General features: G+C 66.0%; 56 protein-coding genes (1 of these 56 cut by a window edge). 28 read left to right on the plus strand and 28 right to left on the minus strand.

Annotated features, from left to right (window positions below):
• The coding region (locus AC1DDG_RS18495; protein WP_476877213.1) for a penicillin-binding transpeptidase domain-containing protein at positions 1 to 1,143 on the plus strand (1,143 nt) is incomplete at its 5' end.
• A 189-nt stretch (positions 1,144 to 1,332) separates the two neighbouring features.
• Here the strand turns inward: AC1DDG_RS18495 and AC1DDG_RS18500 are convergent.
• The gene (locus AC1DDG_RS18500) at positions 1,333 to 1,794 is read right to left on the minus strand and encodes an Hsp20/alpha crystallin family protein (RefSeq protein WP_476877214.1); all 462 of its coding nucleotides are present in this window, start codon (positions 1,792 to 1,794) and stop codon (positions 1,333 to 1,335) included.
• Positions 1,795 to 2,282: 488 nt separating this feature from the next.
• Between AC1DDG_RS18500 and AC1DDG_RS18505 the strand changes: the two genes are divergently transcribed.
• The 5 genes from AC1DDG_RS18505 (at position 2,283) to AC1DDG_RS18525 (ending at position 6,709) form a co-directional block, all read left to right on the plus strand.
• Positions 2,283 to 2,534, plus strand: coding sequence for a hypothetical protein (locus AC1DDG_RS18505; RefSeq protein ID WP_476877215.1), 252 nt, complete (start codon positions 2,283 to 2,285; stop codon positions 2,532 to 2,534).
• A 500-nt stretch (positions 2,535 to 3,034) separates the two neighbouring features.
• Complete coding sequence (locus AC1DDG_RS18510; RefSeq protein ID WP_476877216.1) at positions 3,035 to 3,364, plus strand: hypothetical protein; 330 nt, start codon at positions 3,035 to 3,037, stop codon at positions 3,362 to 3,364.
• Positions 3,361 to 5,178 (plus strand): multicopper oxidase domain-containing protein, encoded by a 1,818-nt coding sequence (locus AC1DDG_RS18515; protein WP_476877217.1) that lies wholly within the window; start codon positions 3,361 to 3,363, stop codon positions 5,176 to 5,178. The genes AC1DDG_RS18510 and AC1DDG_RS18515 overlap by 4 nt, the downstream gene beginning before the upstream one ends.
• Entirely contained in the window at positions 5,151 to 5,708 is a 558-nt protein-coding gene (locus tag AC1DDG_RS18520; RefSeq protein WP_476877218.1) for a copper oxidase, read from the plus strand. The genes AC1DDG_RS18515 and AC1DDG_RS18520 overlap by 28 nt, the downstream gene beginning before the upstream one ends.
• A 161-nt stretch (positions 5,709 to 5,869) precedes the next feature.
• Positions 5,870 to 6,709, plus strand: coding sequence for a phosphatase PAP2 family protein (locus tag AC1DDG_RS18525; protein WP_476877219.1), 840 nt, complete (start codon positions 5,870 to 5,872; stop codon positions 6,707 to 6,709).
• A gap of 150 nt (positions 6,710 to 6,859) precedes the next feature.
• On the opposite strand, the gene AC1DDG_RS18530 is transcribed toward AC1DDG_RS18525, so the two are convergent.
• Both AC1DDG_RS18530 and AC1DDG_RS18535 read right to left on the minus strand, forming a co-directional pair.
• Positions 6,860 to 7,057 carry a hypothetical protein gene (locus AC1DDG_RS18530; protein ID WP_230119512.1) on the minus strand — a complete coding sequence of 66 codons (198 nt, stop codon included), beginning with the start codon at positions 7,055 to 7,057 and terminating at the stop codon, positions 6,860 to 6,862.
• Between the two features lie 100 nt (positions 7,058 to 7,157).
• On the minus strand, positions 7,158 to 7,622 hold the full coding sequence (locus AC1DDG_RS18535) for a GatB/YqeY domain-containing protein (protein ID WP_476877220.1): 465 nt from the start codon (positions 7,620 to 7,622) through the stop codon (positions 7,158 to 7,160).
• 336 nt (positions 7,623 to 7,958) lie between these two features.
• On the opposite strand from AC1DDG_RS18535, the gene AC1DDG_RS18540 reads away from it, so the two are divergent.
• The 4 genes from AC1DDG_RS18540 (at position 7,959) to AC1DDG_RS18555 (ending at position 11,778) form a co-directional block, all read left to right on the plus strand.
• On the plus strand, positions 7,959 to 8,684 hold the full coding sequence (locus AC1DDG_RS18540) for a polysaccharide deacetylase family protein (RefSeq protein WP_476877221.1): 726 nt from the start codon (positions 7,959 to 7,961) through the stop codon (positions 8,682 to 8,684).
• Between the two features lie 49 nt (positions 8,685 to 8,733).
• Positions 8,734 to 9,498: a M50 family metallopeptidase gene (locus AC1DDG_RS18545; RefSeq protein WP_476877222.1), complete on the plus strand. Its 765-nt coding sequence runs from the start codon at positions 8,734 to 8,736 to the stop codon at positions 9,496 to 9,498.
• 9 nt (positions 9,499 to 9,507) lie between these two features.
• A complete protein-coding gene (locus AC1DDG_RS18550) occupies positions 9,508 to 10,569 on the plus strand; it encodes a glutathione S-transferase family protein (protein ID WP_476877223.1) in 1,062 nt (353 codons plus the stop codon).
• Between the two features lie 90 nt (positions 10,570 to 10,659).
• On the plus strand, positions 10,660 to 11,778 hold the full coding sequence (locus AC1DDG_RS18555; RefSeq protein ID WP_476877224.1) for an FUSC family protein: 1,119 nt from the start codon (positions 10,660 to 10,662) through the stop codon (positions 11,776 to 11,778).
• A gap of 10 nt (positions 11,779 to 11,788) precedes the next feature.
• On the opposite strand, the gene AC1DDG_RS18560 is transcribed toward AC1DDG_RS18555, so the two are convergent.
• The 3 genes from AC1DDG_RS18560 to AC1DDG_RS18570 are packed head-to-tail and all read right to left on the minus strand — an operon-like array spanning position 11,789 to position 15,399.
• Positions 11,789 to 12,700 carry a MaoC family dehydratase gene (locus tag AC1DDG_RS18560; protein WP_476877225.1) on the minus strand — a complete coding sequence of 304 codons (912 nt, stop codon included), beginning with the start codon at positions 12,698 to 12,700 and terminating at the stop codon, positions 11,789 to 11,791.
• Positions 12,697 to 14,034 (minus strand): 3-oxoacyl-ACP reductase, encoded by a 1,338-nt coding sequence (locus AC1DDG_RS18565; RefSeq protein ID WP_476877226.1) that lies wholly within the window; start codon positions 14,032 to 14,034, stop codon positions 12,697 to 12,699. The genes AC1DDG_RS18560 and AC1DDG_RS18565 overlap by 4 nt, the downstream gene beginning before the upstream one ends.
• 9 nt (positions 14,035 to 14,043) lie before the next feature.
• Complete coding sequence (locus AC1DDG_RS18570) at positions 14,044 to 15,399, minus strand: acetyl-CoA C-acetyltransferase (protein ID WP_476877227.1); 1,356 nt, start codon at positions 15,397 to 15,399, stop codon at positions 14,044 to 14,046.
• 68 nt (positions 15,400 to 15,467) lie between these two features.
• Between AC1DDG_RS18570 and AC1DDG_RS18575 the strand changes: the two genes are divergently transcribed.
• The gene (locus AC1DDG_RS18575; protein WP_476877248.1) at positions 15,468 to 16,148 is read left to right on the plus strand and encodes a TetR family transcriptional regulator; all 681 of its coding nucleotides are present in this window, start codon (positions 15,468 to 15,470) and stop codon (positions 16,146 to 16,148) included.
• 48 nt (positions 16,149 to 16,196) lie between these two features.
• A complete protein-coding gene (locus AC1DDG_RS18580) occupies positions 16,197 to 18,311 on the plus strand; it encodes an acyl-CoA dehydrogenase family protein (protein ID WP_476877228.1) in 2,115 nt (704 codons plus the stop codon).
• Between the two features lie 106 nt (positions 18,312 to 18,417).
• On the opposite strand, the gene glgA is transcribed toward AC1DDG_RS18580, so the two are convergent.
• Positions 18,418 to 19,614, minus strand: a complete 1,197-nt coding sequence (gene glgA, locus AC1DDG_RS18585) for a glycogen synthase (protein ID WP_476877229.1) — start codon at positions 19,612 to 19,614, stop codon at positions 18,418 to 18,420.
• 100 nt (positions 19,615 to 19,714) lie between these two features.
• Between glgA and glgC the strand changes: the two genes are divergently transcribed.
• The 4 genes from glgC to AC1DDG_RS18605 all read left to right on the plus strand — a co-directional run bounded on the left by glgC (position 19,715) and on the right by AC1DDG_RS18605 (position 23,767).
• Positions 19,715 to 21,115 carry a glucose-1-phosphate adenylyltransferase gene (gene glgC, locus AC1DDG_RS18590; RefSeq protein ID WP_476877230.1) on the plus strand — a complete coding sequence of 467 codons (1,401 nt, stop codon included), beginning with the start codon at positions 19,715 to 19,717 and terminating at the stop codon, positions 21,113 to 21,115.
• 81 nt (positions 21,116 to 21,196) lie between these two features.
• Positions 21,197 to 22,648 (plus strand): SDR family NAD(P)-dependent oxidoreductase, encoded by a 1,452-nt coding sequence (locus tag AC1DDG_RS18595; RefSeq protein WP_476877231.1) that lies wholly within the window; start codon positions 21,197 to 21,199, stop codon positions 22,646 to 22,648.
• A gap of 59 nt (positions 22,649 to 22,707) precedes the next feature.
• Complete coding sequence (locus tag AC1DDG_RS18600) at positions 22,708 to 23,169, plus strand: pyridoxamine 5'-phosphate oxidase family protein (RefSeq protein ID WP_476877232.1); 462 nt, start codon at positions 22,708 to 22,710, stop codon at positions 23,167 to 23,169.
• A gap of 115 nt (positions 23,170 to 23,284) precedes the next feature.
• Entirely contained in the window at positions 23,285 to 23,767 is a 483-nt protein-coding gene (locus AC1DDG_RS18605) for a pyridoxamine 5'-phosphate oxidase family protein (protein WP_476877233.1), read from the plus strand.
• A 25-nt stretch (positions 23,768 to 23,792) separates the two neighbouring features.
• Here the strand turns inward: AC1DDG_RS18605 and AC1DDG_RS18610 are convergent, their stop codons facing one another.
• The 3 genes from AC1DDG_RS18610 to AC1DDG_RS18620 all read right to left on the minus strand — a co-directional run bounded on the left by AC1DDG_RS18610 (position 23,793) and on the right by AC1DDG_RS18620 (position 27,211).
• Positions 23,793 to 24,644, minus strand: a complete 852-nt coding sequence (locus tag AC1DDG_RS18610) for a transglutaminase family protein (protein ID WP_476877234.1) — start codon at positions 24,642 to 24,644, stop codon at positions 23,793 to 23,795.
• Positions 24,641 to 25,567: an alpha-E domain-containing protein gene (locus AC1DDG_RS18615; protein ID WP_230119528.1), complete on the minus strand. Its 927-nt coding sequence runs from the start codon at positions 25,565 to 25,567 to the stop codon at positions 24,641 to 24,643. The genes AC1DDG_RS18610 and AC1DDG_RS18615 overlap by 4 nt, the downstream gene beginning before the upstream one ends.
• Before the next feature lie 87 nt (positions 25,568 to 25,654).
• Positions 25,655 to 27,211: a circularly permuted type 2 ATP-grasp protein gene (locus AC1DDG_RS18620; RefSeq protein ID WP_476877249.1), complete on the minus strand. Its 1,557-nt coding sequence runs from the start codon at positions 27,209 to 27,211 to the stop codon at positions 25,655 to 25,657.
• 160 nt (positions 27,212 to 27,371) lie between these two features.
• Between AC1DDG_RS18620 and AC1DDG_RS18625 the strand changes: the two genes are divergently transcribed.
• A complete protein-coding gene (locus AC1DDG_RS18625; protein ID WP_476877250.1) occupies positions 27,372 to 28,430 on the plus strand; it encodes a YeiH family protein in 1,059 nt (352 codons plus the stop codon).
• A 4-nt stretch (positions 28,431 to 28,434) separates the two neighbouring features.
• Positions 28,435 to 31,077, plus strand: coding sequence for an aminopeptidase N (pepN, locus tag AC1DDG_RS18630; RefSeq protein ID WP_230119530.1), 2,643 nt, complete (start codon positions 28,435 to 28,437; stop codon positions 31,075 to 31,077).
• A 50-nt stretch (positions 31,078 to 31,127) separates the two neighbouring features.
• On the opposite strand, the gene AC1DDG_RS18635 is transcribed toward pepN, so the two are convergent.
• Together AC1DDG_RS18635 and AC1DDG_RS18640 are read right to left on the minus strand one after the other, a co-directional pair.
• Positions 31,128 to 32,222: a lipoate--protein ligase family protein gene (locus tag AC1DDG_RS18635; RefSeq protein ID WP_230119531.1), complete on the minus strand. Its 1,095-nt coding sequence runs from the start codon at positions 32,220 to 32,222 to the stop codon at positions 31,128 to 31,130.
• An 83-nt stretch (positions 32,223 to 32,305) separates the two neighbouring features.
• Positions 32,306 to 32,563 (minus strand): type B 50S ribosomal protein L31, encoded by a 258-nt coding sequence (locus AC1DDG_RS18640; protein ID WP_028267311.1) that lies wholly within the window; start codon positions 32,561 to 32,563, stop codon positions 32,306 to 32,308.
• Positions 32,564 to 32,856: 293 nt separating this feature from the next.
• Between AC1DDG_RS18640 and AC1DDG_RS18645 the strand changes: the two genes are divergently transcribed.
• Complete coding sequence (locus tag AC1DDG_RS18645) at positions 32,857 to 33,618, plus strand: VOC family protein (RefSeq protein ID WP_476877235.1); 762 nt, start codon at positions 32,857 to 32,859, stop codon at positions 33,616 to 33,618.
• 140 nt (positions 33,619 to 33,758) lie between these two features.
• On the opposite strand, the gene AC1DDG_RS18650 is transcribed toward AC1DDG_RS18645, so the two are convergent.
• The 3 genes from AC1DDG_RS18650 to AC1DDG_RS18660 are packed head-to-tail and all read right to left on the minus strand — an operon-like array spanning position 33,759 to position 36,165.
• On the minus strand, positions 33,759 to 34,568 hold the full coding sequence (locus AC1DDG_RS18650; RefSeq protein ID WP_476877236.1) for a TrmH family RNA methyltransferase: 810 nt from the start codon (positions 34,566 to 34,568) through the stop codon (positions 33,759 to 33,761).
• A 7-nt stretch (positions 34,569 to 34,575) separates the two neighbouring features.
• On the minus strand, positions 34,576 to 35,361 hold the full coding sequence (locus AC1DDG_RS18655; RefSeq protein WP_230119534.1) for a sulfite exporter TauE/SafE family protein: 786 nt from the start codon (positions 35,359 to 35,361) through the stop codon (positions 34,576 to 34,578).
• Positions 35,362 to 35,379: 18 nt separating this feature from the next.
• Positions 35,380 to 36,165: an ABC transporter ATP-binding protein gene (locus AC1DDG_RS18660; protein WP_230119535.1), complete on the minus strand. Its 786-nt coding sequence runs from the start codon at positions 36,163 to 36,165 to the stop codon at positions 35,380 to 35,382.
• Positions 36,166 to 36,286: 121 nt separating this feature from the next.
• On the opposite strand from AC1DDG_RS18660, the gene serB reads away from it, so the two are divergent.
• Positions 36,287 to 37,192, plus strand: a complete 906-nt coding sequence (serB, locus tag AC1DDG_RS18665; RefSeq protein WP_230119536.1) for a phosphoserine phosphatase SerB — start codon at positions 36,287 to 36,289, stop codon at positions 37,190 to 37,192.
• 30 nt (positions 37,193 to 37,222) lie between these two features.
• Here the strand turns inward: serB and AC1DDG_RS18670 are convergent, their stop codons facing one another.
• From AC1DDG_RS18670 to AC1DDG_RS18680, 3 genes are all read right to left on the minus strand, one after another.
• Complete coding sequence (locus AC1DDG_RS18670) at positions 37,223 to 38,068, minus strand: VOC family protein (RefSeq protein ID WP_476877237.1); 846 nt, start codon at positions 38,066 to 38,068, stop codon at positions 37,223 to 37,225.
• Between the two features lie 159 nt (positions 38,069 to 38,227).
• Positions 38,228 to 38,980 carry an SDR family oxidoreductase gene (locus tag AC1DDG_RS18675; protein ID WP_230119538.1) on the minus strand — a complete coding sequence of 251 codons (753 nt, stop codon included), beginning with the start codon at positions 38,978 to 38,980 and terminating at the stop codon, positions 38,228 to 38,230.
• 190 nt (positions 38,981 to 39,170) lie between these two features.
• Positions 39,171 to 39,896, minus strand: coding sequence for a beta-ketoacyl-ACP reductase (locus AC1DDG_RS18680; RefSeq protein ID WP_230119539.1), 726 nt, complete (start codon positions 39,894 to 39,896; stop codon positions 39,171 to 39,173).
• 139 nt (positions 39,897 to 40,035) lie between these two features.
• Between AC1DDG_RS18680 and AC1DDG_RS18685 the strand changes: the two genes are divergently transcribed.
• The 4 genes from AC1DDG_RS18685 to AC1DDG_RS18700 are packed head-to-tail and all read left to right on the plus strand — an operon-like array spanning position 40,036 to position 42,096.
• Positions 40,036 to 40,473, plus strand: coding sequence for a DUF3099 domain-containing protein (locus tag AC1DDG_RS18685; RefSeq protein ID WP_476877238.1), 438 nt, complete (start codon positions 40,036 to 40,038; stop codon positions 40,471 to 40,473).
• Positions 40,470 to 40,733, plus strand: a complete 264-nt coding sequence (locus AC1DDG_RS18690; protein ID WP_230119540.1) for a hypothetical protein — start codon at positions 40,470 to 40,472, stop codon at positions 40,731 to 40,733. Before AC1DDG_RS18685 ends, AC1DDG_RS18690 begins: the two co-directional genes overlap by 4 nt.
• Positions 40,734 to 41,612 carry an SURF1 family cytochrome oxidase biogenesis protein gene (locus AC1DDG_RS18695; RefSeq protein ID WP_476877239.1) on the plus strand — a complete coding sequence of 293 codons (879 nt, stop codon included), beginning with the start codon at positions 40,734 to 40,736 and terminating at the stop codon, positions 41,610 to 41,612.
• On the plus strand, positions 41,596 to 42,096 hold the full coding sequence (locus tag AC1DDG_RS18700) for a YbaK/EbsC family protein (protein WP_230119542.1): 501 nt from the start codon (positions 41,596 to 41,598) through the stop codon (positions 42,094 to 42,096). Before AC1DDG_RS18695 ends, AC1DDG_RS18700 begins: the two co-directional genes overlap by 17 nt.
• A gap of 160 nt (positions 42,097 to 42,256) precedes the next feature.
• Here the strand turns inward: AC1DDG_RS18700 and AC1DDG_RS18705 are convergent, their stop codons facing one another.
• Both AC1DDG_RS18705 and AC1DDG_RS18710 read right to left on the minus strand, forming a co-directional pair.
• Positions 42,257 to 42,538 carry a VOC family protein gene (locus AC1DDG_RS18705; RefSeq protein WP_354962160.1) on the minus strand — a complete coding sequence of 94 codons (282 nt, stop codon included), beginning with the start codon at positions 42,536 to 42,538 and terminating at the stop codon, positions 42,257 to 42,259.
• Positions 42,539 to 42,606: 68 nt separating this feature from the next.
• Positions 42,607 to 44,205, minus strand: a complete 1,599-nt coding sequence (locus tag AC1DDG_RS18710) for an ABC-F family ATP-binding cassette domain-containing protein (RefSeq protein WP_230119543.1) — start codon at positions 44,203 to 44,205, stop codon at positions 42,607 to 42,609.
• 289 nt (positions 44,206 to 44,494) lie between these two features.
• Here AC1DDG_RS18710 and AC1DDG_RS18715 point away from each other — a divergent pair, with 289 nt between their 5' ends.
• Genes AC1DDG_RS18715 through AC1DDG_RS18725 form a run of 3 tightly spaced genes read left to right on the plus strand, consistent with a single transcriptional unit; the run spans position 44,495 to position 46,583 of the window.
• On the plus strand, positions 44,495 to 45,214 hold the full coding sequence (locus AC1DDG_RS18715; RefSeq protein WP_230119544.1) for a biotin transporter BioY: 720 nt from the start codon (positions 44,495 to 44,497) through the stop codon (positions 45,212 to 45,214).
• Positions 45,211 to 45,960, plus strand: a complete 750-nt coding sequence (locus AC1DDG_RS18720) for an energy-coupling factor ABC transporter ATP-binding protein (protein WP_230119545.1) — start codon at positions 45,211 to 45,213, stop codon at positions 45,958 to 45,960. The genes AC1DDG_RS18715 and AC1DDG_RS18720 overlap by 4 nt, the downstream gene beginning before the upstream one ends.
• Positions 45,957 to 46,583, plus strand: a complete 627-nt coding sequence (locus tag AC1DDG_RS18725; RefSeq protein WP_230119546.1) for an energy-coupling factor transporter transmembrane component T family protein — start codon at positions 45,957 to 45,959, stop codon at positions 46,581 to 46,583. Before AC1DDG_RS18720 ends, AC1DDG_RS18725 begins: the two co-directional genes overlap by 4 nt.
• Before the next feature lie 22 nt (positions 46,584 to 46,605).
• Here the strand turns inward: AC1DDG_RS18725 and AC1DDG_RS18730 are convergent, their stop codons facing one another.
• Entirely contained in the window at positions 46,606 to 47,811 is a 1,206-nt protein-coding gene (locus AC1DDG_RS18730) for a thiolase family protein (protein WP_476877240.1), read from the minus strand.
• A gap of 10 nt (positions 47,812 to 47,821) precedes the next feature.
• On the minus strand, positions 47,822 to 49,270 hold the full coding sequence (locus tag AC1DDG_RS18735) for a class I adenylate-forming enzyme family protein (RefSeq protein WP_476877241.1): 1,449 nt from the start codon (positions 49,268 to 49,270) through the stop codon (positions 47,822 to 47,824).
• A gap of 60 nt (positions 49,271 to 49,330) precedes the next feature.
• Here AC1DDG_RS18735 and ypfJ point away from each other — a divergent pair, with 60 nt between their 5' ends.
• Positions 49,331 to 50,227: a KPN_02809 family neutral zinc metallopeptidase gene (ypfJ, locus tag AC1DDG_RS18740; RefSeq protein ID WP_230119549.1), complete on the plus strand. Its 897-nt coding sequence runs from the start codon at positions 49,331 to 49,333 to the stop codon at positions 50,225 to 50,227.
• A 48-nt stretch (positions 50,228 to 50,275) separates the two neighbouring features.
• Here the strand turns inward: ypfJ and AC1DDG_RS18745 are convergent, their stop codons facing one another.
• From AC1DDG_RS18745 to AC1DDG_RS18770, 6 genes are all read right to left on the minus strand, one after another.
• Complete coding sequence (locus tag AC1DDG_RS18745) at positions 50,276 to 50,611, minus strand: metal-sulfur cluster assembly factor (RefSeq protein WP_476877242.1); 336 nt, start codon at positions 50,609 to 50,611, stop codon at positions 50,276 to 50,278.
• A 12-nt stretch (positions 50,612 to 50,623) separates the two neighbouring features.
• Entirely contained in the window at positions 50,624 to 51,421 is a 798-nt protein-coding gene (sufC, locus tag AC1DDG_RS18750) for a Fe-S cluster assembly ATPase SufC (RefSeq protein ID WP_230121305.1), read from the minus strand.
• A gap of 104 nt (positions 51,422 to 51,525) precedes the next feature.
• Positions 51,526 to 51,885: a non-heme iron oxygenase ferredoxin subunit gene (locus AC1DDG_RS18755; protein ID WP_230121306.1), complete on the minus strand. Its 360-nt coding sequence runs from the start codon at positions 51,883 to 51,885 to the stop codon at positions 51,526 to 51,528.
• Positions 51,886 to 51,910: 25 nt separating this feature from the next.
• On the minus strand, positions 51,911 to 53,161 hold the full coding sequence (gene sufD / locus AC1DDG_RS18760; RefSeq protein WP_476877243.1) for a Fe-S cluster assembly protein SufD: 1,251 nt from the start codon (positions 53,159 to 53,161) through the stop codon (positions 51,911 to 51,913).
• Positions 53,161 to 54,624: a Fe-S cluster assembly protein SufB gene (gene sufB, locus AC1DDG_RS18765; protein WP_230121308.1), complete on the minus strand. Its 1,464-nt coding sequence runs from the start codon at positions 54,622 to 54,624 to the stop codon at positions 53,161 to 53,163. The genes sufD and sufB overlap by 1 nt, the downstream gene beginning before the upstream one ends.
• Positions 54,621 to 55,213 carry the 3' portion of a helix-turn-helix transcriptional regulator gene (locus AC1DDG_RS18770; protein ID WP_230121309.1) on the minus strand. The gene runs 265 nt beyond the window's last position, so the window shows 593 of its 858 coding nt (coding positions 266-858); the start codon falls outside the window, past its right edge; it ends in the stop codon at positions 54,621 to 54,623. The genes sufB and AC1DDG_RS18770 overlap by 4 nt, the downstream gene beginning before the upstream one ends.

Genomic DNA, 55,213 nt, shown 5'->3' on the forward strand with positions numbered 1-55,213 from the left:
AGCAGGCTGCAGGCGGCCGCGCAGGCACAGGTGGACTCGACGGCCGGGGCCAATCCGGCCAAATGGGGCTCGTCCCTGGTCTCCGTCCAGCCGGGAACCGGCAAGATCCTCGCCATGGCGCAGAATACGGTGTTCCTTCCCCAGCGCGGAAAGTTCGATACCCAGCTGAACTTCAACGTGGATTCCAAGGACGCCAACGGCAACGACCTCAACGGCGCAGGCGGCTTCCAGCCGGGATCCACCATGAAGCCGTTCACCTTCGCCGAATGGCTGCACGAAGGCAGGACCATGACGGAGACGGTGGACGCCTCGAAGCGGGAGTACCCGCTGGGATTCCGCTGGCGGTCTTCCTGCGGCAAGGTCGTAGGCGGCTACAGCACCAAGCAGCGAAGGGCCGGCGTGGAAGCCGCCGACGACCTTCAAAACGCCTCAGAGGGGTACTATCGCAAAATGCCGGCCAACTACGGCCTCTACAACTCCATCAACACCGCGACATTTGCTGAAGTGGCGCAGCTGGATATTTGCGGAATCCAGAACATGGTCAAAGCCGTGGGCATCCACAGCGGCCTGGACGGCACCACGGTGAACATGCACCAGCTCGGAAATGTGCTGGGCGGCACCGGCGTGGCACCGCTGCACATGGCCAATGCCTTTGCCACCTTCGCCGCCGACGGCCGCTACTGCGAGCCCATCGCCATTCTCCGGGTGGCGGACCTCGCCGGAAAAGCACTTCCGGCCCAAGCTCCCAGCTGCCGTGACGCTGTAGAGCCGAACGTGGCCCGCGGCGTGAATGCGGCACTCCAGGACGTACTCAGGAAGGGTTCCGGCATCTACATCAATCCCAAAGTCCAAAGCCGGGTCCCCGTCGCGGCCAAGACAGGAACGAACAACAGCAACGGCGCCACCTGGGTAGTCGGTTACACCACCGGGCTGGCCACAGCGTCCTTCTTCGGCGACACCCTCGAAGGCCAGCAGCGGCCCGGCAGGAACCTCACCATCAACGGAAAGTTCTTCAGCCGCATCGACGGCTACATGATCGCCGGACCCCAATGGGCCAATTACATGCTCAAAGTGGCCAAAATGTACCCGGCGGCGGCCTTCCCCAAGCCGCCTGCGTCCATCATCGGCAAACCCGCACCCTAGGAAACCCCCGACCGGGTGCCGCAGGGGAATGACGTCCGGGGCGACGAACCGAGGCGACACTCAGCGGCGATGCGACGTCAGGGCGGTCAATGGAAATCTCCTAAATAGGCGGATCCGGGACACTGGCCCGCGGTTCCAGGCAACCGGCGGCGCCAGTGCTCGGGCACCCTATGCACGAAGCGTTCCGGGTCAGGTGACGTAGTTCTCCGGTGCCTCCGGAGACTGGTGGGGGCCTTGGCTTCCGGGGCGGGAGACGTGCACCTTCGGGCCCGGGGTTGGGAACTGTTCAGGAAGCTGGATACGGATTTCGATGACCCCGTCGGTGTACGTGGCGAGGATGCCGTCCTGGCTCACACCGCGGGGCAGGGAGATGCTGCGGGAGTGGTCGCCGTAGCGGACTTCGCTGCGATAGCCCGTCTTGTCCTTATAGCCTTTGTTTTCCTCCCGCCGCACGTCAATGTGCAGGGTGTCATCGGAGACAGTGATGTCGACGTCTTTTTCTGGATCGACTCCGGGTGCATCGGTTCTGACGACCAGCGTGGATCCCTCCTGGAATTCCTCTACCCGAAGCCAGAGATCAGCGTCGCCTTGCAGTAACCGGCGCAGGGGCTCGGGAACTTCGAGTCCGCCCCGCCGGAGAAAGTTCTCCATCTTGTCCTCCTCATTTTCCGGCCGGAGGGGTAGGCGACCGGCCCGGGACCGGTGTTGTCGGTGAGAAAAAGGTACGCCTTGCCGGTGGCAAAGGACAGCCTTCCGGGCATCTCGGAGGCCTCCGCCGCCCTGCACCGCCTTGCAGTCCCCTCGCCTGAAACGTCTGCCCGGGCAGACTCTTGCGTACTCATTCTGGCGGTGCTATAAAAAAATCCACATCGGCAGGTGCAGCAGCGTCACCCCGCCGAAGATCGGAAAAAGGGGGCAGTCGGGATCACCATCAGTTTTCCACGGCTAACCACCTGGGACCATATGTCCGCAAACAGCCGGCGCCAAGTTGAAAGACCCTCGCAACAACAGGCAACCATGCGGAGCACCAGTCCCGTGCATCGCGTCCCCGTCAACGACGACCGGGCCCGCATCACCCACAGCTGCAAGGGGACTCCGCAGCAGGCGCCGGAGCCGATCCGGCCGTTCAGAGGATCCCAGTGGACCAGACCACCATCGTCGGCTATGCCCTCGCATATCTCGGCACAATGACGGCAGTTTCCTTCATGCTCCTGCCCGCCGTCCTCACCGTCACCCTGCTCCTGCTCGTAGGCGGGGCCATCCAGCTCGTAACCGTCCTCCTAAAGATCACGACGCTCTGGCTGTTCAAAGGCGCATCCACAGTGTTTAGGAGGTCGGTCCAGAAGCTGCACGGACATGGGAAGGGCGTTGGGGAACTCGCACGCCGGTAACCCCTTCGCGCCGACCCTCGGGTGCTCTGCCCCCGGTCCGGCCTGTGCAACGAACCGTATGCCGCGCCCATCATGGGATGTCCCACCGGAAGTCCAAGGTTTTCGTAGGTTTCGACCCCCACGATGAGTGGATACTACGAACGCATTGGGGCGGTCATGGATACTGGTTCGAGGACATATTTTGACCGGGCATTGAGCCGGCGCCAGTTTGGCTGGATAGTCGGCGGCGGCGCGATGGTGCTGGTGGCCGGAGGAACATACGGCCTGGTGGGGCGCGGTGAGCGGAGCGCCGAAACCATCGCGGCCACAGCCTTCGGGACGGTGTCGGTCCTGCGGGCCGGACGCTTTTCCCGCTTGGACGCTGAAGGCCGGACCGCACCGAGCCTTGCGGCGACGGCCTCCCTGCTCAGCGGCCTGGCACCGCGAACGGGCGACCAGCCGCTTCAGCCCGCCGGGGCTGCGGCTGAGGTCGATGGCCATGGGCACGGCAGCCGGCAGCCGTGGACCCAGGGATTGCCCCAGCCGATAACCTCACCTGGGGCGATGTGGTCGTCCTCGACGTCGAACTGCATAACACTGGGCCGGAACCATTGCTCTTCAGCCCCGGGCAACTGCGCCTCAGACTGATGCCCGCCCATACAACAATCACTCCGCAGGATTCGGACCGTTCCCCGGGCGTTCTCAGGGCAAACAGCAAGGAGCGCGTCCTGATCAGCTACCTGGCGCCCCACGACCTCACGGACCTTGAACTCGAGTTTTCAGATGAGCAAAAGGACCAAGTCGTACAGCTTGCATTGCCAGCGCTGACCGTGAACGGGGCCAGGTCATGAGCACCCTGGACATCCACATCAACGAGGGCTTCATCCCCATGGTGGACGGCGCGCTGGTCTACCACCGCGGCTTCGGCGAGCGGCGCACCGCGGTCACGGACCCGAAGCCCGCACTGATCATGACGCCTCGGGTGTTCACCGCCGGCGGCCAGATTGTGGCCAGCAGGACCTATCCGCTGAGCGCCCCAATACCGCCGCACGGCCGGCCGCAGCCGCTGCGGCCCGATACGGCAAACAGCGGAGAGTACCTGGCGCGGAGGGGGTACTGGGCCAGCTATTTCCCGGACCGGACCCTGATCGCAGAGACGGGCAGCACCATCCGGATCCTCCTGCACAACAACCTCGCCCAGCCCCACGAACTCCGGTTCCACCGCGCCGGCAAGGCAGGTGCGGACGTCAGCTCAGGACCGGTTGCCCCCGGGGCAGCGAAGCTGCTCCAGTTTGCGGCACCTGCACCTGGAACCTATCTGTTCACGGACCCGGGCAACGAACCCGTCGAGAGGCCCCTGGGCCTCTACGGCGGACTGGTGGTGATCGATCCGCGGAACGCCTGGCGGCTCGCCCCCGGCGGGGCCGAGTTCGAGCGCCAGTGGCTGTGGTATTGCCACGACGTCGACTCGAACTGGGCGCGGATTGCCTCACAAGGAAAAACCGTCAACCCGGTGACCACTCCGGCCGTCCCGCGGTACTTCACCATCAACGACTATTCGGGGTTCCAGGCGCTGGCGGTCAGCACGGACAGGGAACTGAACGAACGGCGCGATCAGGACACCCTCGCGTCGGGGTTTCCCCGCGAAACCGACGTGCGGAATTTCAGCGCCTCCCCCGCTGCCGGCGCCATCCGCACCGGGCAACTGATGAGAATGGTCAACGCAGGAATCGCAGACCACCAGCTGCATTACCACGGCAACCACGTCTGGACTCTGCGCGCCAACGGTACCGACTTCCCCCGCTCCAACGGCCATGTCGCCGCGGTAGGTGACGTCGTCCTCCAGCAGTGGGAGGACACCATCCAGCTCCAGCCGCTGGAGCGGAAGGAAGCAATGCTTCCCGTCCGCCGCCCGCCGGAAGTGGTGGACGCCGTCTGGAACGCACGCGACCAAGACTGGAAATATCCGATGCACTGCCACGCGGAACCGTCCCAGACTGCCGCCGGCGGGCTCTACCCTGGCGGGCTGGTTGCCGACTGGGTGCTGGCCGCGACACCCACACCGGCGCAAGGGACGCCGCCCACGGCCGCAGACCCCCACCAGCTGTTCCGCAGCCAGGTCGACTTCGCCTCGAACCAGCCCCACGAGGGGAGCCCGGAAACGGAACATCCCCTGCCGCCGGACGTCGCCATGGAGTTCGACTTCTTCAACCGGAAAATGACCTTCCCCGACGGCTCCGAGCACGAAGTGTGGAGCTTTGAGGCCGACAAATTGGGGCGGCAGTTGCCGGGCTCGACGCTTCGGCTGACCGAGGGGCAGATCTTCCACGGCACGGTCAAACCCAGCAAAAGGGTCCACACCATCCACTGGCACGGCATCGAACCCGACCCCCGCAACGACGGCGTGGGCCACACCTCCTTCGAAGTCAGCGGTCACTACACCTATCAGTGGCGGCCGGACGTGGGCGTGCCCGGCAACCGCAACCGCGGGGCCTCAGGAACCTACTTCTACCACTGCCACGTCAACACGCCCCTGCACGTCCAGATGGGCATGTTCGGTGCGGTCATCGTCGATCCCCGGCACAGCGCCCCGTCCCCCTGGCCCGCCGGACCCGCCGCCATTCGGTCAACGGGCCCTTGTATGACATCGCCACCGAGACCGTGATCGGGCCCTACTCCCTCGATCCGCGGTGGCACACGCTCAACCACGCGGCCGGTCTCTCCGGCGAAGATGTGGGCTTGAACCGCTTCGAGCCCAGGCACTTCTTCCTCCTTGGCGGGGCAGTGGCCCACAGGCCGGTGGGTGATGATGTCGTCGGGGCTGTCTCCGCCATGCGCGCCAACGTGGTCCGGGGCAACAAGCATCCCACCCTGGTACGGATGATCAACGTGGATTACTTCCCCACCCGCACCACGTTTACCGACTCCGCGGGCCGCCCCGTGAAGATCGCGGAACTGATCGCCCATGACGGCCGGCCCTTCTGGAACAGCCCCAACCCCACCGGGCCGGCCGTCCACCCCTCAGCGGCAGGCCAACCCCTACTGACCAACATCATCAAATCCGGGGCAGCCGAGAAATTCGACTTTCTGCTCCGCCCTCCCACTGCCGGAAAGTACACCATCTCCGTCCAGTTCCTGCACTGGATCACCGGCAAGACGCTCGCAACCAGAACCGTCGCGGTGACAGCGGCGTGATCTGCTTGCCGTTGTGAATTGCGGACCGTATCCGCAATGCTTCCATGGGAGCATTTTGCACGCCCGATTCCGTTGTCCTGCCGAAGCTCTACGTCGGCGAGAGCTAAGCGATAAGGTTGCTTACTAACTGACGATGGTGGCTGCGACCTAAGGAAACGATCATGACGGTGAAAGGCAACGAAATCCTCAACAGCGGCGTGGAGGGGGAGGTCCGCCAAGACCGTTTCGTTGGCGACCAGGACCTCACCCGGTGGAGCACCCGCTTCGGCCGGATCCTGGCCGGCGCGGTTCAACGGATCAGCCGCCTACTAGGTCCCCACGCCGCGCTTATAGTCACACTCATTGTCGGGGCGACGATCGCCGTTTCCCTATCTGCGGTCTTCGCCCAGGTGTACGAATCGGTGGTCGCGGCCGACGGCGTAGCGGGGTTGGACCATCCGGTTCTGGACACCGCCAAGACGGTCCGTTCCCCCGCTGTGGACGTCCTTGCCACGGCATACACCGACATCGGCGGCACGGTCGGCATGCCGGCTCTCGCCCTGACTGTCATGGTTGTACTGGCACTGCGGCGCCGATCCTGGACCCCTGTCATTCTCATCGTTACGGGCGGCGCCGGTTCTCTGCTGATGACCATCGCGGGCAAGCAGCTCATCGGCCGAACCCGCCCACCGCTGGTCGACGCCGTCCCGCCCTACGAGTACTCCGCATCCTTCCCAAGCGGCCATTCGCTGAACTCGGTCGTCATCGCCGGCATCGTCGCCTACCTGATAGTCCTCCGGCTGAGGTCCCAGCGCGCGCGGACACTGACCGTCATCCTCGCGGCACTCTTCGCCGCAACCATGGGGCTAAGCCGCGTCTACCTCGGACACCACTGGCTGACCGACGTGTTGGCCGCGTGGTCTCTCGGGGCGGCGTGGCTCGCGATGGTAATTACCGCCCACCGCCTGTACCTGACTGCCCGGACACACCGGTTGGGTGTCGCGTCCGCCGCCGTCCCGTAGGCTTCGTGGCGGAATCGCGGCGTGTCGGACATGACCACGTTTCCCCGGCGGCGTGATCGCGGCGCAGGACTACTACTTGGGCGTTAAACGCCGCTTGCTCTCCCAAAAAGTGGAAGGCCCCGCACCGCGGGGCCCTCCGAACTGCAGTGCCTAGACTCCTTCGCTGACGCGGTCAGGCTGCTCAACTGCGCTTTGCTCCAGCTTGGCGAGATAGGCCCACATCTTGGATTCCTCTGCCTGGACCTGAGGCTCAGGTGCCTCGTCTGGGCTCGTCTCCCGGCGCCCTTCAGCTTCCCGGGCGTGATCCTTCTTGTAGTACTGCCATCCCTCGCACGATGAATAGCACATCACCGGCCTCCTTACAGTGGGTGTACTTCCATCGTCCTCCCAATCTGATGGCGAGTCGACCCTGTGTCGATGCCTCAGTGCTTAGGCCTGATGCTTGCACTTATGCCAGGCGCGCGCGGACGATCTCACTTACCGCCTTGCCGTCGAATCGTCCGGCGACCTTGGCGGTCACAGGCTTCATCACGGCGCCCATCTGTCGCATTGACAGCTCAACACCGTCGGCCTTCAACGCTTCGATGGCCTCGTCGACTATTGCCTCCACCTCGTCTGCGCCCAGTGGCTGCGGCAGATATGTCTCGATGACCTCGGCTTCTGCGATTTCCGCAGCGGCGCGGTCATTTTCACCCGCCTCGGTGTAGATGAGGGCAGTATCCCGGCGCTTGGCGGCTTCCTTTTGCAGCAGGGCCATGACCTGATCGTCCTGCAGCTCGATCGGAGTCTTGCCGGACTTTTCCCGCGTGTCGATCTCGCCCAAGACGTTTCTCACGGTGGTGAGCGCGACCTTGTTGCGGTCCTTCATGTGGACGATAACGTCAGCGTGCAGGCGTTCCTTCAGTGTGGTCATGATTTCCTCATCGTGCTGTAGCGATTCGTGGTGGGCGGCTAGTAATTCAATCGTGCACCTTTAAGGACGCGCGTGCCGTCACCGGCAAAGACGCAAAGTCCCGTTAGGGTGGTGAAGGTTTGGGGCATGGGGACCCGCACCGGAAGGAAAGCACGGATGGAACGGCAAGGCGAAAAGCGTCCGGATCATGTAATGAGCAGGCGGCTTTTTACCTTCGCCACGGTTGCCGCGGCACTTAGCGGGTGCACGGATGCCGACCCGGGCGGCGGGAGCGGAACTAACACAGCGCCACCTCCGCGGATTCCCGCCTCAACCACTCCTGTCGCAGTCCCCCAGATGACGCGCACGCACGCACCCACCCCGCCCGGCAAGGACAGCATCGTCGCCGCCTTCAAAGGCCGCATTCCGCGGCAGTGGGGCCTGGAAGCGCCCGGAACCGTCAACAAACTCTCCGCAGGCAGCCGCGGGATCGCGCTGACTTTCGACTGCTGCGGCGGCCCCGGAGGAAACGGCGTGGACCAGGAACTCATCGACACCCTGCGCCGGACGGGGACACGTGCCACCTTCTTTCTTAATTTCCGCTGGATCCAGGCCCACCCGAAGCTCGCCAGGTCCTTGGCGGGCAATCCCCTGTTCGAGATCGGGAATCACGGCACCAGACATGTCCCCCTGTCAGTGACTGGCCGGAGCGCCTACGGAATCAGGGGCACCGCAAGCCCTGCTGAGGTTTACGACGAGGTCATGGTGAACCAGCAGGCGCTCCGCCGGCTTACTGGCGCGCCCACCCGCTACTTCCGACCCGGCACCGCTTACCTCGACGACGTCTCGGTTGCCATCGTCAGGAGATTGGGACTGATCCCCGTCTCGTTCAGCATCAACGGCGACGGCGGTGCAACGTACCCGGCGCCGGTCGTCTACGGCGAAGTCGCCGCAGCCAAACCCGGAGACATCATTATTGCCCACGCCAACCAGGCGCAGGGCGGTACCGCGGCGGGAGTCGCACGCGCCCTGCCCGTCCTGAAGGCCGCAGGCCTCAAGCCCGGCTGGCTCAATCTCGTCTAACCCCGCATCCAACGGCCGGCCACGGCTTCCGGCGGTAGCCTTGAACCCTATGGATCACTTAGCTGCACCAGCCCTGCCCATGCCCGAGCAATGGTGGGACCGCATTGTCGCCGGCTTCGCGAGGTCCGACATTCCTGCGGTGAGCGTGACCGAGCTGCTCGCCGTCGTCCTGGTCGCCGTCGTTCTTTCGGTCCCGCGCGCCACCTGGCGGTACTTCGGGCTTTTCGCAACAGTGACCCACGAACTGGGCCACGCCTTTGCGGCGCTCACCAGCGGCCAGCGGCTGGCCGGGATCAAATTGCGGCTGAATCATTCCGGCACCACCACCTCCTACACGCGCGGGCGCTTCGCCGCCGTCTGGTCCGGCTTTTGGGGTTATCCCGTCCCGGGCGTCACCGGTGCCGCGCTGGTATGGTCTGGCTTCAACGGCTGGGGCCCGGCCGCGATGTCCGCCGGGCTGCTGGTGCTGCTGGCGTCCCTGATGTTCATCCGCAACCTAGCCGGCGTGTTCATTCTTCTCGCCGCGGTCTTCGCCGCAGCCGCCCTCGTTCTCGCTGTGCCGGCCGCCTTCACCGGGCATGTGGCTATCATCCTGGGGCTCGCGCTGCTCGTGGCCGCCGTACGGGACCTGGCCAAACTCACCAACGTGCACCTCCGCCGCCGGGATCAGCTGCCGACGTCGGACGCGTACATCCTCTACCGGGCGACAGCTGTTCCATCAGGAGTCTGGATAGTCCTCTTCTCCCTGGTCGTGGCCGCATCGTGGGTGGTGGCCTGGCAGCCGATGTCGCACATCCTTGCAGCGGCCACATAGTCTGGAGTGATGAACCAGGAGTCCAGCACCGTCAAAGAACACAGCACAAAGGGCGCGTATGTCACGGGCGGAGAATTCAACCGGGACACCAGCTACATCGAGGACCGGATCACGAAAACCGGCGCAGCCGGGCCCAATGGGGAGCCCGGCTGGCCTGTGGAACCGGGCCGCTACCGGCTGATCGCCGCACGCGCCTGCCCCTGGGCAAACCGGACGGTCATCGTCCGCCGCCTGCTGGGCCTTGAAGACGCCATCTCCCTCGGCCAGCCCGGCCCCACCCACGATGCCCGGTCCTGGACCTTCGACCTGGATCCGGATGGGAAAGACCCTGTGCTCGGCATTGAACGCCTGCAGGAGGCCTACTTCCGGCGTTTTCCGGACTACCCGCGCGGCATCACGGTTCCGGCGATGGTGGACATCGCGAGCGGAGCCGTGGTGACAAACAACTATCCCCAGATCACCCTGGACTTCTCCACCGAATGGACCGAGTGCCACCGCCCCGGAGCTCCACAGCTGTACCCGGAGCACCTCCGCGAGGAAATCGACCGCGTCAACAAGCGGGTGTTCACCGAAGTCAACAACGGCGTGTACCGGTGCGGTTTCGCCGGCTCCCAAGACGCATACGACGCCGCCTACAGCCGCCTGTGGACGGCTCTCGACTGGCTTGAGGAACGGCTGGCAGCGCAGCGGTACCTCGTGGGCGATTCCATTACCGAAGCCGACGTCCGGCTCTTCACGACACTTGTCAGGTTCGACGCCGTCTACCACGGGCATTTCAAGTGCAACCGGAACAAACTCAGCGAGATGCCGGTCCTCTGGGCATATGCCAGGGACCTGTTCCAAACTCCGGGCTTCGGCGACACCATCGACTTCGTGCAGATCAAGCAGCACTACTACATCGTCCACGAGGACATCAATCCCACCGGCGTCGTCCCGGCGGGGCCGGACCTTTCCGGGTGGCTGACTCCGCACGGACGCGAGTCCTTGGGCGGAAGTCCTTTCAGCGAGGGCACTCCGCCAGGGCCCGTCAGGGCAGGGGAAGAAGTGGCCGCAGGGAACGGAGTCCGCTGACAGATTCCGTCGTGTCCGCAGCCCCCCGCGAGGACGCTGAGGGGTTAGTCCACTTGTCGCACTCCGTTCGCCACCCTAGTGTGGGGCCCGATGACCACCACGAAGCAGGACACCCCGGCCCAAGAGCCTCTTCCGCGTAGAGTTTGGCGGCTCACGTCAGCCAGCGTGACCCGGGCCCTGGCGGCACCGCGGTTGCAGCTGTCTGCCAAAGCGGGCCTGGCCGCCGGCATAGCATTTCTGATCGCACCGTTGATGCCGGGCTCCGCGGCCCATTACCCGTACTACGCTCCGCTGGGCGCGCTGGTGGCCATGTATGAAAATGTTGCCGGTTCCATGCGACAAGGACTTCAGACCCTCGTCGGCCTGGCGGCCGGGATCGGACTCGCTTTCGTCCTGATCAGCCTGGGCGCCACGCCGCTGAGCGTTGGCGTCGTGATGGCATTTGGCGTCCTGCTGGCCGGACTCCCCCGCCTTGGGGCCGGCCGGGACTGGATTCCGACGGCGGCTCTCCTGGTCCTGCTGGTGGGTGGACGGAACCCGGACGACTTTTCGTTCGGCTACCTGCTCCAAATGGGCGTCGGTGTTGCCGTGGGCGTCGTCGTAAACCTGCTCGTTTTCCCGCCCCTCCACTTCAATGCTGCCGCCCTGAGCCTGGCCGAGTTGCGGCTTGCCCTGGCCCGTCAGTTGTCGGACATGGGGGCGGCGATGCACGAAAAATGGCCGCCGGAGCACGAAGCCTGGTCGCAGCGGTCCGAAGAGCTGGCCAGGTCCGCCAGATCAGTCCGCGCCGCCGTCCAAAAGGCGGACGCTAGCAGGGAAGCCAATCCGCGCCGCCGTTTCCATCCGCGTGACGTGGACCTTGACTACCGCAACGTCCGTGACTTGGAGCGCATCACGTTCCATATCCAGGACATGACCGAGGTGCTTGCCGACGTCATCTGGAACAAGGACATGCCCTTCACCATCCCCCTGCCGTACAGCGAGCCCCTCGCCAAAGCCCTGGCCGCCGTCGGGGAAGTGCTCCGCTCAGCGGAGGAGGACGACGCCGGCCGGCAAGCAGAGCTGATAACTGCCGCACACGCTGCGGTCGATTCCCTGGAAAGGCGGATTGCCTCCGACGACGTCGACGCCGACGCCCCCAGCGCCGCGGAATCCATTTTGCTGAGCCTGCACCGGATACTGCGGGTCGCCCGCGCGGACTGCCAGTAGGCAGACCGAGCTACAGCGCCGCCACTGAACCGCTGAAATGCTTCCGGCCCGAACGCGGGTTCCAGGCCACGTAGTCCGATCGCAGCCAGGCCGCAGCCTCCGTCTGGACGGTGCTGATGTCCAGGCCGACTGGCGCCGGAAGGAATACCGGTGCTTCAAACGTGACGTCCCAACGGAATGAGTCGCCCTTGGCTGCACCGACATCAGCCAGAGCCCGCGAGGCCAGGTACATCCCGTGCGCAATCGACCGCCGCATGCCCAGGGCCTTGGCGGACAGGACGCTGAGGTGGATGGGGTTGAAATCCCCTGACACTGCGGCGTACGCCCGCCCTGCATCCACGCCCAGTTGCCAGACGGCGGTGGGATCCGGGGCTTTGAAGTTCCCCGGCCGCTCGGCGGCGGACGCTTTGTCGATGCCGGGAAGGAATACTCCCTTCGCCAGGTACGTGGAAACGCCCCGCCAGCGCACGGTGTCGTCGCCGGACACCCGGACCTCGGTAACTATGTCCAACTGCGTTCCAGACCTGTGCGCCCGGAGTGCTTCCGCCCGGGCAGTAACGTCCAGCGGCTCGGTGAACCGAACGGGGCTGCGCTGCTCAACAACATTACGGAGATGGATCATTCCCAGCAGCGGCAGGGGAAAGTCGTCGCGGTTCATGACGCTCATGGACACGGGGAACGCCAGCGCGTGAATGAACCCGGCTGGCAGCACGTCGCTGGCGGTTTCACCGATCAGGTGTTGATAGGCGGTGAGGTTTCCGACGTCGGCCTGCACTCCCCGAACTTCGTGGCCCACCGAAGGCAGCCCCGCACCCGCTGGGGAGCCAAGGATCCGTCGCCGGGCCGCCGCCGCGGCCGCGTTCACATAGAGTTTCGAAAGGGACGGCATCTCGCCCAGGATGATGGGCTGGCCGGTGTTCATGCACCCACCAGGTTTTGTCCGCAAACCCTCAGTACCTCTCCGGAAATGCCTCCTGCGGCGTCGCTGGCGAGAAAGGCAATGGCCTCGGCCACGTCCTCCGGACGACCGCCCTGCTGCAGTGAATTGAGCCGCCTCGCAACCTCGCGTGTGGCGAACGGGATGCGGGCCGTCATCTCCGTTTCGATGAACCCGGGGGCCACGGCATTGATCGAGCCGCCACGCTCCGCGAGCAGCGGCGCCGTGGCGCGGACCATGCCGATCACGCCTCCCTTGGAGGCTGCGTAGTTGGTTTGGCCTCGGTTGCCGGCGATGCCGCTGGTTGACGCGACTGACACGATCCTGGGAGCCGAGCGGAAATGCTCGGAAGCCAGCAGCTCCTCATTGATCCGCAGCTGGGCGGCAATGTTCACGCCGATCACGGAGCTCCAGCGCCCGTGATCCATGTTGACGAGCAGCTTATCCCGGGTGATGCCCGCGTTGTGGACCACGACGTCCAGGTGCCCGTGGCGTCCGACGGCATGGTCAATGATCCGCTGGCCGGCATCGTCCCGGCTGACGTCGAGCTGCAGCGCTGTGCCCCGGACTTCGTTGGCAACGTCGGCCAGATGGTCACCTGCGGCCGGAATATCGACCACCACCACCGCGGCACCGTCACGGTGCAGCGTCCGCGCAATGGCCGCGCCGATGCCGCGGGCGGCCCCGGTAACCACGGCGACTTTTCCGGCGAGCGGTTTGTCAGCGTCGGCAGGCAGCCTTCCCGCTGTTGAGCCGATCCGCACGAACTGGCCGTCCACAAAGGCGGACCGGCCCGAGAGAAAGAAGCTGAGCGCTCCGAGCGCCGCAGGCGACGTGGCGCTGACATCCTCGGCGAGGACAATACCGTTGCCCGTGGCGCCGGCGCGCAGTTCCTTGGCCAGTGAGCGCAGCAGCCCGTCGACGCCCTGCCGGACTGCGGCGGCGGCGGGTGTGGCTCCGTCGGGAGCGCGCGAAACAGTGACCACGCGTCCGTTCGGAGCCAGGTCGCGCAGCGAAGGGGCTGCCGTCAGAACCGGCTGTTCGAGGTCGGCCGGTGACTCCAGATCGTCCAGAACCAGCACGATCGCGCCGAGCCTTTCCTTGGGAACGGCGTGCCGGCGGACGTCCAGGTCCCACTCAAGGAGCTGTGCCGCGAGCGCGTCTGCCCCCGGGCTGGAACCTTCGACCAGGACCGGTCCGCTGATGAGGGGCTGGCCGGGCTCGTAGCGCCGCAGCACGGCAGGCTGCGGGAGTCCGAGCTTCTTGGCGACGTCCCGGCCCAGCCCCTTGCTGACCAGCCGCGTGTAAGTGTCAGTCATGAGATATCCCTAGTGTGCTTCCAGAAGTGCCACGACGCCCTGGCCACCGGCGGCGCAGACAGAGATGAGTCCGAGCGCCGGACGCCCGTCCACCGTCCCCTTGTCGTGCAGCATCTTGGCGAGTGACGCAACAATCCGGCCGCCAGTCGCGGCAAACGGGTGTCCCGCTGCCAGTGATGATCCGTTGACGTTGAGCCTGGCACGGTCCACCTTGCCGAATGCTCCGTCCAGCCCGAGCCGGGTGCGCCCGAATTCCTCGTCTTCCCAGGCAGCCAGCGTGCTCAGCACGGTCCCGGCAAAAGCCTCGTGGATTTCGAAAAAGTCGATGTCATCCAGTGTCAGGCCATTGCGCGCCAGCAGCCGAGGCACAGCGAAGGCGGGAGCCATGAGCAGACCGTCCTTTCCGTGCACGAAGTCCACGGCGGCGGCCTCGCCGTCAAGGACTGTGGCGAGCTTGGGCAGACCGTGCTGGTCCGCCCACTCTTCCGAGGCAAGCAGCACAGTGGAGGCGCCGTCCGTCAGCGGAGTGGAGTTGCCTGCCGTCATCGTGGCCGCCGAGCCCAGGTTCCGGCCGAAGACCGGCTTCAGGGATGCAAGCTTCTCGAGGGTGGTGTCTGCCCTGAGGTTGGAATCCCTGCTGAGCCCGCGGTAGGGCGTGAGGAGGTCATCGAAGAATCCGGACTCATAAGCGGCTGCGAGGTTGCGGTGGCTGTTGTAGGCCAGCTCGTCCTGGGCCTGGCGAGTGATCTTCCACTGGGCTGTGGTCAAGGCCTGGTGCTCCCCCATGGACAGGCCCGTCCGGGGCTCGCCCGTGTTGGGCGCATCGGGGGCGAGGTCCTTGGGCCGGAGGCGGGCGAGGATCTGCAGGCGCTGCGGCAGCGTCTTCGCACGGTTGAGGTCCAGCAGGACTTCGCGGAGGCCCTCACTGACGGCGATCGGGGCATCGGACGCTGAGTCGACGCCGCCGGCGATGGCCGACTGGATCTGCCCGAGCCTGATTTTGTTGGCGAGGCCCAGCACAGTTTCCAAACCGGTGGCGCAGGCCTGCTGGAGATCGTACGCGGGAGTTTCGGCCGACAGGGCGGAGCCCAGGACAGCCTCTCGGGTGAGGTTGAAATCACGTGAGTGCTTCAGCACGGCACCGGCGGCGACTTCGCCGATCCGCTCGTCCTGCAGCCCGAAGCGGGCGATCAGTCCGTCCAGCGCCGCGGTGAGCATGTCCTGGTTGGAGGACTTCGTGTAGGCTCCGCCGGTCCGTGCAAACGGGATCCTGTTGCCGCCGACCACCACAGCCTTTCGGAGAGCCTGTGCCCCACGAAGGGTGGCTTCTTCTGGTCCGGTTAGTGACTGTCCATCGACGGACATGATCTGTCTCCTTTGATCCGCGCTAGTTATCGATACCCAGCGTACCTGATACGCTGGGTATCGTGAACATGAACCGGCCCCACCGACTTCCCGAGCCCGTACCCGCCGCTGTCGACGGCCGCGCCTCCCGCTGGCAGTCGCATCGTGAGGAGCGGCGGCGGGAGCTCATCAAGTCCGCCCGACGAGCTGTTCACGCCCTCGGAAGCGATGCGTCGATGGAGGACATCGCGGCCGCAGCCGGGACATCAAAGTCTGTCTTCTACAGGTACTTCGGGGACAAGGCCGGCCTTCAGCAGGCAGTGGGCGAAGTGGTGTTGAGCCAGATGCAGCGGCGCATCCAGGAGGCGGCCCAGAGCGCCCAGACGCCGCGCGAGGGCCTCTTCGCCATGGTCTCTGCCTATCTGCAGATGGCCGAGACGAGTCCCAACGTGTACGCGTTCGTGACCCGGCACTCGGCCGCGGAGCAGGACGGCGGCCAGACCACCATTGCCACGGCCGGGGCCCTCGGTCACTTCTTCGATTCCATTGCCGAGATGATTGCCCGGCCCATGCGCACGCATCTCGGCGCCGGCAAGGAAGCGGTCATCGGATACTGGCCAAACGCCGCCATCGGGCTGGTCCGCAATGCCGGCGAACAGTGGCTGGCCAGCCCGGTCTCCCCCGAGAAGCCCGACCAGGACGCAATGGCCCGCCAGATTACGGCGTGGCTGTGTGTGGGCATCGCACCAGAACTTACCGACGTTCAATAAACCCGTTCAACAACCCCTCAAATTGTCAGAACCAACGAAGGAATCGACATGACTGAAGTAGCGGACCGCCCCACGGGCGCACCCTCCCGACCCGCGCCGGAAGGCAATGCCACGGGTCAGAGCGCCAACGGCCTGATCCCCGGCGGGACGCCCGCCGTCGACGTCGCCGCACTGGGTGAGCAGCTGCTCGGCAAATGGGCAGACGTCCGACGCCAGGCACGCGAGCTGGCCGCCCGCCCGGAACTGCACAAGACGGAAGGCCTCACCCACACCGAACACCGGCAGCGCACGTTCGGCCAGCTTCGGTACCTCGTGGACAAGAACGCCGTCCACCGCGCTTTCCCCACAGCCCTCGGCGGCTCCGATGACCACGGCGGAAACATCGCCGGCTTCGAGGAACTGGTCACGGCCGATCCCTCCCTGCAGATCAAGGCGGGCGTGCAGTGGGGCCTCTTCGGTTCCGCCGTGATGCACCTGGGCACCGGCGAGCACCACACGAAGTGGCTGCCTGGCATCATGAACCTCGACATCCCGGGATGCTTCGCCATGACGGAGACAGGGCACGGCTCGGATGTCGCCAGCATCGCCACCACCGCCACCTTCGACGCCGGCACGGAGGAATTTGTCATCAACACACCGTTCCGTGCAGCCTGGAAGGACTACATCGGCAACGCCGCCGTCGACGGCCTTGGCGCCGTGGTGTTCGCCCAGCTGGTCACGCGCGGCGTGAACCACGGGGTCCATGCGTTCTATGTCGATCTCCGCGATCCCGACACGAAGGAATTCCTCCCCGGTATAGGAGGCGAGGACGACGGCGTCAAGGGCGGCCTGAACGGGATCGACAACGGGCGCCTGCACTTCAGCAATGTCCGGATCCCCCGCACCAACCTGCTGAACCGCTACGGCGATGTGGACGCCGCCGGGAACTACAGCTCCCCGATCGCCAGCCCCGGCCGGCGCTTCTTCACCATGCTGGGCACCCTGGTCCAGGGCCGGGTCAGCCTCGACGGTGCCGCGGTGGCTGCCTCCAAGCTCGCACTCAAGACCGCCATTACCTACGCCACCGAGCGCCGCCAGTTCAACGCTTCCTCCCCCACCGAGGAGGAAGTCCTCCTCGACTACCAGCGCCACCAGCGCCGGCTCTTCACCCGCCTGGCAACCACGTACGCTGCCGCGTTCGCCCACGAGCAGCTGCTGGAGAAGTTCGACGACGTCTTCTCCGGTGCGCACGACACTGATGAGGACCGGCAGGACCTTGAGACGCTGGCCGCTGCCCTCAAGCCGCTCAGCACCTGGCACGCCCTCGACACCCTGCAGGAGTGCCGCGAGGCCTGCGGCGGCACCGGCTTCCTGATCGAAAACCGCTTCGCGTCGCTCCGCGCCGACCTCGACGTCTACGTCACTTTCGAGGGCGACAACACGGTCCTCCTCCAGCTTGTGGCAAAGCGGCTGCTGGCTGACTACGCCAAGGAATTCCGCAGCGTCACGTTCGGAGTCCTCGCGCGCTACGTGGTCAACCAGGCGGCCGGAACTGCCGTCCACCGTACCGGGCTCCGGGGAGTGGCACAGTTCGTCGCCGATAACGGCCTTCCCCAGAAGGCAGCAATTGCCCTGCGCGATGAGGATAGCCAGCGGGCGCTCCTGACAGACCGGGTGCAGTCGATGGTCGCCGAGGCCGCAGCTGCCCTCAAGGGCGCCAACAAGCTGCCGCAGGACCAGGCTGCTGCAGTGTTCAACCAGCACCAGGACGAGCTGATCGACGCGGCCCAGGCCCACGCCGAACTGTTGCAGTGGGAAGCTTTCACCGAGGCTCTCCCCAAGGTTGCGGACCCCGGAACAAGGGCTGTCCTCACGTGGCTACGGGATCTGTTCGGGCTGTCCCTGATCGAGAAGAACCTTTCTTGGTACCTCATGAACGGCCGGCTCTCGATGCAGCGCGCGCGGACCGTGGGCGACTACATCAACAGGCTTCTGGTCAAGATCCGTCCCCACGCGCTGGATCTTGTGGATGCCTTCGGATACGGCCCGGACCACCTCCGTGCAGCGATCGCCACCGGCGCGGAGAAGGTCCGCCAGGACGAGGCACGGAACTTCTACCGTGCGCAGCGCGCCAGCGGTGACGCCCCGGTGGAGGAGAAGTCGCTCCTGGCGCAGAAGGGCTAATCTGCGTTAAGTGCCCGACGGCGGCGCTCCCCACCGAAGGGGAGCGCCGCCGTCGCGCTTTACTGCCTTGCTTTACTGCATGTGGGCAGTCCTGCTTGAGTGCCGGCTATTTGAGGACGGAACGGTAGACATCGAGGGTGGTCTCAGTGATGGATTCCCAGGAAAAATGCTCCTCGGCCCGGCGCCTGCCGGCCTCGCCCATGGTGCGGGCGCGGTCGGGGTCAGAAACAACCTCGGTAAGGGCAGCGGCAAACTCGCTGACGAACTTTTCCGGATCCAGCGGGGTGCCGGTGCCGTCGGTGACCTGTTCAATATCCACGAGGAGCCCGGTTTCGCCGTGCTGGACCACCTCGGGGATGCCGCCGGTGGCGCTGGCCACCACGGCGGCGCCGCAGGCCATGGCCTCGAGGTTCACGATGCCGAGCGGTTCGTAGATGGAGGGGCAGGCGAAGGCGGTGGCGTGGCTGAGGACCTGGATGAGCTCGTTGCGGGGCAGCATCCGCTCAATGAGCACCACTCCGCTGCGCTGGCTCTGGAGTTCCTCGATCAGGCGTGCGGTCTCCGCGGCGAGCTCGGGCGTGTCCGCAGCCCCGAGGCACAGCACCAGCTGCACATCGGCGGGGAGCTTCGCGGCAGCGCGCAGCAAGTAGGGAACACCCTTCTGGCGCGTGTTGCGGCCAACGAACACCACGCTGGGAAGGTCGGGGTCGATGCCGAGCGCACGGACGGCGTCGTGGTTCTCGTCGCGGTTCCACAGGCTAACGTCGATGCCGTTGTGCACCACCTTGACCTTGGCAGGGTCCACCTCGGGGTAGCTGCGCAGGATGTCCTGGCGCATGCCTTCGGAGACGGCGATGATGGCCGCGGCGGCCTCATAGGCTGTCTTCTCCACCCAGGAGGACAGTGCGTAGCCGCCGCCGAGCTGCTCAGCCTTCCACGGGCGCAGCGGCTCCAGGCTGTGGGCGCTCAGCACATGCGGGATGCCGTGCAGCAACGAGGCCAGGTGTCCCGCCATGTTGGCGTACCAGGTGTGCGAATGCACAACGTCGGCGCCCGCGATGTCCGGCACGATCCGCAGGTCCACGCCGAGCGTCTGGACCGCGGCGTTGGCGGAACCGAGATCCTCCGGCACGGAGTAGGAGGTCACGGCCGCCCCGTGGTAGTCGGCGTCCCGGGGCGCCCCAAAGGCACGCACCTGCAGGTCGACGTGCTTGGCCAGGACCCGGCTCAGCTCGGCCACGTGGACGCCCGCACCACCATAGATCTCCGGCGGGAACTCTTTAGTCACAATGTCTATTCGCACGATACCCAAGGTAGTCGTTACGGTTGAACTGTTCTAGTGTGAAGAAGTCCGGGCGTGCCGGACTGTTGGGGAAGTTACGAAGGCGTACAGGAGCGACCACATGCCGTTGAATAAGAAAGTCCTGGCCATTGTCCTCGCGGGCGGCGAGGGAAACCGCCTCATGCCGCTGACGGCGGACAGGGCCAAACCCGGCGTGCCCTTTGCGGGAAGCTACCGGCTGATCGACTTTGCCCTGTCCAACCTCGTGAATTCCCGCTATCTGCAGATCGTGGTCCTGACGCAGTACAAGTCCCACAGCCTTGACCGCCACATCTCCGAAACCTGGCGGATGTCCACCCAGCTGGGCAACTATGTTGCCTCGGTTCCCGCGCAGCAGCGCGTGGGCAAGAGCTGGTTCCTTGGCAGCGCCAACGCCATCTACCAGTCCCTTAACCTGATCCGCGATGCCAACCCGGACATCGTGGTCGTCGTTGGCGCCGACCACGTATACCGCATGGATTTCGCGCAGATGGTGGAGCAGCACGTCCGCAGTGGTGCGAAAGCAACGGTCGCCGCCGTCCGCCAGCCGCTGCACATGGCGGACCAGTTCGGCGTGATCGAGGTGGATCCCGAAGACTCCCAGAAGATCGCGGCATTCGTTGAGAAGCCGTCCTCCACCCCCGGGCTGGCCGCGGACCCCACCCAGTTCCTGGCTTCCATGGGCAACTACGTGTTTGACGCCGACGCCCTGGTGGACGCCCTGCACGTCGACGCCGAACGCCTGGACACGAAGCACGACATGGGCGGCGACATCATCCCCTACTTCGTGAACCAGGGCGAGGCCGGGGTGTACGACTTCACACTCAACGACATCCCGGGATCCACCGAACGCGACCGCACCTACTGGCGCGACGTCGGCACCATCGACTCCTTCTACGACGCCCACATGGACCTGATCTCTCCCCTGCCGGTGTTCAACCTGTACAACTCCGAATGGCCCATCTACACGCGGCAGAGCATCTCCCCGCCCGCCAAGTTCGTCCGCGGCGACAACAACGCCGTGGGAACGGCCCTTGACTCCATCGTTGCCAGCGGCGTGGTCATCTCGGGCGGCATCGTGGAAGGCTCGGTCCTGTCCAACGACGTCTACGTCGGAACGGCAAGCCGCGTTGTGGATTCGGTTTTGATGGACAAGGTCCAGATCGGCGCGGGTGCGGTGGTCCGCCGCGCCATCATCGACAAGAATGTTAAGGTTCCCGCTGGTGCCGCGATCGGCCTTGATCCGGAACTCGACCGGGCCCGCGGCTTTAAGGTCACCGACTCAGGCATCACCGTGCTCTCCAAGGGGCAGGCCGTACCGGAACCGGACGACGCCGAGCGGAAGCTTTCGGCGGCCAATCTGCACCTGGTTCCCAACGCGGTGAAGGCCGCCACGGAGAACTACCCCGAAGTGCACAGTTCCGTGGAACAGGTAAGCCAGGTCCAGGCCGCCTCCGTGGGATCCAACTCTCCGTCCAGGTAGGCGCCCGGCCCCCGCGCCGAGCGGCCGCCCCCGGAAACCTTGAGGCAGGCCTGAGGCTCAACAGGCTGTAAAATCAGACCAATGAGCACCTCCGATCTGACGCCTGAAGAGATTCAGGCCTGCCTCAAGGTTTTGCACACCATCCACGTCTATGACGAGGAGCACCCGGACTACGTCTCGGTGCGCCGTGCCACCGGGAAGATGTTCAAGGCCGTCAAGCGGCACCGCCGGGTCTCGAAGCGCGACCTCATCGCCGAGGCCGACCGCGCTGTACTGGCGCAAACCGCCACGGCCGCCCCTGACCGGATCGACGACGAGACAAGGGGCAACAAGCTCGCCCCCTCCGCTACCGGCAAGGTGGCCGGCCACCTGATCAGGTCCCGGCCCTGCTACATCTGCAAGCAGCACTACACGCAGGTGGACGCCTTTTACCACCAGCTTTGCCCGGAGTGCGCCGCTTTTAGCCACACCAAGCGCGACGCCCGGACGGACCTCACCGGACGCCGGGCCCTGCTCACGGGCGGCCGCGCCAAGATCGGCATGTACATTGCACTCCGGCTGCTCCGCGACGGGGCGCACACCACCATCACCACCCGCTTTCCCAAGGACGCCGCACGCCGTTTCGCTGCCATGGAGGACAGTGCGGAGTGGCTGCACCGGCTGAGGATCGTGGGCATCGACCTGCGCGATCCCTCCCAGGTCATGGCGCTCACCGATTCGCTGAACGCCGCGGGCCCTCTGGACATCATCATCAACAACGCAGCGCAGACCGTGCGCCGCTCGGGCAACGCGTACAAGCCCCTCGTGGATGCGGAAGACGAGCCGCTCCCGGCGGCCCTCGAGCCGGCCAACGGAGGTCCCGAGCTGGTCACCTTCGGCCATGCCCATGACAAGCATCCCCTGGCCCTTGCCAGCAGCGTCACGGAGCACCCCGTGCTCGCCGGCGATGCCATCACCTCGCTGGCCCTCTCTACTGGTTCTGCGTCATTGGAACGCATCGCGACCGGCACCGCCATCGACGCCGGCGGACTGGTCCCCGACCTCGCCACGATCAACAGCTGGACCCAGGTGGTGGACGAGGTGGACCCGCTGGAGATGCTGGAAGTCCAGCTGTGCAACGTCACCGCGCCCTTCCTGCTCGTCAGCAGGCTGCGGGACGCCATGAAGCGCTCCACAGCCCACCGGAAATACATCGTGAACGTCTCCGCCATGGAGGGCCAGTTCTCCCGTGCCTACAAGGGGCCGGGCCATCCCCACACGAACATGGCCAAGGCCGCCCTGAACATGATGACCCGGACCAGCGCCCAGGAGATGCTGGACAACGACGGCATCCTTATGACGGCGGTGGACACCGGCTGGATCACCGACGAGCGCCCGCATTACACCAAGGTCCGGCTGATGGACGAAGGCTTCCATGCACCCCTGGACCTTGTGGACGGGGCGGCACGGGTCTACGACCCCATCGTCATGGGAGAGAACGGTGAAGACCAATACGGCGTTTTCCTCAAGGACTACAAGCCGAGCCCCTGGTGAGAGGCCGTCCTCCGGGTCATGACCTCCCCGTGCGCGGCCCGTGGCCGTACGATGTGTCCATGAACAGTGCACCGCACGACGGCAAGCTCACATTCGACGACTGCTGGGAACTGCTGGCCTCAGCCACCGTCGGCAGGCTGGCCCTCATCATCGACGGGCATCCGGAAATCTTCCCCGTCAACTTCGTCATTGAGCGCCGCAGCATCGTGTTCCGCACGGCCAGCGGGACGAAGCTCTGGGGTTCCATGGAAGAGGAGCCCGCCGCCTTCGAGATTGACGGCTACGACGCCCGGACCGAAGAGGCCTGGAGCGTTGTGGCGCGGGGCGGCACCGTGGCAGTGGACGACCCCGCCGAGCGCGCTGCGGCGGACGCCCTTGGCCTGGAGCCGTGGGAGCCCGGAACTAAATCACACTATGTGCGGCTGTCGCCGAAAGCCCTGACCGGCCGGCGGTTCAAGGTCAACGCCCCCGATGTCTGGAACACCCGGCTTGGCGACCAGCGCCGGGCGTCCTTCGAGTAGCCCGCCGCCCCTTCCGGCAGTCGCAAGAGTCGACGCGGTGGGCCCGCTCACGCCTGCGGCCCTGCCGCGTGTGGCGCACTGGCGAGCGTGTCGGAGCGGGCGTAGGCTCTGGTCCATGACTAATGTGCAGCCCGCCGCAGCGTCCCGGGAATCCGTGGAACACCTGGAATCAAGCCAGTGCTGGGAGCTTCTCCGGCAGGTTTCGGTCGGCCGGCTGGCCGTCTGGGTGGAGGACCATCCGGACATCTTCCCGCTCAATTACGCTGTGGACCACGGCACCCTGGTGTTCCGGACTGCCGAGGGAACCAAACTTGGCGGCGCCCTGGGCGACGCGCCCGTAGCGCTGGAAGCCGACGGCGTAGATGCCGGTTCCGGAATGGCCTGGAGCGTGGTGGTCAAGGGCAAAGCCGCGGCCCTCAAGGACACCGCTGAAATCCTTGATTCGGCGTCCCTCTACCTTTTCCCGTGGCAGGCCGGGCAGAAAGACCACTTCGTCCGGATCACTCCGGACTCCATCACCGGCCGGCGTTTCAACGTGACACCGCCGCTCACCTGGTGGACGCAGCTCAGCGGCGCCGTAAAGTCCTCCCCGGAGTAGGATCCCCTGGCCGAAAACCCGGCCGTCAGGCCAGCCGGGTGATCTCCACGCTCACGCTGAGCGTGGATCCCCCGCCGCCGGACAGGATGCCTTTGAGCGGCGGCACGTCGCGGTAGTCGCGGCCGCGGGCCACGGTGACGTGGAAATCTCCGGCCGGTTTGTGGTTGGTGGGGTCCCAGCTGCGCCATTCGCCGTCCCACCACTCCAGCCACGCGTGGGACTGGCCGGCAACGGACTCGCCGATGTCCGCCGTCGAACGCGGGTGCAGGTACCCGGAGACATACCGGGCGGGGATGCCGCTGCTGCGCAGCGCTCCGATGGCCAGATGGGCGAGGTCCTGGCATACGCCCTGCCTCTGCGTCCAGGCTTCCTCGGCGCTGGTGGTGACGCCGGTGGTGCCCTTCATGTAGGTCATCTCGCCGCGCATCCATTCGAAGACTGCCAAGGCGGCCTCATGCGGGTTCTTTCCGGCCACGACGCCGGGGATGATGCCGAGCACTTCCTCGCCCGGGCCGGTCAGCTGGGACTGGGGTGCCCAGTCGCTGAACTGGTTGAGGACCTCCGGCGAGGAAAGGACGTCCCAGCCCACGATGTCCGCCTCCGCGGGAATGCGTTCCACCCTGTGGACTTCGACGGTGGTGGTGGACAGGACCTCGAGGTACTCGTGCGGCATCTGCATGTCGAACGCGGTGACCCGGGTGCCCCAGTAGTCGCGGTAGCTGCTGACCGCTGCCTGGGACGGGGAGACCTTCATCGAGGACTCCAGCACCACCTGCTGCGGATCCGTCAGCGGCGTCATGCGAGCCTCGTTGTAGGACAAGGTGACGCGCTTGTTGTACTTGTAGCCGGTGTTGTGAATGATGCTCAGCCGGGTCATGAAACTTCTCCCACCCAGGCCAGTTCGTCCGCCTGATTGAAGTACTTACGGGAAATGGCGTCCGAGGCCTGCGAAACAGCCTTCTGCACGCGCTCCATGTGCTCCGGCAGCTCCGACATGAGGTCGTCGGTCCGGTGGAACTCGAGGAAGGTGCGCGCCTGGCCGACGATCCGGCGGGCGTCGTTGATGAAGCCGACGCGCTGCGCCGAAGGATCCAGCTTCGCCAGGCACTCGTCGGCATCCCGCAATGCGTAGACAATCGAGCGCGGGAAGAGCCGGTCCAGCAGGAGGAACTCGGCCGCGTGCTGGTCTCCGAAGGCGGCACGGCGCGTGCGCAGGAAGGACTCGTAGGCACCGGCGCAGCGCAGCATGTTCACCCAGGACATGCCTGCGGACAGGACGTCGCGGGTGGAGAGCATGCGGGCCGTCATGTCGGCCCGTTCAAGCGAGCGTCCGAGGGCCAGGAAGAGCCAGCTGTCATCGTGGCTGACGGTGGTGTCCGCCAGGCCGCTGACCATTGCAGTCCGTTCCAGCACCCAGTGGCAGTAGCGGTAGGTGCCCACCACGTCCTTGCGGTGCTGGTTGAGGCCGTAGTACGTGGTGTTAAGGCTTTCCCACAGGCCGGACGACACCGTCTCACGGGCACGGCGGGCATTCTCACGTGCGGCGCCGAGTGACCCGGCGATGGATGTGGCGCTGTGCTTGTCATACGCGAGGGCGTGCAGCAGTTCCTCGAGTCCGAACTCCTCGCTCTGCGGGCGCGCTCCCATGACCGCGAGCAGTTCGCGGGCAACGCTGCGCCGCTCCTCAGTGGGCAGGTGGTTCAGCCGTTCGAGGTGGACGTCCAGGATGCGGGCCGTTCCGTCGGCCCTTTCAACGTAGCGGCCGATCCAAAAAAGGGACTCGGCGATTCGGCTAAGCATGTGCGGCTACCTCCTGCGCGAGCGTGGTGGCGGGAAATCGGTCTGATGACATGGCTGCGGATGCGGGCATGAGCGGCGCCTGCCGCCTCACTGCTGCTGCTCCGACTGCCGGTCGCGCCAGTTGCTCTCGACCGGCCACACGGAGACCCGCTCCCGGACGGTGATGGACTGCCGCGGCAGTCTCTCCACGGGGACCTGCGGGGAATCTGCCAGCACCCAGGTGTCCTTGGACCCGCCGCCCTGGCTGGAGTTCACAATCAGGGAACCCTCCTTCAGGGCAACGCGGGTGAGGCCGCCGGGAAGGACCCAGACGTCGTCGCCGTCGTTGACGGCGAAGGGGCGGAGATCCACGTGGCGGGGCCCGAACTTGTCCCCGCTGAGCGTGGGCACCGTCGAGAGCTGCAAAACCGGCTGGGCAATCCAGCCGCGGGGATCAGCGACGACGCGCTTGCGCAGGGCTTCCAGTTCCTCCTTGGACGCGTCCGGGCCGATCACGAGGCCCTTGCCGCCGGAACCGTCAACCGGCTTGACCACCAGTTCGTGGAGCCGGTCGAGGACATGCTCGCGCGCTTCCTTTTCTTCCAGCCGGAAGGTGTCCACGTTGGCGATGACGGGTTCTTCGCCGAGGTAGTAGCGGATCAGGTCCGGAACGTAGCTGTAGACCAGCTTGTCGTCAGCCACGCCGTTGCCCACGGCGTTGGCGATGGTCACGCCGCCGGCGCGGGCGGCATTCACCAGGCCCGGGCAACCCAGCATGGAATCGGAGCGGAACTGCAGCGGGTCGAGGAAGTCGTCGTCGATCCGCTTGTAGATGACGTCCACCCGCTGTTCACCGGCGGTGGTGCGCATGTACACGCGGTTGCCGCGGCAGATGAGGTCGCGGCCCTCCACGAGCTCCACGCCCATCAGCCCGGCGAGGAGGGTGTGCTCGAAGTACGCGCTGTTGAAAACACCCGGGGTCAGCACCACAACGGTGGGATCGTCGACGCCGGAAGGCGCCGTCTTACGCAGGGCGGACAGCAGCCGGCGGGGGTACTCCTCCACCGGACGGATGAGCTGCTGGCCGAACGCCTCCGGGAGGCCCTTCGCCATCGCACGCCTGTTTTCCAGCACGTAGCTGACCCCTGAGGGGACGCGGACGTTGTCCTCAAGAACGCGGAAGGTCCCTTCCGCATCGCGCACCACGTCGATGCCGGAGATATGCACGCGCACGCCGCCGGCCGGTTCGAAGCCGTGGACGGCGCGGTGGAAGTGCGCGCTCGTGGTGACCAGCTGCCTGGGGATCACACCGTCGGACACGACCGTCATTTTGTCGTAGACGTCATTGAGGAAGGCCTCAAGAGCCCGGACCCGCTGGGCTACGCCGCGTTCCAGCACGTCCCACTCGTCGGCGGGGATCACCCGCGGAACGATGTCCAGGGGGAAGGGGCGTTCCTCGCCGGCGAAGTCAAAGGTCACGCCGCGGTCCAGGAACGTGCGCGCCATCGAGTCTGCGCGGGCGGTGACGTCCGCGAGGGAAAGCTCCCGGAGAGCGCCGGCGACCTGCCCGTAGGACGTGCGGGCCATCTGCCCGGGGGCAAACATCTCGTCATAGGCGCCCGTGCGGCCGGCCGCCTCAGAGTAATCCTGGAATAGGTCAGACATGGTCATTAGCCAACCACCTTTTTGTTGCGAATTCATTTCCGGACCCCGTCCTGGCGTGTTGGCGGGTCCTCCCGGTTGGTCTTTTGCCGCCCCTGTCCGGCATGGTAGGGACGTGCCAGACTTCCGATCCCCGACGACGCCGCCGCCGCAGCTGCGCAGGGTGGTGCACCAGAACCTTACCCGGAATCTGCCCGGCCTGCTGACGGCCGTGGTGGCACTGGCCATTGCCTTCTCCGTCCATGCCGCGGTTCCGGCCCTTCCGGCGATGACACTGGCCGTGGTCCTTGGGCTGCTGGCGGCCAACCTGCCGTTCACGGCGGTGTGGACGGCAGGACGGGCCCGGCCTGGACTGGACTTCGCCGGGAAGCACCTGATGCGCGGCGGCATCGTGCTGCTTGGACTCAAGGTGGGAATTGCAGACGTGCTGGGCCTCGGCTGGACATCCCTGCTGCTGATTGCGGGTGTGGTGCTGGCCAGCTTTGCCGGCACGTACGGAATTTCCCGCCTCTTCAGGCTTCCGCGGGAAGCCTCCCTCTTGATCGCCACGGGGTTTTCCATCTGCGGCGCTTCGGCGATCGGTGCCATGGCCGCGGTGAGGCGGATCAGGCACCCGGACACCGTCCTGCCGGTGGCTCTCGTGACGCTCTGCGGCACGCTGGCCATCGGCGTGCTGCCGCTGTTGGTCCATCCGCTGCGCCTCAGCCCCGAGATTTTCGGCGCGTGGACCGGCGCCTCGGTCCACGACGTCGGCCAGGTGGTGGCCACGGCGCAGACCGCAGGTCCTGCGGCGCTGGCGATCGCCGTCGTCGTCAAACTGACACGGGTCATCCTGCTGGCTCCCATGGTGGCGGCAGCGGGAGTGCACCAGCGGATCGTTTCGGTCCGCCGTACACACCGCGCCGGGAAGGTACAGCCGGGCGCAAACGCGGAGCTGCCCCTGGTGACCCCGGAGAGGCTGCCGCCCGTGGTTCCGCTCTTCGTCGTCGGGTTCGTGGTGCTCGTGGCGCTGCGCTCCACCGGATGGGTCTCTGCCGGCTGGCTTGAAGCGGCGGCCGCACTGCAGGACATCCTGCTCGGGGGTGCGCTTTTCGGGCTCGGGTCCGCGGTGCGCATCCACACCCTGCTGCACACGGGGCTCCGGGCAGTGATGGCGGCGCTGGCCGCCTGGCTGCTGATAGCGGTCCTTGGCCTGGCCGCCGCTTTCCTCATGATTCAATAGCGGAGTGTCGAATGAGAACCTCCAGCGCAATGAAGCGGCAGAACGGTCAGCACTGATCACCACCCACGGCTACGACGTCTCCCTCGACGTCCGCAACGCGCCCGATCAGGACGCGGCCGGCTACACCAGCCGGACCACCATCACCTTTTCGGCACGCGAACCGGGAACATCGACATTCCTGGATTTCATCGGCGACGTCCAGAGCGTGGTCCTCAACGGCACCGAACTGCCGGCGGCCGGGATCGTGGACGGTTCGCGGATCCGGCTGGACGAACTGCAGGCCGAGAACACGGTGACGGTCACAGGAACCGCCCGTTACAGCCGGTCCGGCGAGGGCATGCACCGGTTCTTCGATCCCGCGGACGGCCAGTGCTACCTGTACACCCAGTACGAGCCCGCCGATGCCCGCCGGGTGTTCGCAAACTTTGAACAGCCGGACCTCAAGGCCTCCTTCACCTTCCACGTCACCGCCCCGTCCGGATGGCACGTGGCCTCCAACGGGGCCGAGGCGGCCCGGCTCCCGCTGGCGGACGACGCCGGAGCGAGCCGCTGGGACTTCGTTCCCACACTGCCGATGTCCACCTACATCACCACCGTTCTGGCAGGCCCCTACTTCAAGGCGCAGGATCTGTGGAGCAGAACCTCCGACGACGGCACGCGGCTTGAGGTGCCGCTGGCACTTTACTGCCGGGCCTCCATGGCGGAATCCTTTGACACTGCCGAGCTGTTCCAGCTCACCAAGCAGGGACTGGAGTTCTTCAACAGCCTGTTCGACTACCCGTACCCGTGGGGGAAGTACGATCAGGCATTTGTGCCCGAATACAACCTGGGAGCCATGGAGAACCCAGGCCTGGTCACCTTCACGGAGAACTACGTCTTCGCCTCCCGGGCCGCCGATTCGCAGTACCAGGGCCGCGCCAACACGCTGCTGCACGAAATGGCCCACATGTGGTTCGGTGACCTGGTCACCATGCAGTGGTGGGATGACCTGTGGCTGAAGGAGTCCTTCGCGGACTACATGGGGACACTCGGTGTGGACCGGACCACCGGATGGGACACGGCCTGGGTGAACTTCGCGAACAACCGCAAGGCCTGGGCCTACGTCCAGGACCAGTTGCCTACCACCCACCCGATCGTTGCGGACATCCCCGACCTTGAGGCGGCCAAGCAGAACTTCGACGGCATCACCTACGCCAAGGGCGCGTCCGTCCTGAAGCAGCTGGTGGCCTACGTCGGTTTTGACGCGTTCATCGCCGGCTCCCGGCAGTATTTCAGGAGCCACGAGTACGGCAACACCACACTGGCTGACCTTCTGGGTGCACTCAGCCAGGCGTCGGGCAGGGACCTGACGGTATGGGCCAGGCAGTGGCTCCAGACGTCCGGCATCTCCACGCTCCGGGTCGAGCTGGAGCTTGCCGACGACGCACCGGGCCACGGCACGATGGAGCAGGTCACCCTGCTGCAGGAAGCGATGGACCCCGCCACCGGCCGGAGCGAGCTGCGGCCGCACCGCCTGCGGATCGGACTGTACAACTTCGACGACGCCGGCATGCTGGTGCGCACTGATTCGGTTGAGACGGACCTGCCCGGGGCCTCGGAGCCGGTGGCTGAACTGGGCGGCAAGGCCCGGCCGGCCCTGCTGCTGGTGAATGACGAGGATCTGAGCTACGCCAAAGTCCGGCTGGATCCGGTCTCCGAAGCCACGGTGCGTGCATCGCTGGACCGAATCGCCGATCCGATGGCCCGCGCCCTGTGCTGGACTGCGCTGTGGAACTCCGCCCGGGACGGTGAAACACCTGCGGCGCTGTACGTGGACGCCGTCCGCAGATTTGCCCCGGCCGAAACGGGAATCGGCGTGCTCCTGAACATTCTGGGAAATGCCTCAACGGCGCTGGATCACTACGTCCCCGCAGACGAACGTGATGCCCTGCGGGCGGCGTTTGCCGCCGCGGCAGCCGGGAAACTTCGCGCAGCGGAGCCGGGCTCGGACCAGCAGCTGGCCTGGGCACGCACGCTCGCCACACTCAGCCGCACGGACGGCAGCCAGCTGCCAGTGCTCCGCAGCCTGCTTGACGGCGCCACCGTGGTGCCTGGACTCGCCGTGGACGCCGAGCTCCGCTGGAGTCTGTGGCATGCCCTGGCCGCTCACGGCCAGGCAAGCGTTGCCGAGCTGGACGGCGAGCTGGCACGGGACACCACGGCGTCCGGACGGGCCGGACATGCCACGGCGCTCGCAGCCCGGCCCGAGGCCGCGGTCAAGGCAGCGGCGTGGGAGGCCGCAGTGCGCGGCACAGGGTTGTCCAACCAGCTGCTCAGCGCCACCATCGCCGGCTTCAATACCGGCCCGGCAGACCTGCTGGACCCCTTCGTGGAGCCGTACTTCGGCTGTCTGGAAGCGGTCTGGGCGGAGCGGAGCATCGAGATCGCCAGCCGGATTGTGCGCGGGTTCTACCCCGGGTCCCGTGACCTTCTTCCAGGTGCCGGCTCCCCCGACGAACATCCGGTCATTGTGCGGACTGACGCCTGGCTGGCTGACCACAGGGACGCGCCCCGGGCGCTGCGCCGCATCATCATCGAGCAGCGAAGCCACCTCCACCGGGCGCTCACCGCCCAGTCCGCCTCGAAAACACCATCGGTTGCTCCGTAACTGCCGTTTTGAGCGCCCAGAAGGGCAGTTATGGAGCACTCGATGGATACCTATGGCACGCGGTGCAGCCACTCGTCGGTGCCGAACTTCGCGGCAACCCGCGCGCGTGCCGTCTCGAATTCCTGCGCAGTAATCTCCGACGGCGTGGCTCCGTACCGTCCGGCGAACACGTCCATCATGGCGGCCACGATGTCTGTGCGAGCCAATCCGGTCTGGCGCCGCAGCGGATCCACCCGCTTCTTGGCGCTGGTGGTTCCCTTGTCTGACAGTTTCTCCTTGCCGATCCGCAGCACTTCCACCATTTTGTCGGCGTCGATGTCATAGCTCATGGTGACGTGGTGCAGCATGCCGCCGTTGGCGAGCCGCTTCTGGGCGGCCCCGCCGATCTTGCCCTGGTCCGTGGCGATGTCGTTCAGGGGCACATAGAAGGCGTCGATGCCGAGCTGCTTCAGGGCGGCCATCACCCACGCGTCCAGGAACGCGTACGAGTCGGCGAAACTGATGCCGTCCACGAGCGTCTGTGGCAGGTACAGCGAGTAGGTGATGCAGTTGCCGGCCTCCATGAACATCGCTCCCCCGCCGCTGATCCTGCGGACCACCGTGATTCCGTGCCTGGCCACACCGGCGGGGTCAAGCTCGTTGCGGAAGGACTGGAAGCTGCCGATGACCACAGACGGCTCCTCCCAGTCCCAGAAGCGGACCGTGGGATTGCGCCGGCCGGCGCCGACCTCCTCGGTCAGGACCTCGTCCAGCGCCACATTCAGGTGTGTGGGCAACACCGTGGGGGCAATGATGTTCCAATGGTGGTCGGACCAGGCGGTGGCCTTGGACAGTGCCCGGCGGACGGCGACCGCCACAGCATCCGCCGAGAAGCCGAACATCACGGCGCCCGGCGGCAGGGCTGCCTCCACCGCGGCGGCGATCTCGGGCGCCGTCGAGCTTTCCGGGAGTCCCTCCAGCGCTGCGTTGATGTCGGGCAGGGCCTCGTCGGGTTCGAGGAAGAAATCGCCGCTGAGGGAGATGCCGGCAAAGGTGCCGTCGACGACGTCGAGGTCCACCACAACGAGCTTGCCGCCCGGAACCTTGTACTCGCCATGAAGGCGCGGGGCACCGCCGTCGTTTGCAGAATATGGCGTGGCAGTCATGCCTTCCATCCTGCCCCACAAACGCAAAAAGCCCGCACCGTTCCCGGTGCGGGCTTTTCCAAAGAACCTTGGGGAGAAGTAAGTTACTTCTTGCCGCCGAAGCCCTTGAAGCGAGCGTTGAAGCGCTCGACGCGGCCTGCAGAGTCCATGATGCGCTGCTTGCCCGTGTAGAACGGGTGGGACTCGGAGGAGATTTCGACGTCGATGACCGGGTAGGTGTTCCCGTCTTCCCACTCGATGGTCTTCTTGGAAGACACGGTGGACTTGGTCAGGAACTTGACGCCGGAAGCCAGGTCGTTGAAAACAACAGCTTCGTACTTCGGGTGGATATCAGACTTCATAATGGGACCTTTGTTCGCACAACTGGATTTTGCCAGTTGCCAGGTATGAATGGGATGGCCGCTGTCTGCATCAAAGGCAAGCAAAAGACGCAGTGCAACCAGCTATCAATCATAGCGGATCCGCGATGCAGTGACGAACCGATGGCCGGGCCGGCACACGGACTCAGTCGAGCAGGAGCCCTGTTCCGCTAGCAGTCACAACGTTGCTCCAATACGCTGCAACAGGACACAACAACACCGCCGTACCTGGCCGAACTCATCGAAAAGATTTCCACGAACAGATGGGCACTTCAATGACAACGCGAGAAATCAACTCAGTCGGCGCGCCGTGCTGGGTCGACACGTTCCAGCCGGAGCCCCGGGCCGCCATGGACTTCTACGGCCCGCTCTTCGGCTGGAGTTTCGATGATCCCACCCCAATGCCGACCGGCCTCGAGGGCGACTACTTCGCCGCGCGCCTCCGCGGCCGGCTGGTGGCCGGGATCGGCCAGGCGCCACAGTTATCCCCGCCGGTGTGGAACACCCACGTGCGTGTCAGCGACGTCGCCCAGACCCTTGCACGTGCCGAACAAGCGGGAGGCACGTGCCTGGCAGGACCATTTGGTGGCGGCTCGGACGGCGGCATTGCTGTCCTCGCCGACGCCACCGGCGTCCAGTTCTGCGTGCGGCAGGCTGGCGAGAGGGACGGCGCTGAGGTAGCCAACGAGCCGAACTCGTGGGCGATGAGCTCGCTGCACACGACGGACGTCGAGCGAGCGCAGGCATTCTACGGCGCTGTGTTCGATTGGGAGCTCGAGTCGGTGCCGGACGCTGCCTTCTCGCTGTGGCGACGCTCAGAGCGAGTCGTGGCCGTCGTGACGGCGACGGACGGCGTCGCGGTCCCGCCACATTGGAGCGTCAATTTCTCCGTCCACGACGCGGACGCCATCGCCCAGCACGCTGTCGCCCTTGGGGGCACCATCTTGATGGCCCCAATAAACACCCCGGGATTTCGCAGCGCGGTGATCGGCGACCCTCAAGGCGGCTTCATCGCGGTCAGCGCAGCCGCCAGCTGAGCGTGCCGTATATGGGGCCGTCGCGAGGGATGGACTCATGACACATGCACGTTTTGGGACCCTCGGCACCAACCCGGGTGGGCGCGATGAGCTCGAGGTTCGACGTGCAGGAGCTGCTGCAGCGCTCGACTGCCCGGCGATCAATTACGGGGCCGCAGCTCCCAAAAGGCCACGGCGGATGCGGCCGCCACGTTCAGCGAATCGACTCCGGTGCGCATGGGGATCTTTATGGCGAGGTCGACGGCGGCCAGCGTCTCTGCGCTCATGCCGGCACCCTCCGTTCCCAGCACCAGCGCAAGCCTTTCCGGGTTGCGCGCAGCAAGCTCGTTGAGATTCACAGCGTCCGGTGTGAGTTCCATGGCCGCCACCGTGAAGCCCTGGTCCCGGAGCAGGCCAAGGTCCTGTGGCCAGCTGTGCAGCCTCGCCCAGGGCACCTGGAACACCGTACCCATGCTCACGCGGACGCTGCGCCGGTACAGCGGGTCCCCGCAGCGGGGAGACACGAGGACGGCGTCCACGTCCAGTGCCGCCGCGGAACGGAAGATGGCCCCGACGTTCGTGTGGTCCACGATGTCTTCCAGCACCGCCACCCGGCGGGCACCGGCGAGCAGTTCGGGGAGCGGAACCGGCGCGGGCCGGTGCATGGCCGCCATGGCCCCCCGGTGGAGGTGGAAGCCGGTGATCTCCTCGAGGAGCACCGAGCTGCCCACATAAGCCGGAACCTCCGGATACTGCTCGAAGACGTCCGCAAGGTCCGGAAGCCACTTTTCCGCGAGGAAGAACGACCGGGGCCGGTGGCCCGCTGCAAGTGCCCGACGGAGCACCCTGGAAGATTCCGCGATGTACATGCCCTCGGCCGGCTCACGGACCTTGCGCAGGTGCACGTCCGTCAGCTGGGTGTAATCCGAGACGCGCGGGTCTTCGGCGGTTTCGAGATAGTGGAAAGTCACCGGCCGATTATTTCAGCAGATTGGCGATCATGAAGCCAAGAGCGACGAGCCCAAGGGCGAAGATGATGCCGCGCAGGACAGGCGGCGAGAGCCTGCGGCCCACCTTGGCGCCGACCAGGCCGCCGATGAGCGAGCTCACGGCGATGATTGCCACCACGGTCCAGTTGATCCGGTCGAAGGCGAAGAGCATGTAGGACGTGGCCGCGATCAGATTGACCCCGAGCACCAGGATGTTCTTCATCGCGTTGGCGTTCTGGATCGTCCCCGTCATGAAGACACCAAGGATGCCGACCAGCAGAATTCCCTGTGCGGCAACGAAGTAACCTCCGTAGACGCCGGCGAGATAGACGAGCACCACAAGGAGGACACCGTGGTGCTTGTCCCGGAGGGCATGCTCAGGATTCTCTTCCCTGTTGCGTACCCAGCGCTGCAGCCGGGGCTGGAACACGACCATCAGCAGGGCCAGCACAATCAGGGCCGGCGCCGCATAGTGGAAGACTTTCTCGGGGAGATGGAGCAGGAGCCACGCGCCGGTTATGCCGCCGAGCAGAGAAGCCGGAAGCATCTTCAGCAGCTGCCGGCCGCGTCCTTCGAGCTCACGGCGGTAGCCCCACGCGCCGGCCGCGCCTCCGGCCACGAGGCCCATGGCGTTGCTCATGGAGGCCGTCACCGGCGCCAGTCCCAAAGCAATCAGAACCGGGAAGGTGACCAGGGTGCCGGAGCCCACCACGCTGTTGATGGTGCCGGCCCACAGGCCGGCAAAGAACACAAGGATGCCGCTGAAAAACTCCACGCTGCCCCGGCCGACCCGTCAGCGGCGGGCAGTTGCGGTGTAACGCCCGGCGTTGACCGCGACATCCAGAGGCAGGCCGAAGGTCTCGCTCAGGTTGCCGGAGGTGAGGACCTCCTCGACGGCACCGGAAGCCACGACGCCGCCGTCGCGCATGAGCATGGCGTGGGTGAAGCCCGGGGGGACTTCCTCCAGGTGGTGCGTAACGAGCACGATGACGGGAGCGTCCTCGTCGCGGGCCAGTTCGCTCAGGCGGTGGACCAGGTCCTCGCGGCCGCCAAGGTCCAGTCCGGCGGCCGGCTCGTCCAGCAGCAACAGTTCGGGGTCGGTCATGAGCGCGCGTGCGATCTGGACACGTTTGCGCTCGCCCTCGGAAAGCGAGGCGAAGGAACGGTTCAGCAAGGGCCCCATCCCCCACTCATTCAGGAGGGCGAAGGCGCGGCGTTCGTCGTCCTTCTCGTATCCCTCGCGCCAGCGTCCGGTGACGCCATAGGCGGCCGTGACCACAACGTTGAGCACCGTCTCGTGCTCCGGGATCTGGTTGGCCAGCGCGGCTGAGGACAGACCGATGCGGGGCCGCAGTTCGAAGACGTCAACGGCGCCGAGGATCTCCTCGAGAATGCCGGCCATGCCGCTTGTCGGGTGAAGCCGGGCGGCTGCGATCTGCAGCAGAGTGGTCTTGCCGGCGCCGTTGGGTCCGAGGATCACCCAGCGCTCGCCTTCCTGGACCTGCCAGTCCACCTTGCTCAGGAGCGTTTTGGCTCCGCGGACAACGCTGACGGCGGCCATTTCAAGAACATCACTCATAGGAGTAGACACTAGGACAAAACAGGGTGCGACTGATAACTGGAACGCTGTTCCCTGACCCGCACCCGCAGCCGCCGAAACGAATTCGGGGGCCACGGATGCGCTCGCTAAGATTGCAGCCATGACTTCGAACGTGACTGCGGTCAGCTACGGCGTGAAATTGTCCCCCTCGGAACCGGAAAATCTCAGGTCCCTGCTGGCCGGCTCCGGCACGGATTTTGAGGCGGCTTCCCGCAGCGAAAACGGCCGCTATGACGTCTGCACGGTTAACTTTGCGGTGCCGTCCGGCTCCGCGGCGGACATCGCTGGCCTCCGGCACCGCGTGGCCGCGGCGAAGGAGCAGGCGGGCCGTGACGGCGTGGATACGGCCATCGTGCCCGCGGAACTGAGGACGGCAGAGCGGAAGTTCCTCATCATGGACGTGGACTCCACGCTCATCCAGCAGGAGGTCATCGAACTGCTGGCCGCCTACGCCGGCAAACGTGACGAAGTAGCTGCGGTCACCGAAGCCGCCATGCGGGGGGAACTGGACTTCGCCCAAAGCCTCCACGCCCGGGTGGCCGTGCTCGCCGGGCTGCCGGCCGCCGTCGTCGATTCCGTGCGCGCTGAAGTGAAACTCAGCGAGGGCGCCGCGGAGCTGGTGGCGGCGTTCAAGGCCGCGGGCCATGTGGTGGCAGTGGTGTCCGGCGGCTTCAACCAGATACTTCGCCCCATCGCCGAGGATCTTGGCTTGGACTATTGGATCGCCAACGAGCTGGAAATTGTCGACGGCGCCCTCACCGGCAAAGTGCTTGGTGCCGTGATTGACCGTGCCGCGAAGGAGAAGTACCTGCGCGAATGGGCCGCCGCGGAAGGCGTCGCGATGGAGCACACTGTCGCCGTGGGCGACGGCGCCAACGACCTGGACATGCTCGGGGCAGCCGGAATCGGCGTTGCTTTTAACGCCAAGCCTGCTGTCCGGGCCGTGGCGGATGCCGCGGTGAACATGCCGTATCTCGACGCCGTCCGGCACATCGCCGGCGTCTGAGCCGCAGAAACGCTCGTTGGCTGGCTCGATTCAGCCGGACGGCGGCGCGTACTGGCTCGCCGTGAACACCGCTCCTCCGGGATCCCGGATCAGGACCGTACGCGTCCATGCGGTGTCCTCCTGCCGCAGGACGTCGGCGCCCAGCCGCTCTGCATCGTGGGCCGTCCGGTCCCGGTCTGCGACAGTGAACGTCACGTGCCACCGCGGCCGCTCGCCGGGGCCCGCGGAGACAAGCCAGCCGACGGCGTCCTCGAAACCGCGGGGGACGGCGTCCCCCGACTGGCGAGCCCTGATGTCGGGATCGACAGTGGCCTCGAGGTGGTCACCGTACCCGGGGCAGCGGATCATCGTTCCGAAATCGAGGGAGTCGAACTGCCAGTCGAAAGCCTTGGTGTAGAAGGCGACCGCTGCCTCGATGTTTGTTGTGTGGAGGTCGCTGAAGTTCCACCCGCCAGGCCGGTTGACCGCCTGGGCACCGGGCCGCTCCCGGGCCTGCCAGATACGGAACTCGGCGCCGTCGGGGTCGGCCAGCACCGCCTGCACGCTTCCTGAGCCCGCATCGGCAGGAGCCGATTTCAGTGTTGCGCCAACAGACAACAGGTGGCGCGCGGCGGCGTCCGCGTCCTCGACGGAGACGTACGTGTTCCAGGCGGGGGCGCCGGTTCCGGGTCCGCCGATCGCGGCAGCCTCCTGGCCGTCGAGCCTGGCTATTACGTACCTATCAGGTGCACGGGGCGGGGCCGTGTCCTCGAACTCCCACCCGAAGAGTCCGCCGTAGAACACCATGGCGGCCTCCACATCAGGCTGTTGGGTGTCCACCCAGCACGGGACACCCGACGGGTAGCTCCGGCGGGCCGCCTCTCCTTGCTGTTCCATGCATAAGACCCTAAGCCGCGCGGGCTCCTCGGACAACGCCTCGACGCCCCGAAAGAGCCTCAGTCACAGAAGAGAGCTCCGGGCAGGCGTACTGCCCGGAGCTCTTCGTGATTAGTGCCGTCGCCTGGAGAACCGGCTCTCCAGGGAGACCGGGAATCGCTACTCGGCGCTCTTGCCGAAGTAGTCGGCGCCGCCGGCATATTCCGTGTGGCCGGACTCGACGTCGGCAGTTGCCATGCCCGCTACCACTTCAGCAAACTCTTCGACGGAGTACAGCTTGCCGGCTTCCGCGCGACGGGCCTCGATGGCGCCCGGGTTGGAGCGGTCCAGCAGGGTCGCCGTCACGGTACCTTCGATCATGTCCCCGGAAACGACCACCAGTGAGATGCCCTTGTCTGCCAGGTTGGGCAGCAGTTCACGGAGCGCGTCCTCGCCGGCGCGCTTGCTGCGGGCAACCGGCTCGTACTCCGGCATGGTGGCCACTGAGTTGATGAAGTGGGCCTGGTGGCTGGTGACGAACACCACGCGCGAACCCTCCTTCATGAGCGGAACGGCGGCGTTGAGCATGTTGACCTGAGCGTCGCGGTTCAGCTTGAGGGCGTAACCCTCTTCCATGCCCGACTCCATGCCGCCCGATGCGTTGAGCACCAGAACGTCCAGCGAGCCGAAGTTTTCCATGGCAGCACTGGCGAGTGCCTGCACGCCTTCCTGGGTGGTCAGGTCCGCACCGACTGCCACCGCACGGCCGCCCGCGGCTTCGATTCCGGCCACGACTTTGTTGGCGCGCGGCGCCTTCTGCCGGTAGTTGACGACGACGGCGGCACCCTCGCCGGCGAGGTTCTTGGCCACTTCGGCACCGATTCCCCGCGAGGATCCGGTCACGATGGCGGTCTTGTTGTCCAGCAGGCCCATACGAGCTCCCTTTGTTCGAAACGTCTAAATTGCTGTAGGTCTGCAGTCAATCATGCCAGCGCACACTCCCAATTCCTTTGTTTGACCTCCACAAAGAAGCCCGGGGCAGGTAGTCCGGCCGACGCTCTGTTGGACACCGCCGGCAGGGCGTTGGTCCCCGGGGTGGGGGCGCAGCGTGAGCGTCCGGCTCCTAGTGGCCCATCCCGAGGCCGCCGTCGACCGGGATGACGGCGCCGGAGATGTACGACGCCTCGTCGCTGGAGATCCACCGGACAACGTTGGCCACCTCGGAGGCGTCTGCGAATCGTCCCGCCGGCACCTTGGAGAGGTAGTCCTTCTGGGTAGCCTCGGGCAGCTCTGCCGTCATGTCGGTGTTGATGAAGCCCGGCGCCACAACGTTCGCCGTGATGCCGCGCGAGCCGAGTTCGCGGGTGAGGGAGCGGGCGATCCCGACGAGTCCGGCCTTGGAGGCGGAGTAGTTGATCTGGCCCGGTGCGCCGTAAAGACCGGAGACCGAGGAGATGAGGACCACGCGTCCCTTGCGCAGCCGGATCATGCCCTTGGAGGCACGCTTGATGACGCGGAACGCGCCGGTGAGGTTGGTGTCGATCACTGAGGTGAAATCGTCTTCGCTCATGCGCAGCAGCAGGGTGTCCTTGGTGATGCCGGCGTTCGCGACCAGCACCTCAACGGGGCCGTGCGCGTTCTCGACCTCGGTGAACGCGGCGTCGACGGACGCTTCGTCGGTCACATCGGCCCTGACCCCGAGGATGCCGTCCGGAAGCTTGGATTCGCTCCGGTAGGTCACAGCCACTTTGTCCCCGTTGGCCAGGAAGGCCTCGGCAATGGCGAGGCCGATGCCGCGGTTTCCGCCGGTGATGAGGACGCTGCGGGCCGGGGCGGCTGCTTCAGACATGGGTACTCCGGATTTCTGCGAAGCCTGGCTCCGCTGTGGTGGCTCGATTTTTGACTGCCTCCGATCTTAGCGCCCGTTTGGGCGGCTCCCCCGGATGGTGAGAGAATTAGGTAAGCCATTGGAGCGTGATTAGACAGCCGTGACAACCCACCACCAGCCCGGACAGCCGATGCCCGAGAAGCCTGGCACCGCATCCGGTCAGTCGGAGGTGCACAGCATTACGGACGCCGCTGCAGCGCATTCCGAGGACATGCGGGATCGCATGATCAAGTACGCGGTGGCCATGGGGATCCGCATGGTCTGCCTCATCCTGATCTTCGTGGTGGATGGCTGGCTCAAGCTCGTGGCTGTGGCGGGTGCGGTCTTCCTGCCATGGATCGCCGTGGTGATCGCCAACGGTTCCGACCAGGCCGAAATCCACAGCGACTCGCTCCTCGACTACACACCGTACGCTGAACTGGAAGCATCCGGCATCGCCTGGGAGGGTGACGCCGAGGGAGAGCCGCCAACGGTGTTGCAGGGCGAGCTGATCAGCGATGAAGAAGACGACGACGGCCGGGGACAGAAAGCTTCATGAACATTTTCAACCTGGGCGGCGGTGCGGGCGAGACCGCCGGCCCGGCCTCCGCAGCCATGTGCTCACGTAAAGCCTGCCGCGCAGACGCGTCGTGGCAATTGCTCTGGAACAACCCGAAGATCCACACTCCGGACCGCCGCAAAGTGTGGCTGGCGTGCGGTGGGCACAAGGAATGGCTGGAAGACTATCTGCAGACGCGCGGGCTGTGGAAGGAAACTGTCCCGCTCGACGCCGCCTCAACAACCGGCGGGAACAGCTGAATGTACCGGTTCCTGTTCTCCAGCAAGTGGCTGGGCTATCTCCTGCTGGCTGCGGTCTTTGCCACCGGCTGTGTGTTCCTGGGCCGCTGGCAGATGGACCGCCGCGCGGAAACCCTGGCTGAAATCCAGCGGGTCACGTCCAACTATTCGGCCGCGCCGATCAGCTTTTCGGACGCAAAAAACCAGTTCCGGCAGCTCGATGCGTCCAAGGAGTGGACGCAGGTGGAGCTGCGCGGCAGCTACGACTCCGCGGGGCAGCGCATCGTCCGCAACCGCCCCCTGAACGGCCAGCCGGGCTACGAAGTCGTGGTGCCGTTCAGGCTGGTCTCCGGCGAAACCGTCGTGATAGACCGCGGCTGGCTGCCGATCGGCAACAACAATCCAGGGCACCCGGATTCGGTTCCGGCGCCGCCGTCCGGGCAGATTACCGCAGTGGTGCGGCTGAAGCACGGTGAACCGGCCCTGCAGCGCGGCGCCCCGGACGGGCAGCTCCCCTCCATCGACCTGCCGGCGTACTCGGCCCAACTCGGATATCCGCTCCTGACCGGCGCCTATGGCCAGCTCGCCTCCGAAACGCCGCCGGCTGCCGAGATGCCCCAGGCGTTCCCGATGCCGTCGGTCGAAGAAGGCACACACCTTTCCTACTCGCTCCAGTGGTTCGCGTTCGGCATCCTGATGTTCGTCGGCTTCGGGTACGCCGCGCGCCAGCAGGCCCGGAACGCAGCGATTGACGCCGAAGACGCTGCGACTTCCGGCGCCGCCGGTGACACTGGCCACACCGCCGCGGGAGCCCGCCGTCGTCCGCCCGTACCGCGGAAACGGAAGCGCGCCACGGCCGAAGAAGAGGAAGACGCGATCCTGGATGCCCAGGGATACTGACGGCAGGAGCAAGGACATTCCTTCCGATCCTGTGGCCAACGTACGGCGCGCCCTCACCGAGGCAGGTGCACGCGACACTGTCACGGTGTTGCCAGGCAAAGTCCCGACGGCGGCCGCCGCGGCTGCCGCGCTCGGCTGCGACGTCGCTGCTATCACCAACAGCCTGGTGTTCGAACTAGACGGCGCTCCCCTACTCATCCTGGCCAGCGGCGCGGCCAGAGTTGACACGGGCTACGTCTCAGACCAGCTGGGGTCCGGAAAGGTCCGCCGCGCAACCCCGGCCTTCGTCCTGGAACACACCGGACAGGAAGTCGGCGGCGTGGCCCCGGTGGGCCATCCGCAGAGGATCCGGACACTCCTGGACGCATCGCTGGCAGCCCACCCCGTGCTCTGGGCCGGGGCGGGAGACCACCATTCGATGTTCTCGATCACGTACAAGGAGCTTGAGCGAATCACCGGAGCCCATGCGATACGGGTGCGGTAGGACCGGCCTCGGCGGACCGCAGCCGGCCCTTCCGGCCCGACGCTTCTTGATGTGCGCCCCGGGGCCGGCGGCGGACTGGGCTGAGCCAGCAGGCATGGGGGACACGAGCTGCTCAGGTGCCGCCGCCGGCCTGCCTAAATTCTACGCGCGCCGGCCCCGTTCAACCATGAGCTTTTTCAAGCCCGGTCCGGCACCATTCAACCTTGATCTTCGACGTCCTGGACGGATCGGGACAGCAGGCAGAACTCGTTGCCCTCGGGATCACCGAGTACCACCCAACTGACTTCCGGGCCCTGGCCCACGTCTGTGCGCCGAGGGCGAGCCGGCGCTCGAGCTCCTCGGAAGTGGACACGCCGTCAGCCGGCAGGTCGAAATGCAGCCGGTTCTTGATGGTCTTGCCTTCGGGCACAGCGATCACATCGATGGAAGGCCAGGTCCCCATCCTGCGGCGCAATGCTGGCCTCTTGAGGATGACCCGAAACCAGGGAGCCATTGCGAACAGGAGGCCTGCTAAGCCAGCGTGATGAGGTCCAGGTAGTCCTCGTTCCAGTGGTCCTCCACGCCGTCGGGCAGCAGCACGACGCGCTCGGGGTTCAGCGCCTCGACGGCGCCTTCATCGTGGCTTACCAGCACGACGGCGCCGGTGTAGTTGCTCAGGGCGCCAAGGATTTCAGCGCGGCTGGCGGGGTCGAGGTTGTTGGTGGGCTCGTCGAGGAGGAGCACGTTTGCGCTCGAGGCGACGATGGTGGCCAGCGCCAGACGCGTCTTCTCACCGCCGGAAAGCACACCGGCGGGCTTGTCGACGTCGTCGCCTGAGAACAGGAACGAGCCGAGGATTCCGCGCACTTCGGAGTCGTTCATGTCCGGGGCGGAGGACCGCATGTTCTGCAGCACGGTCCGGTCGACGTCGAGCGTCTCGTGTTCCTGGGCGTAGTAACCCACCTTCAGGCCGTGGCCGGGAATGACTTCGCCGGTGTCAGGCTTGTCGACGCCGGCGAGCATCCGGAGCAGCGTGGTCTTGCCGGCGCCGTTGAGGCCCAGGATGACCACCTTGGAGCCGCGATCGATCGCGAGGTCCACATCGGTGAAGATTTCCAGCGAGCCGTAGGACTTGCTGAGGCCGTCCGCGGTGAGCGGGGTCTTGCCGCAGGGCGAGGGATCCGGGAAACGCAGGGCTGCCACACGGTCGGTCTCGCGGACTGCCTCGAGCCCGCCGAGGAGCCGTTCGGCACGCTTGGCCATGTTCTGGGCGGCGACAGCTTTGGTGGCCTTGGCGCGCATCTTGTTGGCCTGGTCGAACAGGACCTGGGCCTTCTTCTCGGCGTTGGCGCGCTCCCTCTTGCGGGCTCGCTCGTCGGTTTCGCGCTGCTGGAGGTAGCGCTTCCAGTCCATGTTGTAGAAGTCGATCTGCGCGCGGTTGGCGTCGAGCAGGAAGACTTTGTTCACGGTGGCTTCGAGCAGTTCCGTGTCGTGGCTGATCACGATCAGACCACCCTGGTGGCTCTTGAGGAACTCACGAAGCCAAGAAATCGAATCGGCGTCGAGGTGGTTGGTGGGCTCATCGAGGAGCATTGTCTCGGCGCCCGAATACAGGATGCGGGCGAGTTCCACGCGGCGGCGCTGGCCACCGGAAAGCGTCTTCAGCGGCTGGTTCAGCAACCGGTCCGGCAGGGCGAGGTTGGAGCAGATCGCCGCAGCCTCGGCCTCTGCCGCGTAGCCGCCTGCCGCCAGGAACTCTGATTCCAGCCGGTCGTAGCGGTTCATGGCTTTGCGCTGGACGGCGGCGTCCTCGCTGGCCATCTCTTCGTGTGCCACGCGGAGCTTGCTGACGGCGACGTCCAGGCCGCGGACGGACAGGATGCGGTCACGGGCGAGCTGTTCCATGTCCGGCGTGCGCGGATCCTGGGGCAGGTAGCCGATCTCGCCGCTGCGGGAAACCTTGCCGCCGGCGGGCAGGCCCTCGCCCGCGAGCACCCGGGTCAGCGTGGTCTTGCCTGCACCGTTACGGCCCACGAGGCCGATCTTGTCTCCCTTGTCGATCCGGAAGCTCACCTGGTCCATAAGGAGGCGGGCGCCGGCGCGCAGTTCAAGATCCTGGACGGTAATCAAAGCAGGTAAGGCCTTTCACAACAGGGAACGCAGCGGCACAGCGGATCGTAACTTGTGGGTGCCGGGGCGGTGCGGCCGAGAGAACGGCCTATACAAGTCTACCGGCCTCGGGCGCCCTGCATAACCGGCACGAACACAGTCGCCTGACTGCGCTGGGCGCGGGCTTTTGTGCCCAGCGCTAAGGCCCGGCACGCCTCCCTTGTAGAACAGCTACAAAATGCACCTATCTCCGGGCCAGTAACGTCAACATCAGCCGATAATTGTTTGTATCTCTCCGACAGGACCTCCCATGACCCAGACCCGTCCCCCCGCCGCCAGCGTGAAGAAACGCAGCCGCTGGAACGCCACCGACCTCGGCCTCATCGCCGTTTTCGCCGCCCTGGTGGCCGCCTCCGCTCTCGTAGCCGCGATTCCCGTGGGCGGACTGGGCGTTCCCATCACGCTTCAGACCCTCGCCGTGATGCTCACCGGGCTGGCGCTCGGACCGGGCAGGGCGTTCGCCGCCGTGGGGCTCTACACCCTGCTGGGACTCGCCGGACTCCCCATTTTTAGCGGCGGCCGCAGCGGGCTGGGCATCCTGGCCGGCCCCTCGGCCGGCTACATTATCGGCTTCCCACTGGCCGCCGCCGTCGTCGGCTGGCTCGCAGCCATCGTTATACGGCGCACGCTCAAGTACCGCGGCGTGTTCCTCTTCGCCGCGGCCATGGTTACGAGCATCGTCGTCGTGCACGCGCTCGGCGTGCTCGGCATGATGGTCAACGCCAAGCTGGACCTGTCCAAGGCCTTCCTTGCCGACCTCCCCTTCTACCCGGGCGACATCATCAAGAACGTCCTCGCCGTCACGGTGGCGCTGGCCCTGCACAAGGCCTTTCCGGACCTGCTTGCCCGCCGCGTCCGGCCGCTGGGTTCCCCAAGCGCGTCCAGCGTGGTTCCCTCAACGGCACCTCCTTCAAGCGCAGCTCCTTCTAGCGCGGCGCCCTCCGGGCAGCAGTCCTCCAACCAGCCGTGAGCCTGATCTCCCTCAGCACCGTGGGTGTCCGGGTGGCCGTCGACGGCCACCCGGACCCTAAGGTGCTGCTTCAGGACGTGACGCTCAGCCTCGCCGAACGGCGGATCGGCGTTATCGGCGCCAACGGATCCGGCAAGTCCACCCTCCTCCGGCTCCTGAACGGCCTCGTCGCGCCCACCGAAGGAACGGTCACCGTCAACGGTTTGGACACCGTCCGGAAAGTGCGGTCCATCCGTCAGCAGGTTGGCTTCGTGTTCACCGATCCCCTGTCCCAGCTGGTCATGCCGACGGGCAGGGAGGACGTTGAACTGTCCCTCCGGCGCTCGGTCAGGAACGGAACCGAACGCCGCGAAAGGGCCGACGCCGCGCTGGACCGCTTCGGCCTCCTGCCGTTGGCGGACCAGAGCATCTACGAGCTTTCCGGCGGCGAACGGCAGCTGCTGGCGCTGGCGGTGGTACTCGCGGTGGAACCCGACGTACTGGTCCTGGACGAACCGTCCACGCTTCTGGACCTCCGGAACCGTGAACTGCTGCGGCGCACGATCGCGGGACTCCGCCAGCAAATCGTCATGTCCACCCATGACCTTGAGCTCGCCCTCGAGATGGACCGCGTCCTGGTAGTCGAGTCCGGCCGGATAGCTTTCGACGGCGATGCTGCCGCCGCCGTCGCGCATTACCGCTCGTTGTGCGCCGCTGGCCTTGAGGTCCCGCACAGTGGGGGCGCGGGCAGTGGGGATGCGAGGTGAGGGGGCACGGCTTCCTGCTCGCCAACTACGTGGCAGGCAGGTCCCTGATCCACCGCACTCCCCTTTGGCTGAAGTTCCTTCTGGTGGTGGGCTGCGGCATGGCCTCGTTCCTGATTGTCGACTGGCGGCTGGCGGCCGCCGCGCTCACCCTGATGTGCGCCTTGTTCCTGCTGAGCGGCGCGGGTCCGGCCCGCCTCTTCCGCGCTGTCCGCCCGCTGCTTCCGGTGCTGCTGGCCATCGGCGTGTTCCAGTGGTGGCAGCTTGGGGCGCCCGTGGCGGCACGCATCGTCCTGAACGTCCTGCTATGCGTCGTGGCGGCATCGCTGCTGACGGCAACCACACCGCTGCAGCGGCTCCTGGACGGAGTGGTGTCCCTTGCCCGGCCGTTCACGCGCTTCGGGGCGGATCCCGAACGGTTTGCCCTTACCATCGCGATCATGCTGCGCAGCATCCCCTTCATCGCCGGGGCCTACGCGGACGTCCGTGACTCGGCGCGCGCCCGCGGCCTGGAACGCAACCCGCGCGCGCTGGTCCTGCCGGTGTTTATCACCACCGTTGCCTATGCTCGCCACACCGGTGATGCCCTGGCCGCCCGCGGTTTGGGTGAACCCGAGGACGACTGACTCCGGCCGTGCTGCCTGCGGCCTAGAGCCGGGCGTACCTGAACAGGGCAGCCGTTCCCATGCCCCCGGCAATGCTGATCATCGCGAGAGCGAGTTTCTCCTGATCCGGAGTGCGGCGGGCCTGGGCCAGCAGCCTCGTGACCAGGACGGCGCCGGATGCCCCGTACGCATGGCCGAGCGCCAGAGCACCGCCGTCGGCATTGGCTCGCTGCGGATCGATGCGCAGCCGGTCCATGCATGCCAGCGTCTGGGAGGCGAACGCCTCATTGAATTCCACAAGGTCCACGACGTCGGCCGTCTCACCCCGCGCTGCCAGCAGCCGCTCTGCGGCTGATGCGGCGCCGATGCCGAGGAGCCGCGGCTCCACCCCGGCTGTATCAGTTCCCAGGACGGCCAGCCCATCAGCCGCGCCCAGTTCCCGTGCCCGCGCCAGCGAGGTGATGACGACGGCGGCAGCGCCGTCCGCGTCGAAGCAGGAGTTACCGGCGGTGACGGTCCCGGATTCCACAAAGGCAGCCGGAAACCTCGCCATCAGGGACTCACTGAGCCGGGGCCGGGGCCCGTCGTCGGCTGTCACCCTGCCGGCAGCCGCCTCCAGCGGGACGATCTCCCGGTCGTAGGCGCCGTTTGCGGCGGCGGCAACAGCCCTGCGGTGGCTGCGCAGCGCGAAGTCGTCCTGCCGCGAACGGCTGATGCCGAACTCGGCTGCCACGTTCTCAGCGGCCACCCCCATGTCCGGATCGCCCATGCTGTGCGGCGCAAACTGGGCCCGGCTGAAAAAGGCGGGAACGCCGTCGTCGTCCCGGTGCGCGCGCAGCGGCGCGGTGCTGATGCTTTCCACTCCCCCGGCCAGATACAAGCCGCCGCCACCCGCCGCAACGAGCCGTGACGCGAGGACGATGGCGTCAAGGCCGGAGCCGCACTGCCGGTCGACGGTAAGGCCCGGGACAGTGACCGGGAAGCCTGCCTCAAGGGCCGCCAGCCGGGCCACGTTGCCGCCGCCGCCCACCGCATTGCCGATGACGACGTCGGCCACTTCAGCAGCCCCGATCCCGCTTTGGGCCAGCAGCGCGCCCAGCACCGGCGCCAGGAGTTCGTGGGCGCGGAGCCGATTCAGGGCGCCGTTTGCCCGGCAAAGGGGCGTGCGCAACGCGGCGATGATGACCGGCTGCCGCTCAGCCGGGAGGGGCTGCTGCGCCTGCGTTTCTGTCGTGCCCGCCTCAGACACGCGATCCGACTCAGACAAGGCGCCGGACGCGGGAGTCGCGGGCGGTGATCCAGTCGAGCATGACGCGGCGGCTGATCTTTCCACGGTCCGTCAGCGGAAGCTCGGCAAGGGCGAAATACTGCAGCGGCCTCTTGTCCTTCGGCAGGATTTCCTCGAGACCGGTCTTGAGCTGGGTGGCGGTGACCCCGCCGTGCGACGGGACGATCCCGGCCACCACGCGCTGGCCACGGACGTCGTCGTCCATGCCGGCCGCCACGGCCGACGCCACGCCGGGAACGGAAGCCAGGGCCAGCTCGACTTCGTGCGGGTAGACATTCTTGCCGGCCGTGATGATCATGTCTGCGCGCCGGCCCAGGATGTGCAGCTCGCCGTTCTCCAGATACCCCTGGTCCCCCACTGTGAACCAGCCGTTGAAACACCGGAGCGCCTGCCCGTCGTCGCCCCACAGGTACCCGTTGCTGACCATGCCGCTCCGGACGCTGATGTTCCCTGCAGCCCCGTCGGGAAGGACATCGCCGGCGTCGTCCATGATCCTGACGTCGACGCCGGGAAACGGCCGGCCGATGCCGGTTCCACCGGCGTCCAGCGGCCTGCCGGCCGGAAGGCCGGTGCCGGACACGAAGCTCAGCTCCGACGCGCCGTAGTACTCGAAGATGGTGGCGTTCGGCGCCCACCGGCGGGCTGCTTCGAGGGTGCGGGCGTCAAGCTTTGAACCGGCGCAGATGATGCTCCGCAGGCCGGAGGCGTCAACACAGCCGGTCAGCCCGCGTTCACTGAACAGTCGGAGCATGGTGGGGACCAGCACCAGCCGGGTAATGCCGTCGTGGCTGATGGCGGCGTGGACGTCGCCGACGTCGAAGGACTCGAGTGTGTGGAATTCCGAGCCCGCGTAGAGGCATTCGGCCAGGGCATAGAGGTTGAGGCTCGCCGCGAGCGGCCCCGGGGCAAGGGTTTTGTCCTCCTGGCTGAGGCCGAAGAACTCCATGGAGGCCTCGAAGGACTGCTGCCAGGAGCGCCTGGAACGGGTAAACGCCTTGGGAACGGAAGTGGTGCCGGAGGTCAGGCCGATCAGGAAGGACGACTCCGGATCACCGTCAGCAAGCCGCCCGTCAGCAAGCCGCCCGTCCGCGGCTGGCGCCCCCGCCGCTGCGCCCGCCCTTCCGGGGACCGCTTCAGCGGCTGGTCCCAACCGGTGAACTATCTCCGCCCGCAACTGCTCCGGCCATGTTGGATCGAGAACTGCGCACTGCCGCTCACCCGCTACAGCGGCGGCGAAGGCGACCGCAAAGTGCGTGGAATTCCGTTCGGCGAGCACCGTGATTTCGGCAGCGCCGCCGGCGGCAATGGCCTCCGCTTCGTCGCGGAGACCGGACCAGCTGAGCCGCTTGCCCGCCACGACGACGGCGGTGTCGTCGGGGCGTTCATCGGCCCAGCGCTGGAGTCTGTTGAGAAAAGGCATCGGACTAACTTTACCGGCGGAACCGGCTGCACCCATGCTGCAGACGACTATTGTGACAACATGAGCTTCAATGACGGAGTCGAAATAGACTCATCCCAAGTGGAAGACCGGCGGGGCGGCGGAATGGGCCGCGGACCGAAAATCGGGGGTGGCATCGGGGGCGGCGTAATCCTGCTTCTGGCTGCGCTGTTCGGCATCAATCCAGGGCTCCTCGAAGGACTGGTCGGCTCGGGGCAGGAACAGCCCGGCCAGAGCCAGGGAACGGCGCCCACGGAATGCAAACTCGGTACGGACGCCGATAGACGGCTCGATTGCAGGATCACCGGAACAGTGACCAGCCTCAACGCGTTCTGGCCGGCGTATCTGGCCGACTACAAGGTCAAGTACCCCCGGCCCAAGACGGTGCTTTTCACCGGCGGCACGGGCACCGCCTGCGGCGCGGCCACCTCAGAAGTAGGCCCCTTCTACTGCCCCGCGGACACCACGGCGTACTTCGACCCCGGTTTCTTCCAGGAACTCGTGGACCGCTTCGGCTCGTCGGGTGGCCCGCTGGCGCAGGAATACGTCGTGGCCCATGAATTCGGCCATCATATCCAGAACATCCTGGGCGACCTGGACAAGGCTCAGCAGGATCCGCAGGGTGCCCAGTCGGGTGGCGTCCGCGTTGAACTGCAGGCCGACTGCTACGCCGGCCTCTGGACCCGATACGCCACCACGCAGAAGGATCCCAAAACCGGCAAGCCGTTCCTGGAGCCGCTTACGCAGAAGGACCTTAACGACGCCCTCTCTGCCGCGTCCGCAGTCGGCGATGACCGCATCCAAAAGGCAGCCACGGGCCGGGTCTCGCCCGAGGGCTGGACCCACGGGTCCAGCGCCCAGCGGCAGAAGTGGTACTACCAGGGCTACAAGACCGGCGACATCAACCAGTGCGACACCTTCAGCGCCGCCACCCTCTAATCCAATCGGTTGCTCCGTAAGTGCCGTTCTGAGGCTTGAGAAGGGCACTTACGGAGCAATCGATGAGGGTACGACGGCGGCCGGCCACCTTCGCTGGGAAGGTGGCTCCGGACCCCATGGCGGCATCCATACCCAGTTCAGGCGCCACTCGTCCACGACGCCGTCCAGCGCCTTGCCGACCTGCTCCTCGAGGACGTCGGTCAGCGGGCAGGCCGCTGTGGTGAGCGTCATGTCGATCAGTAGGGCGCCATCATCCTCCGAGTACTTCAGGCCGTACAGCAGCCCGAGGTCCACGATGTTGACCCCGAGTTCGGGGTCGATGACATCCTTGAGTGCCTCTTCGACATCCTCCAGCCCTGTGCGGGCTGCGTCGATTTCTGTCATGGCGTGTCCTAACTAGGCCTGCGCTGCGGCGGCAGCGGCAGCGATCGTGGCTGCCCCGGCGCCCGTGGCGTAGCGGTCGTAGCCTTCTTCTTCGAGGCGGTCGGCGAGCTCCGGGCCGCCTTCTTCCACAATCTGGCCGTCAACGAAGACGTGGACGAACTCAGGCTTGATGTAGCGCAGGATGCGCGTGTAGTGGGTGATGAGCATGGTGCCCATGTTGCCTTCGGCGTGGGCGCGGTTGACGCCTTCGGAGACGATCTTCAGGGCGTCGACGTCCAGGCCTGAGTCGGTCTCGTCAAGCACGGCGAACTTGGGCTTGAAGAGTTCCAGCTGGAGGATCTCCACGCGCTTCTTTTCGCCGCCGGAGAAGCCTTCGTTGACGTTGCGCTGGGCGAAGTCGGCATCGATGCGCAGCTGCTGCATGGCGGCCTTGACATCCTTGGTCCAGGTTCGGAGCGCAGGTGCCTGGCCGTCGATGGCGGTCTTCGCGGTCCGCAGGAAGTTGGTCATCGTGACGCCGGGAACCTCCACCGGGTACTGCATGGCCAGGAAGAGCCCGGCGCGGGCACGCTCGTCGACGCTCATGGCCAGCACGTCTTCGCCGTCAAGCGTGATGGTGCCGCCGGTGACCTTGTAGCGCGGGTGGCCGGCAATGGTGGAGGCGAGAGTGGACTTACCCGAGCCGTTGGGGCCCATGATGGCGTGGGTCTCACCGGTCCGGATGGTCAGGCTGACGCCCTTCAGGATCTCCTTGGTGCCCTGCTCGGTGTCAATGCTGACGTGCAGGTCCTTGATCTCAAGAGTAGACATGTGTCTTGTTCTCCTCTGCACCGTGCCGTTGCGGCTGCGGTGCGGTCTTTGGTCTGGAAGTTGTTAAGTTCTGGTACAGGCCGGGCTCGGAAGCAGGCCCGTGGCTAGCTGAAGTTCGGTGCCTCGGCGCCGTTAAGGACGTTGGTGAAGTCCACGTAGACCTCGTCTCCGACGATCTCCACCGCGAACACGGGTACGGGGTCGTACGCCGGCAGCTGAAGCGGTTCGCCGGTGCGCAGATCGAACTGCGACCCGTGGCCCCAGCATTCGATGGCGCAGCCTTCGATCTCGCCCTCCGAGAGGGAGATGTCCGCGTGCGAGCAGGTGTCGCCGATCGCGTGGATCTCTCCCATGGAGTCCTTGACGATCGCGACCGGGTAGTCGTCGATCAGGATCCGCAGGGCCTGCTTGAGCTGGATCTCGTTAGCGTTGCAGACGAGCTCGCCCTTTGGCTGTTCGGTCATCCGTTGTCCTGTACTTTCCGGCTGCTTAGTTTTCGGTCGCGGCGAGTTCACGCTCAACAGCCACGGTCAGGCGCTCTTCGAGGGCCGGAACCTTGATCTGCTGGATGATCTCATTGAGGAAGCCGCGGACGACGAGACGTCGCGCCACCTCTTCGGGAATGCCGCGTGCCATGAGGTAGAACAGGTGTTCGTCATCAAAGCGCCCAGTGGAGCTCGCGTGTCCGGCACCTTCGATGAGACCGGTTTCGATCTCCAGGTTCGGGACCGAGTCCGCCCGGCAGCCGTCCGTCAGCACGAGGTTCTGGTTCTTCTCGTACGAGTCGGTGCCCAGGGCCTGCTTCTGGATCAGGACGTCGCCCACCCATACGGTGTGCGCGTTCTTGCCCTGCAGGGCGCCCTTGTACAGGACGTTGGACTTGCAGTTGGCCACATTGTGGTCTACGAAGGACCGGTGCTCCAGGTGCTGCCCGGCGTCGGCGAAGTAGAGGCCCAGCAGCTCGGCCTCGGCACCTTCACCCGAGAAGCGAACGTTGGAGTTGAGCCGGACAATGGATCCGCCCAGGGACACGGCGATGTGCTTGTACACAGCGTCCTTGCCCACCTCGGCGTCGTGCTGGCCGAGGTGCTTGGCGTCGTCTTCCCAGAGCTGCACCGAGATCACGGTGAGCTTGGCGCCCTCGCCGACGATGACTTCCAGGTTGCCGTTGTGATCGGCTGCGCCGGTGTGTTCCACGATCACGACGCTGCGTGAGTTGGCACCGGCCTCGATCACGAAGTGTGCGTTCGAGCGGCGGCCGGCACCTGCACCGTGGACCAGGATCCGCAGCGGCTCAGCCGGCTCTGCCTCGGCCGGAATGACCAGGTGCAGGGCCTCGTCAACATTGGCGGAAGCGACGACGGCGGCACGGTCGGCCGGCGTCAGCACGGTTCCGCGCGGGGCGGCTCCGGGAGCCAAAGTGCCGCGGACGTAGCCTTCGGGCGCTTCCACGGTGAACGCGGTTGCGGGCTCGGGATCAAGCTCCGTTGCAGTGTCCGAGAGGAGGTTGGCCAGTCCGCGTACCGGGCTGAAGCGCCACTCTTCCTCGCGGCCGGTGGGCAGCGCGAAGTCAGCGACGTTGAAGCTCGTGAGCCTCTCGGCGCGGGAGGACATCACGGTGACGCCGTGGTTGTGGCTGTGGTCAACCTTGGCGGAGACCAGCCCCTCGCCTTCCTCGGTGAAACCTGCGATGGAAGGCGCTCCGATGCGGGCCTTTTCAGTAGTAATTTCGGCAGTCATTAACCGACGGATCCTTCCATCTGGAGTTCAATGAGGCGGTTCAGCTCGAGGGCGTATTCCATCGGCAGTTCGCGGGCGATCGGTTCGATGAAGCCGCGCACGATCATGGCCATGGCTTCGTCTTCGCGCATGCCGCGGGACATGAGGTAGAAGAGCTGCTCTTCGGAAACGCGCGAGACAGTTGCCTCGTGACCCAACTGGACGTCATCCTCGCGGATGTCGATGTAGGGGTAGGTGTCCGAACGGCTGATGGTGTCCACCAGCAGGGCGTCGCAGCGCACGGTGTTGGCCGAGTGCTTGGCGCCTTCGCGGATCTGGACCAGGCCGCGGTAGGCAGCGCGCCCGCCGCCGCGGGCCACGGACTTGGAGATGATGGAGCTCTTGGTGTTCGGCGCGATGTGGACCATCTTGGAGCCGGTGTCCTGGTGCTGGCCCTCGCCGGCGAACGCGATGGACAGGGTCTCGCCCTTGGCGTGCTCGCCCGTGAGGTAGACAGCCGGGTACTTCATGGTGACCTTGGAGCCGATGTTGCCATCGATCCACTCCATGGTGGCGCCTTCTTCGCAGATCGCGCGCTTGGTCACGAGGTTGTACACGTTGTTGGACCAGTTCTGGATGGTGGTGTATCGGACGCGGGCGCCCTTCTTAACCACGATTTCCACCACGGCGGAGTGCAGCGAGTCGGACGTGTAGATCGGGGCCGTGCAGCCCTCGATGTAGTGGACGTAGGAGTCCTCGTCCGCGATGATCAGGGTGCGCTCGAACTGGCCCATGTTTTCCGTGTTGATGCGGAAGTACGCCTGCAGCGGAATGTCCACGTGGACGCCCTTGGGCACGTAGACGAAGGAACCGCCGGACCACACGGACGTGTTCAGCGAGGCGAACTTGTTGTCGCCCACCGGGATGATGGTGCCGAAGTACTCCTGGAAGATCTCCGGGTGCTCCCGCAGCGCGGTGTCGGTGTCCAGGAAGATGACGCCCTGCTGTTCCAGGTCCTCGCGGATCTGGTGGTAGACCACCTCGGACTCGTACTGCGCGGCCACGCCGGAAACCAGGCGGCTGCGCTCGGCTTCCGGGATGCCGAGCTTCTCGTACGTGTTGCGGATGTCTTCGGGCAGGTCTTCCCAAGTGGCGGCCTGCTTTTCCGTGGAACGCACGAAGTACTTGATGTTATCGAAGTCGATGCCGGACAGGTCCGCGCCCCAGGTGGGCATGGGCTTGCGGTCGAAGTACTTCAGGCCCTTGAGGCGCAGGTCCAGCATCCACTCCGGCTCGCTCTTCTTAGCCGAAATGTCGCGGACGACGTCCTCGTTGAGACCACGCCGGGCGTTGGCCCCGACGTCGTTCTTGTCGGCCCAGCCGTACTCGTAGGTGCCGATGCCGTGCAGCTCGGGATTCTTCTCCAGAATCTCCGAAATCACAGCAGTCTCAGCAACCTTGTTCTCTGATAGTTGGTCCGTCATAGCGGCCTTTCTTGCAGATGGTTGGATACTTCGTGCAGGGTGCCCGGTTCCGCTCCCGGAGCGTGGGCCCCCGTCGCGGCCGGACGGCCTGTGGGTATGTGGGTGGTGCAGACGTGGCCCCCGCGGGCCAGGGTGGACAGGCGCCTGACGTCCACGCCCACCAGCCGCGAAAACATTTCCGTTTCCACGTCGCAGAACACCGGGAACTGCGTGGCGAGCTGCTGGATGGGGCAGTGGCCCTGGCACAGCTGGACGCTGGACAGCGCCGCGGGAAGCGGGGCCTTGGCTTCGATGGAAGCGGTGGAGGCGACGAAGCCGTCCCGGGACAGGGCGGCGGAAAGCGCCTGGGAGCGGGCCGTGATATCGGTTCCGGCCTGGTCCACTTCGGGAGCGTAGCGGCGTTCCATGTCGGCAAAGCGCTCGACGGCGAATTTGCGGACCGCTTCGGTGCCGGCGATCTCCTGGAGCTGCTTGAGCGCCGAGCTGGCGATGTTCAGGTAATCGTCGCCCAGCGTGGACTGGCCCTGGGAGCTCAGGACGTAGCGGCGGGCCGGGCGGCCGGCGCCTGCCCCGGCGCGGGCGGCACGCT

The sequence above is a fragment of the Arthrobacter sp. 10L430 genome (genome assembly GCF_056395245.1).

Bases quoted from the DNA above. Each gene is read 5' to 3' on its own strand.
- AC1DDG_RS18500 (WP_476877214.1), bottom strand. From the start codon at position 1,794: ATGGAGAACTTTCTCCGGCGGGGCGGACTCGAAGTTCCCGAGCCCCTG.
- AC1DDG_RS18515 (WP_476877217.1), top strand. From the start codon at position 3,361: ATGAGCACCCTGGACATCCACATCAACGAGGGCTTCATCCCCATGGTG.
- AC1DDG_RS18525 (WP_476877219.1), top strand. From the start codon at position 5,870: ATGACGGTGAAAGGCAACGAAATCCTCAACAGCGGCGTGGAGGGGGAG.
- AC1DDG_RS18530 (WP_230119512.1), bottom strand. From the start codon at position 7,057: ATGTGCTATTCATCGTGCGAGGGATGGCAGTACTACAAGAAGGATCAC.
- AC1DDG_RS18535 (WP_476877220.1), bottom strand. From the start codon at position 7,622: ATGACCACACTGAAGGAACGCCTGCACGCTGACGTTATCGTCCACATG.
- AC1DDG_RS18540 (WP_476877221.1), top strand. From the start codon at position 7,959: ATGACGCGCACGCACGCACCCACCCCGCCCGGCAAGGACAGCATCGTC.
- AC1DDG_RS18545 (WP_476877222.1), top strand. From the start codon at position 8,734: ATGGATCACTTAGCTGCACCAGCCCTGCCCATGCCCGAGCAATGGTGG.
- AC1DDG_RS18550 (WP_476877223.1), top strand. From the start codon at position 9,508: ATGAACCAGGAGTCCAGCACCGTCAAAGAACACAGCACAAAGGGCGCG.
- AC1DDG_RS18555 (WP_476877224.1), top strand. From the start codon at position 10,660: ATGACCACCACGAAGCAGGACACCCCGGCCCAAGAGCCTCTTCCGCGT.
- AC1DDG_RS18560 (WP_476877225.1), bottom strand. From the start codon at position 12,700: ATGAACACCGGCCAGCCCATCATCCTGGGCGAGATGCCGTCCCTTTCG.
- AC1DDG_RS18565 (WP_476877226.1), bottom strand. From the start codon at position 14,034: ATGACTGACACTTACACGCGGCTGGTCAGCAAGGGGCTGGGCCGGGAC.
- AC1DDG_RS18570 (WP_476877227.1), bottom strand. From the start codon at position 15,399: ATGTCCGTCGATGGACAGTCACTAACCGGACCAGAAGAAGCCACCCTT.
- AC1DDG_RS18575 (WP_476877248.1), top strand. From the start codon at position 15,468: ATGAACCGGCCCCACCGACTTCCCGAGCCCGTACCCGCCGCTGTCGAC.
- AC1DDG_RS18580 (WP_476877228.1), top strand. From the start codon at position 16,197: ATGACTGAAGTAGCGGACCGCCCCACGGGCGCACCCTCCCGACCCGCG.
- glgC (WP_476877230.1), top strand. From the start codon at position 19,715: ATGCCGTTGAATAAGAAAGTCCTGGCCATTGTCCTCGCGGGCGGCGAG.
- AC1DDG_RS18595 (WP_476877231.1), top strand. From the start codon at position 21,197: ATGAGCACCTCCGATCTGACGCCTGAAGAGATTCAGGCCTGCCTCAAG.
- AC1DDG_RS18600 (WP_476877232.1), top strand. From the start codon at position 22,708: ATGAACAGTGCACCGCACGACGGCAAGCTCACATTCGACGACTGCTGG.
- AC1DDG_RS18605 (WP_476877233.1), top strand. From the start codon at position 23,285: ATGACTAATGTGCAGCCCGCCGCAGCGTCCCGGGAATCCGTGGAACAC.
- AC1DDG_RS18610 (WP_476877234.1), bottom strand. From the start codon at position 24,644: ATGACCCGGCTGAGCATCATTCACAACACCGGCTACAAGTACAACAAG.
- AC1DDG_RS18615 (WP_230119528.1), bottom strand. From the start codon at position 25,567: ATGCTTAGCCGAATCGCCGAGTCCCTTTTTTGGATCGGCCGCTACGTT.
- AC1DDG_RS18620 (WP_476877249.1), bottom strand. From the start codon at position 27,211: ATGTCTGACCTATTCCAGGATTACTCTGAGGCGGCCGGCCGCACGGGC.
- AC1DDG_RS18635 (WP_230119531.1), bottom strand. From the start codon at position 32,222: ATGACTGCCACGCCATATTCTGCAAACGACGGCGGTGCCCCGCGCCTT.
- AC1DDG_RS18640 (WP_028267311.1), bottom strand. From the start codon at position 32,563: ATGAAGTCTGATATCCACCCGAAGTACGAAGCTGTTGTTTTCAACGAC.
- AC1DDG_RS18645 (WP_476877235.1), top strand. From the start codon at position 32,857: ATGACAACGCGAGAAATCAACTCAGTCGGCGCGCCGTGCTGGGTCGAC.
- AC1DDG_RS18660 (WP_230119535.1), bottom strand. From the start codon at position 36,165: ATGAGTGATGTTCTTGAAATGGCCGCCGTCAGCGTTGTCCGCGGAGCC.
- serB (WP_230119536.1), top strand. From the start codon at position 36,287: ATGACTTCGAACGTGACTGCGGTCAGCTACGGCGTGAAATTGTCCCCC.
- AC1DDG_RS18670 (WP_476877237.1), bottom strand. From the start codon at position 38,068: ATGGAACAGCAAGGAGAGGCGGCCCGCCGGAGCTACCCGTCGGGTGTC.
- AC1DDG_RS18675 (WP_230119538.1), bottom strand. From the start codon at position 38,980: ATGGGCCTGCTGGACAACAAGACCGCCATCGTGACCGGATCCTCGCGG.
- AC1DDG_RS18680 (WP_230119539.1), bottom strand. From the start codon at position 39,896: ATGTCTGAAGCAGCCGCCCCGGCCCGCAGCGTCCTCATCACCGGCGGA.
- AC1DDG_RS18690 (WP_230119540.1), top strand. From the start codon at position 40,470: ATGAACATTTTCAACCTGGGCGGCGGTGCGGGCGAGACCGCCGGCCCG.
- AC1DDG_RS18695 (WP_476877239.1), top strand. From the start codon at position 40,734: ATGTACCGGTTCCTGTTCTCCAGCAAGTGGCTGGGCTATCTCCTGCTG.
- AC1DDG_RS18700 (WP_230119542.1), top strand. From the start codon at position 41,596: ATGCCCAGGGATACTGACGGCAGGAGCAAGGACATTCCTTCCGATCCT.
- AC1DDG_RS18705 (WP_354962160.1), bottom strand. From the start codon at position 42,538: ATGGGGACCTGGCCTTCCATCGATGTGATCGCTGTGCCCGAAGGCAAG.
- AC1DDG_RS18715 (WP_230119544.1), top strand. From the start codon at position 44,495: ATGACCCAGACCCGTCCCCCCGCCGCCAGCGTGAAGAAACGCAGCCGC.
- AC1DDG_RS18735 (WP_476877241.1), bottom strand. From the start codon at position 49,270: ATGCCTTTTCTCAACAGACTCCAGCGCTGGGCCGATGAACGCCCCGAC.
- ypfJ (WP_230119549.1), top strand. From the start codon at position 49,331: ATGAGCTTCAATGACGGAGTCGAAATAGACTCATCCCAAGTGGAAGAC.
- AC1DDG_RS18745 (WP_476877242.1), bottom strand. From the start codon at position 50,611: ATGACAGAAATCGACGCAGCCCGCACAGGGCTGGAGGATGTCGAAGAG.
- sufC (WP_230121305.1), bottom strand. From the start codon at position 51,421: ATGTCTACTCTTGAGATCAAGGACCTGCACGTCAGCATTGACACCGAG.
- AC1DDG_RS18755 (WP_230121306.1), bottom strand. From the start codon at position 51,885: ATGACCGAACAGCCAAAGGGCGAGCTCGTCTGCAACGCTAACGAGATC.
- sufD (WP_476877243.1), bottom strand. From the start codon at position 53,161: ATGACTGCCGAAATTACTACTGAAAAGGCCCGCATCGGAGCGCCTTCC.
- sufB (WP_230121308.1), bottom strand. From the start codon at position 54,624: ATGACGGACCAACTATCAGAGAACAAGGTTGCTGAGACTGCTGTGATT.